The 42,930-nt window shown below is 39.0% G+C and carries 34 protein-coding genes and 3 pseudogenes; 16 read left to right on the top strand and 21 right to left on the bottom strand.

Annotated elements, in window-relative coordinates:
• The 6 genes and pseudogenes from ACFIMI_RS07615 to ACFIMI_RS07590 form a co-directional block, all read right to left on the bottom strand.
• Positions 1-1,484: pseudogene (locus tag ACFIMI_RS07615) on the bottom strand (hypothetical protein); the annotation flags it as partial.
• A gap of 426 nt (positions 1,485-1,910) precedes the next feature.
• A complete protein-coding gene (locus ACFIMI_RS07610) occupies positions 1,911-2,213 on the bottom strand; it encodes a hypothetical protein (RefSeq protein ID WP_375611461.1) in 303 nt (100 codons plus the stop codon).
• Between the two features lie 180 nt (positions 2,214-2,393).
• Positions 2,394-2,588 carry a hypothetical protein gene (locus ACFIMI_RS07605; RefSeq protein ID WP_375681851.1) on the bottom strand — a complete coding sequence of 65 codons (195 nt, stop codon included), beginning with the start codon at positions 2,586-2,588 and terminating at the stop codon, positions 2,394-2,396.
• 612 nt (positions 2,589-3,200) lie between these two features.
• On the bottom strand, positions 3,201-8,132 hold the full coding sequence (locus ACFIMI_RS07600) for a YadA-like family protein (protein WP_375692409.1): 4,932 nt from the start codon (positions 8,130-8,132) through the stop codon (positions 3,201-3,203).
• Positions 8,133-8,765: 633 nt separating this feature from the next.
• Positions 8,766-15,083, bottom strand: coding sequence for a Vomp family autotransporter (locus tag ACFIMI_RS07595; RefSeq protein WP_375692408.1), 6,318 nt, complete (start codon positions 15,081-15,083; stop codon positions 8,766-8,768).
• 1,054 nt (positions 15,084-16,137) lie between these two features.
• The gene (locus ACFIMI_RS07590; protein ID WP_375681215.1) at positions 16,138-16,644 is read right to left on the bottom strand and encodes a helix-turn-helix domain-containing protein; all 507 of its coding nucleotides are present in this window, start codon (positions 16,642-16,644) and stop codon (positions 16,138-16,140) included.
• A gap of 148 nt (positions 16,645-16,792) precedes the next feature.
• On the opposite strand from ACFIMI_RS07590, the gene ACFIMI_RS07585 reads away from it, so the two are divergent.
• The 3 genes from ACFIMI_RS07585 (at position 16,793) to ACFIMI_RS07575 (ending at position 17,855) form a co-directional block, all read left to right on the top strand.
• On the top strand, positions 16,793-17,032 hold the full coding sequence (locus ACFIMI_RS07585; protein WP_375612875.1) for a hypothetical protein: 240 nt from the start codon (positions 16,793-16,795) through the stop codon (positions 17,030-17,032).
• A gap of 104 nt (positions 17,033-17,136) precedes the next feature.
• Complete coding sequence (locus tag ACFIMI_RS07580; protein ID WP_375612874.1) at positions 17,137-17,583, top strand: hypothetical protein; 447 nt, start codon at positions 17,137-17,139, stop codon at positions 17,581-17,583.
• 2 nt (positions 17,584-17,585) lie between these two features.
• Positions 17,586-17,855, top strand: coding sequence for a hypothetical protein (locus ACFIMI_RS07575; protein WP_012754562.1), 270 nt, complete (start codon positions 17,586-17,588; stop codon positions 17,853-17,855).
• A 319-nt stretch (positions 17,856-18,174) separates the two neighbouring features.
• On the opposite strand, the gene ACFIMI_RS07570 is transcribed toward ACFIMI_RS07575, so the two are convergent.
• Complete coding sequence (locus ACFIMI_RS07570; RefSeq protein ID WP_375668140.1) at positions 18,175-19,386, bottom strand: MFS transporter; 1,212 nt, start codon at positions 19,384-19,386, stop codon at positions 18,175-18,177.
• Positions 19,387-19,986: 600 nt separating this feature from the next.
• Positions 19,987-20,535: a dTMP kinase gene (gene tmk, locus ACFIMI_RS07565; protein WP_375692407.1), complete on the bottom strand. Its 549-nt coding sequence runs from the start codon at positions 20,533-20,535 to the stop codon at positions 19,987-19,989.
• Between the two features lie 1,126 nt (positions 20,536-21,661).
• On the opposite strand from tmk, the gene ACFIMI_RS07560 reads away from it, so the two are divergent.
• The 8 genes and pseudogenes from ACFIMI_RS07560 to ACFIMI_RS07525 all read left to right on the top strand — a co-directional run bounded on the left by ACFIMI_RS07560 (position 21,662) and on the right by ACFIMI_RS07525 (position 28,337).
• Entirely contained in the window at positions 21,662-22,852 is a 1,191-nt protein-coding gene (locus ACFIMI_RS07560) for a hypothetical protein (RefSeq protein ID WP_375629323.1), read from the top strand.
• On the top strand, positions 22,849-24,054 hold the full coding sequence (locus ACFIMI_RS07555; protein ID WP_375685953.1) for an ATP-grasp domain-containing protein: 1,206 nt from the start codon (positions 22,849-22,851) through the stop codon (positions 24,052-24,054). The genes ACFIMI_RS07560 and ACFIMI_RS07555 overlap by 4 nt, the downstream gene beginning before the upstream one ends.
• A 164-nt stretch (positions 24,055-24,218) precedes the next feature.
• Positions 24,219-24,293: pseudogene (locus ACFIMI_RS07550) on the top strand (YqcI/YcgG family protein); the annotation flags it as partial.
• A 151-nt stretch (positions 24,294-24,444) separates the two neighbouring features.
• Positions 24,445-24,534, top strand: a complete 90-nt coding sequence (locus ACFIMI_RS07545) for a YqcI/YcgG family protein (protein ID WP_375612870.1) — start codon at positions 24,445-24,447, stop codon at positions 24,532-24,534.
• Positions 24,535-24,565: 31 nt separating this feature from the next.
• Positions 24,566-24,784, top strand: a complete 219-nt coding sequence (locus tag ACFIMI_RS07540) for a YqcI/YcgG family protein (RefSeq protein WP_375612869.1) — start codon at positions 24,566-24,568, stop codon at positions 24,782-24,784.
• On the top strand, positions 24,777-25,100 hold the full coding sequence (locus tag ACFIMI_RS07535; RefSeq protein WP_375612868.1) for a cupin domain-containing protein: 324 nt from the start codon (positions 24,777-24,779) through the stop codon (positions 25,098-25,100). Before ACFIMI_RS07540 ends, ACFIMI_RS07535 begins: the two co-directional genes overlap by 8 nt.
• 1,480 nt (positions 25,101-26,580) lie before the next feature.
• Positions 26,581-26,751: a hypothetical protein gene (locus tag ACFIMI_RS07530; protein ID WP_375612867.1), complete on the top strand. Its 171-nt coding sequence runs from the start codon at positions 26,581-26,583 to the stop codon at positions 26,749-26,751.
• Positions 26,752-27,116: 365 nt separating this feature from the next.
• Entirely contained in the window at positions 27,117-28,337 is a 1,221-nt protein-coding gene (locus tag ACFIMI_RS07525; protein ID WP_375612866.1) for an MFS transporter, read from the top strand.
• 715 nt (positions 28,338-29,052) lie between these two features.
• On the opposite strand, the gene ACFIMI_RS07520 is transcribed toward ACFIMI_RS07525, so the two are convergent.
• The 5 genes from ACFIMI_RS07520 to ACFIMI_RS07500 are packed head-to-tail and all read right to left on the bottom strand — an operon-like array spanning position 29,053 to position 32,736.
• Positions 29,053-29,376, bottom strand: coding sequence for an HNH endonuclease (locus tag ACFIMI_RS07520; RefSeq protein WP_375612865.1), 324 nt, complete (start codon positions 29,374-29,376; stop codon positions 29,053-29,055).
• The gene (locus tag ACFIMI_RS07515) at positions 29,369-29,728 is read right to left on the bottom strand and encodes an AAA domain-containing protein (protein WP_375612864.1); all 360 of its coding nucleotides are present in this window, start codon (positions 29,726-29,728) and stop codon (positions 29,369-29,371) included. Before ACFIMI_RS07515 ends, ACFIMI_RS07520 begins: the two co-directional genes overlap by 8 nt.
• Before the next feature lie 7 nt (positions 29,729-29,735).
• The gene (locus ACFIMI_RS07510; protein WP_375692406.1) at positions 29,736-30,167 is read right to left on the bottom strand and encodes a hypothetical protein; all 432 of its coding nucleotides are present in this window, start codon (positions 30,165-30,167) and stop codon (positions 29,736-29,738) included.
• Between the two features lie 57 nt (positions 30,168-30,224).
• On the bottom strand, positions 30,225-31,394 hold the full coding sequence (locus ACFIMI_RS07505; protein WP_375612862.1) for a ribonuclease H-like domain-containing protein: 1,170 nt from the start codon (positions 31,392-31,394) through the stop codon (positions 30,225-30,227).
• Positions 31,369-32,736, bottom strand: coding sequence for a TM0106 family RecB-like putative nuclease (locus ACFIMI_RS07500; RefSeq protein WP_375612861.1), 1,368 nt, complete (start codon positions 32,734-32,736; stop codon positions 31,369-31,371). Before ACFIMI_RS07500 ends, ACFIMI_RS07505 begins: the two co-directional genes overlap by 26 nt.
• 92 nt (positions 32,737-32,828) lie before the next feature.
• Here ACFIMI_RS07500 and ACFIMI_RS07495 point away from each other — a divergent pair, with 92 nt between their 5' ends.
• From ACFIMI_RS07495 to ACFIMI_RS07480, 4 genes are read left to right on the top strand one after another with little or no spacing between them, the layout of a single operon-like run.
• Entirely contained in the window at positions 32,829-33,041 is a 213-nt protein-coding gene (locus ACFIMI_RS07495) for a helix-turn-helix domain-containing protein (RefSeq protein WP_375612860.1), read from the top strand.
• On the top strand, positions 33,034-35,817 hold the full coding sequence (locus ACFIMI_RS07490; protein WP_375689068.1) for a DEAD/DEAH box helicase family protein: 2,784 nt from the start codon (positions 33,034-33,036) through the stop codon (positions 35,815-35,817). Before ACFIMI_RS07495 ends, ACFIMI_RS07490 begins: the two co-directional genes overlap by 8 nt.
• Positions 35,805-37,712 (top strand): DNA methyltransferase, encoded by a 1,908-nt coding sequence (locus tag ACFIMI_RS07485; protein ID WP_375612858.1) that lies wholly within the window; start codon positions 35,805-35,807, stop codon positions 37,710-37,712. The genes ACFIMI_RS07490 and ACFIMI_RS07485 overlap by 13 nt, the downstream gene beginning before the upstream one ends.
• On the top strand, positions 37,696-39,069 hold the full coding sequence (locus tag ACFIMI_RS07480; RefSeq protein WP_375612857.1) for a DNA methyltransferase: 1,374 nt from the start codon (positions 37,696-37,698) through the stop codon (positions 39,067-39,069). Before ACFIMI_RS07485 ends, ACFIMI_RS07480 begins: the two co-directional genes overlap by 17 nt.
• Here ACFIMI_RS07480 and ACFIMI_RS07475 read toward each other — a convergent pair.
• The 8 genes and pseudogenes from ACFIMI_RS07475 to ACFIMI_RS07440 form a co-directional block, all read right to left on the bottom strand.
• Complete coding sequence (locus ACFIMI_RS07475; RefSeq protein ID WP_375612856.1) at positions 39,066-39,503, bottom strand: lysozyme; 438 nt, start codon at positions 39,501-39,503, stop codon at positions 39,066-39,068. The genes ACFIMI_RS07480 and ACFIMI_RS07475 overlap by 4 nt on opposite strands.
• A 152-nt stretch (positions 39,504-39,655) precedes the next feature.
• On the bottom strand, positions 39,656-39,793 hold the full coding sequence (locus ACFIMI_RS07470; protein ID WP_375612855.1) for a hypothetical protein: 138 nt from the start codon (positions 39,791-39,793) through the stop codon (positions 39,656-39,658).
• An 87-nt stretch (positions 39,794-39,880) separates the two neighbouring features.
• A complete protein-coding gene (locus tag ACFIMI_RS07465) occupies positions 39,881-40,438 on the bottom strand; it encodes a hypothetical protein (protein WP_375692405.1) in 558 nt (185 codons plus the stop codon).
• Positions 40,439-40,632: 194 nt separating this feature from the next.
• Positions 40,633-41,181 (bottom strand): RNA polymerase sigma factor, encoded by a 549-nt coding sequence (locus ACFIMI_RS07460; RefSeq protein WP_375612853.1) that lies wholly within the window; start codon positions 41,179-41,181, stop codon positions 40,633-40,635.
• Between the two features lie 197 nt (positions 41,182-41,378).
• Positions 41,379-41,789 carry a hypothetical protein gene (locus ACFIMI_RS07455; RefSeq protein WP_375629547.1) on the bottom strand — a complete coding sequence of 137 codons (411 nt, stop codon included), beginning with the start codon at positions 41,787-41,789 and terminating at the stop codon, positions 41,379-41,381.
• The gene (locus tag ACFIMI_RS07450) at positions 41,774-41,929 is read right to left on the bottom strand and encodes a hypothetical protein (protein WP_375612851.1); all 156 of its coding nucleotides are present in this window, start codon (positions 41,927-41,929) and stop codon (positions 41,774-41,776) included. The genes ACFIMI_RS07455 and ACFIMI_RS07450 overlap by 16 nt, the downstream gene beginning before the upstream one ends.
• The gene (locus ACFIMI_RS07445; RefSeq protein ID WP_375692404.1) at positions 41,929-42,330 is read right to left on the bottom strand and encodes a zinc ribbon domain-containing protein; all 402 of its coding nucleotides are present in this window, start codon (positions 42,328-42,330) and stop codon (positions 41,929-41,931) included. The genes ACFIMI_RS07450 and ACFIMI_RS07445 overlap by 1 nt, the downstream gene beginning before the upstream one ends.
• Positions 42,331-42,438: pseudogene (locus ACFIMI_RS07440) on the bottom strand (recombinase family protein); the annotation flags it as partial. It lies immediately after the preceding gene.
• Positions 42,439-42,643: 205 nt separating this feature from the next.
• On the opposite strand from ACFIMI_RS07440, the gene ACFIMI_RS07435 reads away from it, so the two are divergent.
• Positions 42,644-42,930: Arm DNA-binding domain-containing protein (locus tag ACFIMI_RS07435; RefSeq protein WP_375692403.1), on the top strand; the 287-nt coding region annotated here is incomplete at its 3' end.

Here is a 42,930-nt window from a genome sequence, read left to right as displayed (position 1 = left end):
GAAGTATCAACAGCATTAAAAGCAGAACCAACATCATTATGAGAATTACCCTGAATTGTGTAAGTTGGTGCTTTACCATTAGATACATCTGCACCACCACCAAAATATTGTGATGTATTTTGACTTACACTTGCAACGTCCCGATTAACCTGCTCCAACTGCGCAAAATTCACTGCATCATCAGGTTCTTCCCCAGCTGCCACTCCTGTAATCTGCTTATTGCCAGCATCAATACCATCCACAGTTATTTTAGCCCCATCAGCAAACAAAATGCCATCATCACTGATAGAGCTTCTCCCAGCGGTAACTCGTTCCACTGTAATATTATTAGCTAGATCAAATGTTACATTATTGTTTTCCCCACCTTTTGTAATCTTAAGGTTGTCACTTGCAGCCGACAAATCTACAGTATCTTGTACACCAACAGCTTTAGCATTTTTACCTCCAACAGATAGTGTCCAACCTTGGTCTACGTATTTTTGTAATGATTTTAACTGTGCAACATTAACGGCATCAGTGTCGCCACTACCAGCTGCCACTCCTACAATCTGGCGCGTTTTTTTTGATTTAGCATCACCAACACTCACTGCACCTAGCGTACTCGCCCATATCATGTCGTCAGAATCTGAAGGGCCTTTAGTTAAAGAATTATACCCGATAGCGCCAGCAGCAACATCAGCCACAGACTCGCTCCCAAGAGCAACACCCTTATGCTCAGTCGCTCTTGCATCTGAACCAATCGCTATCGAAAGATCTGTTTGAGCTTGAGCACCATAACCTATAGCAATTGCTTTTTGTCCACCTGCAAGTGATTTGTTACCGAATGCAATACTATCAACGCCTTTTGCTTTTGCACGCCCACCAATAGCAATCGTATTGCTTGCTACTGCTTCAGACGCAACCCCTATAGCAATACTTGCTTGTCCACCTGCAAGTGCAGCAATACCAAAAGCTTGTGATCCCCCAAACTTTGCAGTTGCAGCCGCTCCAAATGCTGTTGAATAATGCCCCGTTGCGGAAGATCCACACCCAGTTGCAAAAGAATACACACCATAAGCTTCAGGCAGAACATTTGAAAGACCACCGGTTGCTTTTCCCATATATCCCCCCTTACCGGTCAGACCATCATCAACCCAATTAAGCTGAACCTTCGCCCAGTTAAAAGGACGCTTGCCATTAATCTCTTTATTCATAGAAACTCTTTCATATAGTTCCTCTGCAGTGATTTGGTTATTAGTACCTTGATTGCTTCCACCACGATCAACAACATTAAACACACCACAGTAATCCTTATCGCCAGCTAATACAATACTGCCATGGCTAGCGTATTGATAAGACACGCTAGGACCACTTGTACTTTGAACTTTATCACCTGTTATCGCAAGATTTGCAGCAACCACAGGAGAAACACTCGACAAGAGCGCCGCTATAACTGTTCCCAATGAAACAGCTTTAATCAAATTTGGTGTTGAATATTTTTTCATAATACCCCCTCATAACAATAGATTAAAAACACAAAAAAGGTGTGTTCTAGAGCTTTCTTATTTCCCTTGCGTGTTCCTGCTTTTACAGCGTGTTTTAGGACATAAATAAAATTAAGACGTAAGCTGTTGTTTCTGCAACGCCTTTAGAGGGTAATTAGGGGTAGGTTCGTGAAAGTCAATTTGAGGAAGGTAAAAAAATACTTAATATTAGAATGGATTTCATTTTTCTATCAAAGGTTGTGTGTCGTTTTTAGCTTTGATCTCTTTGAAAAAGGTATAATTTTTGTGCCTATTGATCATCCGCTTAGGCATCAGTTTATTTTTCGTGAATAAGCTCTTTTATTTCATTAGAGGATTTATGAAAGCTTTTTACTAAAATGCCCCATCTATATCCTTACTAATGGTAATGTGTCTCGTTGCTGTATCCTATTTTACAAAAATACTCACTGCTACTTGTTCTTTTATTCCCTTCAGTTGTGAAAAATTCACTGCATCAGTATTGCTAGTTCCTTCTGCAACATTTGTTACTTTTTTACTTGCCGCATTAATATTACCGGTGGTTATTTGCGGGACATCAGTAATTACTAAGCCTGTTGCATCGACTTTTCTTTTCTCTCCTAATGTTATGCTTTTCAATGCTATATCATTAGCCAAACCAAATATGAGCTTATTTTCATCGTCCTTATCTCTTTTAACCCTGAAGTTACTTCCTCCCGATGAAAAATTCATTGTACTATCTAGCACCCATATCTTTAGCTGCCTCACCAGAAATAGACTGTTTCCACTCTTTTTTTCTTACGACTTCTTCTAAATCTTGCAACTGTCTCAGGTTCACCGCATCGGCAGATTTGCTATCAGCTGCTACGCCTATAATTTGTCGCGTTATGTTCTTACTAGGAACACCAATATTTACTGAAACTTTCGTACTTTTCCATTGAGATTAGGTGTTTTTAGCCAGTCCTTGCAGAACAGACGTATCCCCAAAAACGCCAGCAGTCCTACCAGACACAGAGCTGTTCCCGATAGCCCCCCATCAACCATCACTTTAGAATAGGAACCTAAAGCGATACTTCCAACCCCTTTTGCTTTTGAATAGAAGCCCATAGAAATAGCTTCTTGAGCAAATGCTTATGTACGGATGACCAAGAGCAATCGAACCATATTCTAAAGCTTTAGAAACAGCTGCTACTACTGTTGAATAATCACTCTTCGAAAGAGTATAATCATTTTCCCCGTGTTCGCTCTTCTTATTATATTCACTACCTATTGCAATACTGCTTTTCTCTAAAGCGTAAGCCATATTGCCTACAGAAACGCTTCATTCTTTTTCCGTTTGCGCTCCACTACCCTAAAGCAATACTTGTGTTTGGAGTACGTTGCATATCTGTAGATCGTTGCATTATAAAGCATACGTTTAAAACTATACGAAAATAAAAGCTAAAACTGTCTTCTTTTAATAAAGGGTATATTCGTATTTACATTTCTTGAAGCATTTTAATAAATCAAAATAATAGCAATCAATTTTTTAAATCTTTACCATTAAGGTCTTTTATTCTCAAAAAAAGTTGTCATAGGCTTTTTATATTCGGATTTTATATAATTACGGGTGTTTTATACATTTAGAATAGCTTTAGAGAACTCTGGAAGAAAGTAAAAAATTTGCCCTTTTCTTCAATTAAGAAAAAGGCAAATCAATTTTATGGATTTAGTCGTTTATTAGTTGAGTATCACATTAACCCCTGTACTTATACCCCAGTGACCTCCAGAAGTGGTAATTGACAAGTTGGAACCAATATCACCGTTCTCTGAAGTATAACCTGCACCAAAAGCAAAAGCAGATTGACTACGCCATAAACCACTACCAAATGCGATTGTTAATTTTCCAGGAATATCACTATAGCGTAAACCAGCTACCGCTAAACCAACAGCTGCTGCTTGTCTTGCCTCTTTTCGAACATCCTCAACAGCATAACTTAATGTCGAAAACTTCATATCCGTATACGAATTAGCCCCACTAACTCCATCTTTTACAAGATGAGAAATTTGCTCATCCGTATACTTATTGGCACTTTCAAGCACAAAATCCATCTTATCTTTTAATTGACCACCATTAACCGCTTCTTTCGAATCTTTTTCAACCCTTCCATCGGCTACATTGTCTATTAATACTGGAGAACTGTCATCTCCACCAACTAATGTAACTTTATTGGTCTTTTTGCCCGTTTCTTTATCTTTATCGTATTGTACAGATCCCTCCGTAACTTTATTTTCAATATCCTTGACCTGATCTGTAATCATCTGCTGAGTTTCCCAAAGCTGTCCTCCATTCACAGCTTCTTTTGAATCTCTGTCTACCTTGCCATCCTCTACATTGATAATCTTACTTGGACTCTTAACACCCTGAGCATCAACATGAGATGCATCATAGCTTCCTTTTTCTTCATTCCAATTCAGACTATTCGAAGAGGTACCCTTTTCAACTTCTTTTATACGATCATTGATAGTGCTCATGCTGTCATTAACAACATCAAATGCTTCAGAGACATTATTACGCTCCTCTTTATCACCTTTCGTACCATCCTTATTAAAGACCTGAACAGTGAATTTTGGTCCTTGCCAGTTTCCTTCCTTATCATAACCAGCTCCTCCACCAAAATATGAGGCAAATGTCTGTTGAAGTGTATAAATCTGACCACCATTAATCGCATCCGTCGAATCTTCTGATATCTTTCCTTTCGCAAGGAACGTGATCTTGCTGTTTTCCTTGTTACCTTCTTTCTCATGCTGTGCTACAAACGCACCTGCATCATCACTCCACAACAACGCATTTTGCTCAATGTTGTCTGAAATCTCATTATGAAGATTCTTGAAAACCTTATTTACACCGGCAAACGCGGCTGCAATACTATCATAATTCTCCTCTTCAAAGCTTCCATCTTCTTGGAAAGTCATTATCTTGAAACCTGGAAGCGCCCAGCCATCACCATCATACTTAGCATCACCACCAAAATACTTTGCTAGCGACTGATTCAGATCATAAATCTGTCCGCCATTAACCGCATCACTCGAGCCTGATACTATAGAGCCAGCCGCAAGTGATGTGATCTTGCTTGCTTTTCTGTCATCACCTTTCCCATGCAGAGCGATAAAAGCTTTGTCACCATCGCTCCAAGATAAAGAATCTTGTGCAACTCCCTCTGAGACCTCCTTAATGCGAGCGTTCACATTCTTGATATTGTCATCAAGTCCTTTAAAGGCAGAACCAACATCGGTATGCGGTTTATCTGTTACAACACCTTTTTCATCAATATTCGATAATTTATACTCTGGTACTTTAAAGTTTTTGCCATCAAAGGATACATCTCCACCTAAAATTTTTGATAAATCCTCAGTGATTGTATGAAGCTGATCGCCATTAATCGCATCACTCGAAGCTGATATTATAGAACCTGCGGCAAGCGATGTGATCTTGCTGTTTTCCTTTTCTCCATCTTTTTCCCCATGCTTGGCTACAAAGGATTGTTCTTTACCATCCCACAACAGAGCATCGCCTTGGACAGATTCTTTGATATTCGTGACTTTGTCATTAAAATCATTAACGATGTTCTGCATATTCTTATTCACAGTCTGGAAATTCTTATCAATTCCGTCAAAGGCTTCCGCTACATTATTGTAGGTTTTTTCTTCAACTTCAATTTCATTGCTCTCTAAGTTGAAAACTTTGAGTTTGAAGGTTGGTTTGTTCAATACGCCATTCTCATACGTAGCATCGCCGCCAAAATATTCTGCAACTTTGTTGCCCAGTGCATAAAGCTGGGAACCTGTTATAGTTTCGTGCGAATCTTTCTCTACCTTACCATCAGCGACATTAACAATCTTGCTCGCACCCTTCTCACCATGAGCAGCATTGTAGGCACCACCATCACCTACACTGCCATCCCAATTTAAACTATTCGAAGAGAGGTCATTTTCAAATTCCTTTATACGAGCATTCACATTCTTGATATTATCATCAAGTCCTTTAAAGGCAGAACCAACATCGGTATGAGATTTATCTGTTACTTCACCTTTTTTATCAATATTCGATAATTTATACCCTGGTACTTTAAAGTTTTTTCCATCAAAGGATACATCTCCTCCTAAAATTTTTGATAAATCCCCAGTGATTGTATGAAGCTGACCACCATTAACGGCATCTGTCGAATTTGAGCTAAGATCTCCACCCGCAAGACCTGTTATTTTTTTACCTGCAGCATCAATACCATCCGCTATTACTTTGGGGCCATTTTCAATCGTTAAGCCCGTTTTATCTAAAGTGACGTCTTTTAATTTTACACTGTTCAATGTGACATCTTGTGCCAAATCAAATGTTATTTTTTTGTCTTTACTGTCTGTTGTATCACTATTTTTAATCTCAAAGTTTTTGCTTCCAGAAACCAAATTTAATATATCACCCGGCTGAAAGTTTGAAACAGCCTTATCATTAAGAGAAAGTGTCCACCCTTGTGCTACAAATTCCCTTAATTTTTTCAGCTGCGCAATGTTGACGGCATCAGTGTCTGCATAACCCGCTGCCACACCTGTAAGCTGTCGTGTTATCTTATTCGGAGTATCACCAATACTAAAAGCTCCTTGAGTGCTCTTCCATATCACACCATCATCCGTTGACTGGCTCCCTATGGAAGGATCATAGCCAACTGCGGACACTGAGTTACGAGAAACAGATTTATAACCCACAGCAACACCACCCTCAGAAAGTACTTGTACATTTGATCCTAATGCCATACTATTTTTAGCTGTTGCAGCTGAAAGTCCACCTAATGCAATACTATTTTCACCAGATGCATTTGCAAAACCACCTAATGCGATACTATTTTCACCAGATACATTTGCAGAACCACCTAATGCAATACCATTATCGGCAGTTGCACTTGAAAGCTTACCTATAGCAATACTTTCTTGCCCACCTTTTCCCTCACTGGCAGCAATTGTAATGCTCTCCGTTTCGGCATGCCATTTAAAAACACTATCATCGGCAGCTTTTTTAATCTCATTGTGAAGATTTACATAAGACTTACCCACACCTTCAAAGGCTTTGGCTACATTTGGAAAACTTTCTTCTTCAATCTCATTCGTCTCAGGATTTAAAGTTTTAATTTTGAACTCTGGATTATCCCATTGACCATTCGTAAATTTAACACCACCGCCTAAATATCCAGCTATATGGGTAGCTACAACATTCAACTGACTACCATTTACCGCCTCTTGTGAATCTGCACTAAGATCACCAGATGTAACACCCGTTACCTTTTTATTTCCAGCATCAATACCACCGGTGGTTATTTTCGGACCATCAGTAATTACTAAGCCCGTAGCATCGAAGGTATTTTTACCTGCCTTTACGCTCTCCAGTGCAATGTCTTGAGCCAGATCAAACTTTACTTTATTGTCCTCTTTGCCCTTTGTAATATTTAGGTTGCTACTTCCAGCGGAAAAATCTACCGCGCTATCCATAAGAACAGTTGTAGCATTTTTATCTCCAACAGAGAATTTCCAACCGTTTTGTCTTACAACTTGTTCTAAGTCCTGCAACTGTCTAAGGTTCACTGCATCGGTAACATTAGAACCAGCTGCTACGCCTGTAATTTGTCTGGTTATACCCTTACTATAATCACCAACACTAACTGAGCCCCGCGTACTTTTCCATTGCGCCTCAACGTTTGTTGCAGGCCCCTGCAACAAAGAAGTGTAGCCAAGCTCACCAGCAGCCCTATCGGATATAGAATCGCTTCCTAGAGCAACACCTGCCGCAACCGTCACATTAGAGCTAGCGCCTATAGCAATTCCCTGCAGCGCCTGCTCCTGTGCATATGCATTGTACCCCATAGCAATCGCTTCATTTGCATAACTATGTGCTTTACTACCGAAGGCTATTGAAAAATCACCTAATGAAACTGTTCTCTCTTTTTCATCATAACTATCGGTTAGAGAAGAGCCGATTGCAATGCTATTTTTAGTATCTCTACTCCTACCGGCTAAAGCAGTTAAGCCGATTGCAATCCCTTGGTCAGCCTTCGTCTGCGCTACCTGCCCGTAAACAATAGCATCATGAGCTTCTCCCTGAGCTCGTTCACCATGGACAAGAGGATTACCCAAATTCCCATCCCTAGTCATTTGACCGCCCGTTACAACTCTTGGAGTTAAAGCTGCTCTTGTTATTTTTTTACTTCCAGCATTCATATCAATTGAACGTATTGAATCGCTGGCTTCTGCCAAAACATTCACTATAGGACTATAATCGCTCACACCAGTAAGAGTTTTGGTTAAAAAATTTGCATAGTCATCAGCAGCACTTACCTTGGATGTCAAAGAAACATTCAGCGCTGTTAAATAATTTTCCTGTGATGCACTAGAAGAATCCAAATCACTGTTATAGCTATCATAAACAGAGACAATACTTTGTGGATATATCTCAGCAGTGTTCCTTATGTTTGCAGAAATCTCTTCTCCTGAATCAAGATCATTCGAAAAAACAGGGGAAATACTGGCTAAAAGTGCAGCTATTGAAGTCAAGGATAGGACTTTAATAAAAGGAAAACGGGAAAATTTTAAATTGCTCCCTGCTAATTTTGTATATAATTTTTTCATAATGAACTCCCCAATGAAAGAAATAACTATAAACACAAAAAAGACACATTTAAACGCTATAAAGTTTCCTAAATTTGGTTTTTCTAAACGTATTCAAAAATTTAGTACCGGACTGCAAAGAGAGAGAAGTTGTGTTTTTAGCTTTTATGGTTAATGTGTTTTGCTCTTTTACATTTCCTAAGAAAGTAAATTTCTTTGTGGTGATTAGTTTTTTTAACTTTTAAACTTATTGTTTGTTTTTTGCAAGGGGTAGAGTTGATTTAGTGGATTGTTTTATAACTTCTTCCAGTAAAGTTGAAATACATTTGAATGTGTACTTTTATCTTAGTAGAAAGCTTTTTAATAGATTTGTAGAGAGCAAAAGGTTTTTTTCTATCTGTAGAGTGCTACAGATTTTTCAGATTTAAAAATTAAAGAAAAAATAATGAACTTATAATTTATGGAAAAACTTATTATCTTATTTTGAAATAAGAAGTTCATTTTTTTGAAAGCGTCCGGTTTTTCTGTTTTTTAAACCTGTATTTATCGTTAGCGCTTATCAATTTATATATATTTTTTTACATACGTAACAACAATTCACCCCTGCCTCATGAGACAGGGGTGAAAAGGAATTTTTATGTATTTTGTTTATTATCAATTCAATGTCATATTGAATCCCGCACCTACACCCCAGTGACCTCCAGAAGTTGTTGCGGATATGTTAGAGCGGTATTTTCCATTTTCTGAGGTGTAACCTGCACCAAAGGCAAATGCAGACTGACTACGCCATAAACCAGTACCAAATCCAACGCTTAATTTTCCAGGTGTATCATTGTAGCGTAAGTTAGACACTGCAAGACCAATAGCTGCTGCTTGTCTTGCCTCTTTTTTCACACTCTCAATACTATAGTTTAAAACATCAAACTTCATATCTGTATATTGCTTAGCCCGATCAACAGCATCATCAATCGCATCAATCACAATATTATTAACCCGTTGATCTGTATACTGCTTGGATTCATCAAGAATAATCTTCATCTGTTCTTTAGTATAATCATGAAGTTGACCACCATTTACAGCCTCTTTCGAGCCTTTTTCAATTTTACCATCAGCTACATTATCAATCAGAACAGGTTCACTGGCATCCCCCCCCGCTAATGTGATTTTATTGGTTTTTTTGCCGTTTTCATCTCTATCATAACGAACAGCATCCTCTTCAATGCCGTCAACTCTATTATTGATGTTATCAACTTTGGCATCAATATTGATAACTGTATCACCAATATCAGCAATCGTATTGGAAATGGTATCAACTCTGTTGGTAAGATGCTTCACATCTTTTTCGACACCAGTGACACGTTCATTGGTTTCCCAAAGTTGCCCACCATTGACGGCATCTTTCGAGCCTTTTTCAACTTTACCATCAGCTACATTGATAATTTTATTCGGCTTTCCATCGCGACCAGCATCATAGGCTTTTTCTTTATCATTCCACTTTAAAGCATCTGAATCGACCTTGTTGATGACATCATCAATACGGTTATTAATATTTGACATATTTTTATTGACGTCACCAAAAGCATCAGCGACATTATGATGCTCTGTCTCAACAGTCGTACCATCAGCATTGACTTGAACAATCTTAAAAGTAGGATCTGTCCATTTGCCATTCTCATATTTGGCACCGCCACCGAAATAATTCGCAAGTTGGTTATTCATGGAATAAAGTTGGTTGCCCGTAATGGCATCTGTTGAACCTTGAGCAATCTCACCATCTAAAAGATACTTCAATTTGCTGTTTGTTTTCTTGCCATCTTTTTCATGACGTGCCACAAATGCTTCTTCCTCATCATCCCACAGTAAAGCATCTTTAGAGAAATCTTCAATTTTCTGGTTAAACTCATTGGATACATTCGTTAAGCGTTGATTCACATCTTGAACATTTTTATCAAGACCTGTTAAAGCATCACCAACATTGTAAAAATTAGCCTTCCCTACTTCACCACCTACAATAGCGGATAAAGTATATTTCAGCCCTTCAAAAGCACCGTTAATGAACTTTGCACCACCACCAAAAAACTTTGCAATATCTGCTGATATTTTATTAATCTGACTACCATTGATTGCATCGTTGGAATTTTCAGAAATGCTACCATCTTTTACGTTATGAAGAGCAACTGGTCCGTTGTTCTTATCGCCGCCCAAAGTTACACTACCATAATTAACACTATTATCGTCATTCTTATCATAGAGAACCGCAGCAGCAGTTACTGTCTCAATATCTTTAGAAATCTTATCTATGCTTTTATCAAGTTGGTCTTTGTTAACAGCTTCATCACCATTTTCTGCCTCCCGCACGCCAGAAATTTTACGTCCTGAACCACCAACACCTGCAATATTGATCTCAGTACCAGCGGTATCCTTACCAATAGTAATAATACCTGATGCACCTCCATCTTGCTTAACAAGACTATTTTTTACCACATCGGAAATCTTATTATCAATATTTGTGATAGAAGTATTAACACCTGTAAACGCTTCCGTAACATTATGATAGGTCTTCCCCTGAATAAGGAAAGCTGGTTCTACACCATTCAGTACATCTGTACTACCCCCAAAATATTTCGATGTATTTTGAGCGACTGTTTTAAGATTATCAGTAACAGTTGTAACCTTCTCATTCGTAGCAAAAAGTTGTGAACCATTTACTGCTTCAGTAGATGTTCGAGAAAGTTCTCCATCTTTTACACCGGAAAGTGTTCTTTCTTGCTTATCTTTATTTACAAGGCTGATTTCAGTACCACCGGTTGCTTTACCCACAGTAATAAGACCATCTTCTCCCTCCTGCTTTACAAGGCTATTTTCTGTTACATTGTTAATCTGATTATAGATATCCGTAATAGAACTATCGACACCTTCAAAAGCATCAGCAACATTCGTATACCTATTCTCAACAATATTACCATCAGGATCGTTACGAGAAACTTTGAATACAGGCCCCGTCCATTCTCCATTCTCATATTTAGCACCACCGCCAAAATAATTCGCAATCTTATCGCCCATCTTATAAAGTTGAGAACCATTTATTGCATCTGTTGAATCTCCTGAAATATCGCCATCCGCAAGGAACTTAATCTTACTATCTGTCTTCTGTCCATCTTTTTCATGAAGTGCAACAAATGCACTCTCAGAACTGCTCCACAATAAAGCATCTTTAGAGAGACCCTGAATTTCCTCAGTAAAATTATTGACTACATGTGTTAAACGACTATTCACATTTTTGACATTCGCATCAAGCCCAGTCAAAGCATCACCAACATTTTCAAAGGTTTTCTGTTCTACCTTACCATCTGCAGAAACGGTAGATAAATTATACTGTGGTCCAACAAACACACCATTTTCAAATGAAGTACCACCACCAAAGAATTTTGCAATATCTCCAGAGATTGTATTAATTTGACTACCATTTACAGCTTCCATAGAGTCTTTGGAAATTTCACCATTTTTTACACCTGCAATGGTTCGCTCTCCCTCAGTACCTGTAATATCAATTTTCGTACCGCCTTTTTCAGCACCAATAGTGATAAGCTTCTGATCTTCTTTCCATTTAACAAGACTATTTTCTGTTACATTATTAATCTGACTATAAATATCTGTGATAGAAGTATCAACAGCAGCGAAAGCATCCGTTACATTGTCGTGTTTTGTATTCTGAACCATAAAAGTTGGTTTGATACCATTAAGTATATCTGTCTCCTTACCACCAAAAAAATCCACTATATTAGTAATATAACTAAACAGCTGATGGCCATTTATTGCTTCTGTTGAATCGGAACTGACTTTTCCAACTGCAACGCCAGAAATAATTCGATCCTTGCCTTCAGAGTTCGCAATATTGATTTCGATACCTTCTTTTTCAGCACCAATGGTAATATTTTTTTTACTTTTACTCCATTTAACAAGACTATTGTCTTCTATCTCAAACTTCATTTTATATAATTGTGAAAGATTAACAGCATCATGCTCATTGCTACCATCTGCGACTCCTGTAATTTTTGTATTGGCGGCATGAATACCACCCTTGGTCATTCTTGGGCCATCTTTGATCATGAAACCGGCATTACTCATTCTGCTGTCCCCTGTTTCTACACGACCAACTTTAATATATTCGCTTAAATCAAACTTTACTTCATTGTTATCACCTTTGGTAATTTTTATATTTGTGTTCTCACTCTCATTATTATCATCGTCTTTATGCTTAACTGCAACAAACTTTACTGTACTTCCTGCTTCAACATCTGTAGCTTCTCCGTCTTCAACAGAAAGCTTCCAACCCGTTTCCATCCCCGCTGTAAAGTCTTTCAGCTGTTTATAATTTACTGCATCAGTATCATCAGTACCAGCTTTCACTTTTGTAATCTTTTTGCCACCAGCATCAATACCTTTCATAGTTATGCTTGGACCACCATCAACAAACTTAAAGCCATCGTTGCTCATAATGCTGTTGCCTGTCGTGACACTCGTGAGCTTAAGAGTATCATTCAAAGAAAATGTAACTTTATTACTGTCTTTTGCAATCTTTATATTTTTGCTTCCGTCCTCACCCGCATCCGCAACAAGATCTACTGTACTCCCAGCTTTAACATCTGTAGCATTGTTACCATCAACAGAAAGTTTCCAGCCATTTTCTGCAAGTGTCCTTACCTCTTTCAGCTGTTCATAATTTACAGCATCAGTATTGCCTTCTGCCTTAGCTACTCCTGTAATTTTTTTATCACCAGCATTAATACCATTCAAAGTTATGCTTGGTCCATTACCATCAATAAACTTAAAGCCCTCATCACTCATAATGCTGTTGCCTGTCGTGACACTCGTAAGCTTAAGGTTATCATTCAAAGAAAATGTAACTTTATTACTGTCTTTTGCAATCTTTATATTTTTGCTTCCGTCCTCACCCGCATCCGCAACAAGATCTACTGTACTCCCAGCTTTAACATCTGTAGCATTGTTACCATCAACAGAAAGTTTCCAGCCTGCTTCAGCAAGTGTTCTTACCTCTGTCAACTGCTTATAATTTACAGCATCAGTATCTTCTTCCCCTGCCGCTACTCCTTTAATCGTTTTATTACCAGCATGAATGCCATTAACAGTTATGCTCGGCCCCTCATCACCGTCAAATCTAAAGCCAGCAGCATCCATAATGCTGTCTCCTGCTGTGACAGTCATTACCTGAATATCATCAGCTAGATCAAATGTGACATTGTGATCATTATCTTTTTCGATCTTGATATTTTTTGTACCTTTATTGTCAACTGACTGAAAATTTACTGTACCATTTGGACCAATAGCCGTAGCATTTCCACCGTTAACAGCAAGCTGCCAACTCGTTTTGTTCGCGTTTTTCACCTCTTGCAACTGTTTATAATTCACTGCATCGTTAGGTTCAGACCCATCTGCTACGTTTGTGATCTTTTGCTTGGCTGCATCAATACCATCAATAGTCATGCTTGGACCATCATTACCATTAATAAAAAAGCCGTCTACAGTCATGCGTGAACCGCTTTCACCGTTAACAAAAAAGCCATCATCACTCATCGTGCTTTGGCCTGTGGTGACTTGCGTCAATTTAAGATGATCATTTAAAGTAAATTCAATTTTATGCTTATTATCTGCAGTGTTTTTTGCAATCTTTAAGTTGTCTTTTCCCGCTTCTTTTTCACTTTTCACTGAAAAATCTACAGTATTGCCTGAATTCACATCTGTCGGATCGGTATCGTTAGCAGAAAGTTTCCACCCCCCTCCCCCTGCTATGATATCTTTCATAGCTTTTAGTTGCGCCACGTTTACCGCATCAGTATCTTCACTTCCAGCTGCAACCCCTGTAATTTGTCGTGTTAGCGTACCATTACCACGACCGCCAACTTCACCAACGCTAAAAGCGCCTGTGGTGCTCTTCCATGCTATACTGGTTTTTGTTGTCCCTTTACCTGTTACAGGATCATAACCAGCAACATTCTTGTCTCTATCAGAGATAGCCCCACCACCTACAGCAACACCATCTTTAACAAGCACTTGCGAATTTACACCAATGGCAACCGAATCTTCTTTTTCAGCATAAGCTTGCGTACCTATAGCAATCGCATTTTCAGCATTCGCGATTACTTTTCTGTTAGGATCATTTTCTTCGGTTCTGTCAGAGCGCCTGCCCCCTATTGCAATAGCACCTGAAGCTTTAGCTTCAGCATCTGTACCTATAGCAATCGTATAACTCTTTTCTGCCTTTACCTTTGTACCTAAAGCAATGCTATTTGTACCTAATGCAGTTGCAAGCCCTCCAATAGAAACTGAAGATTTGCCCGATGCTTCTGAGCCTACACCCATAGCAACACTTGCTATACCACTTGCAAGTGCGGAAACACCAAAAGCTTGTGCACCCCCTGCCTTTGCTGTCGCACCTGCACCAAATACGGTTGAATAATTACCCGTCGCTGCAGATCCACAACCCGTTGCAAAAGAATAAACACCATAAGCCTCAGGCATAGCATTAATGATACCACTAGTGTTTGTTCCCATATAAGTAGCATTGTTGGTTAGAATCCCAGCGCCTTGCCAAGTAACCTTTTCAGTGGTCGTGCCATAAGGTTTACGACCATTAAAAACTTTCTCACCAATAAATCGCTCATATTGTTCTTGTGCGGTTATTCGTTGACTTTCACCAACTCTCTCTTGTTGTTTGCCGCCACGACCAATAACGTTGTCTGCACCACAGTAGTCATCATCACCAGCCAACACAACACTACCATGACTACCGTGTAGATATGCAACACCAGTACCAGGTGTACTTTGACTCGTCCCTCCTACTATCGCAAGATTAGCAGCAAAAACAGGAGAAACACTCGATAAGAGTGTGGCCATTACCGTACTAAGAGAGACAACTTTAATTAAATTTGGTGTGGAATATTTTTTTTTCATAAGAATCTCCTCCTACAGAGTTCAACATCATCACAACGCGCGAAAACACACATGGCAAAACCCTTAGTTTGCGCACTTCAAAAACCAATAAATCAAGACAAAACTCCCCCCTACGATACCGATACTTATCCGGCATCGACCTAAAATCTCTGCAACAACATCGAATCTAGAAAAGTCCCCAACCCTTTTAGCTAGAGGGATTCAAGCTAAAAAATAAATAAAAACACAAGACTTTGAAAATATACCGTAATCTCCATTCAAAAACACTGCGATTTATCTCTTAACAAAATAGTTTCACTAAAGAGCAATTCTACTTTTCAAATAAAGCGCATCAGAAGAATGGCAAGAGTGTAAAAATTATTTTTTATAAATTTGTAAAAATACTTCTCAATAAATTAACTGTTCTTATAAGCACAAATTTATGATTTTTTTAACTTATCGCACAATGTAATAGATAATGATTATCATCATAATCTCACTTTTTGTTGCGAGGTAAGCTGTTTCAATATACTATACATCTCTTTGAAAGAAATCTGTCTTAAATATAATGATGCACGCTCTGTAAAAAGTTTTAACGTACTCATCTTATCATCTTCATAAAAAGACAAAAGCGCATCTATAAATAGTCTTTCGTTCTTCTCTCTTATATATCTGTTACCCTTCTATAGGAACAAAACATCGTCATTGTATTTTCACTATTGTATAAATTTTTTAATATCACAAACCGAAAAGAAGCTGTTTTCTAAACTCTTTCCTCTCACAGAACCCACTGTATTTTCACTGTTGTCCGTATCTTTTCTTCAACCAACAAATATTTCAGGAATGGCACTATATTAGCTTCTTTTTGTAGAAATTTTGTTTGTATCACTACTCGTCATTCTTTTTATCTGTATTAGAGCAATGTATTGATTTATAATGATAATTTATTATTATTCAGGTTGAATAAAAGACTCAAAAATTGTGAGATTTTCACATTCCAAACTTGGTTATATAGCAGAAGATCAAAAAAGTTTTATTTTTTTAAAAGGCTGTTCGTTCATATCTTATGAAATTTCTAGAGGTGTTTTTCAGTTTCGATTTTACGTCTTAAATGTAATTTTAAAAGCGGCAAAGTGGCTTCGATTTCTTCTATATCATTGAGGTTTTGAATAAGCTCTTGCAATCTTCCATAAAGCTCTGCTGCTAATTCCGCAACATCTTCAGGAGAAAGTGTTATTTTTGCATCATGATAGGTCGTATAAGCTAAATGTCCAAGCTTTTTCATCAGCCCAACAGGTATCGCCTGCGGTTTAAAACCAGCTGCTTTTGCCTTTGCCATATCTGAAAACATCTCGCCATTTCCCGTTACTAGCCAATCTAATGAAACACCACAAATTTCTTGATATTTGGAGAGCGCAGAGGCTGTAGGCTCACTTATACCAGTTTCATAAGTTCCTATAGAGCCAGCAGTGATACCAAGATGTTCAGCAAACTGCTTACGCTCTGTAAAACCAAGAGCGTGACGCACTTCACGAAAACGTTTTGCCAACTCAGTTTTAGGTTTTGCTTCCGGACGAGCCAAAAAAACACTCCAAAATCAATATAATTGCTGACTAAATAATTATATTGATTTACATCTATCATTACTGCCCCTTAAGAAGAGCAGTTATCACATACATAACCCCACAAAAACGGATGTTACAGCATCCATTCAAGCAGGAGCGAAAATTATGACAATTACAAAAATGCAATCGCCGTGGTATTTTTCTGAGCTGCGCCCCTGTAATATAACCTTGGAAAAACTCAAGCCTATCAGAGGCTATTTTCCAGAGTCAAAAACATTTGGACACAGGCCAATGAAAAAACTAAATGCGCCCCTGCCAACTCTATCAGTTTGCATGCCAAGCCAATTCTTGCCAACTGCTTTCTCAAAAGTTGCAGTCATATTCTTTCAAAAGCAAAAAGCCTAATACGATTCTCTTCATTTCATGCTGTGTAATATACCACTGAAATCTTATTACAAAAATATGCTAATGCATTTCCCATAGGTTTTTATAAGGTAAAAAGTTTATCAATGTCTAAAAATCAATATAAAATAGGCAAAATAATTGGTATTCTACAAAAAATGAGATTATCACTCGTTATTAAAAAGTTAGACGTTTACAAACCCTGTTTGCTTATTTTATATATTAATAGCACTGATTTAGCTGTAACTGGCAATAGAGATTTCAGGGTGTTTGGTTTATCGTCAGAATACTCTTCCTCTACGCATATTAAAAGCCTTTTGGCAATGTATTTTAAATGCTATAAATTCTATAGTAAACACATTGCCATCCATATTTACAATTGGGCGCTTCAAAATCTTGGAGTAATAAAATCTTTAATAGGCTTTGATTTAAAAGCGCGTATTTTGCAGAAAATTGACAAAACCATGAGGTTCGTATACATGGCAATTTTAAGTGATGATAGTGGAGTGATACTTAAAAAAGCTGCATGGAAACCCGCAACGTTGAGGAATTAAGCATGACCTCTTTATGCGATAAAGAATTATCTGATACACTGGTTGGTCTTTATGACGACTATCAACGCGGTTTCGACATTGGAGAAGAGCTTAAACTGTGCGTGGATTTGGCGTTATCTCTTGAATTGGAACTCAGTATTCACCGTTTAAGTGAAACAGATGCTGTTTTAAAAAAAGAGATTGTGCAAACCTTGCATCGTCGTAGAAATACTCATTCCAATGAAGATGAAATTGATACAATTTTTCATATGGATTTTGAAAAACAAAAATAATACAATACTCTCCCCATATGATACGATATTACCTCATCGCTTTACTTTCTGCTACGCTTAGACAAAAAACTTTCAAGAAGATTTAAAGTGTTACGTTTTCGTCTTCTTAACAACAGTGAGATGAATTAAAGAAACGCATCAATTCTTTTAGATCATTATCAAAAAATAGAGAGTATTCTCTAGCATACATCAATTTATGCTTTGTTCATTAAGCACCAACTTTTACATTTTCTCAACTCTCCTTTAAAAGCAAAATGTGAAATGTACTGCAGCGTAAATATTTATAAAATAGCGTATGTTGTCCACACTTAAATGTAATTTATTGTTTTTCATGTTTATAAAACAGCACTATGAGTATTCCAACAAACGCAACAATGCTTTGAAAAAAATATATCGATTGAGGTGATATGCTACTGTTATCGCTTGCCATAATGAGATAGACTCCGAGGATCAAGCATCCAGAGATACCATTAAAACTTGCCTGCAATCTTCCTTGGTATTCAGGATCACAAGAGAGTTGTGATAAAGAAATCGAAAGAGCCCAACTCGAAAGTCCAAATCCAATCATAAAGTAAACAGGAAAAACAACAAAATTGTGTGTATTAACAGATAGAATAGCAAGGCCAATAGCCATAAAAGCTAATAAAATGGCTAATGTTTTCCTTATGGATAAAACTTTACAAAGAAGTGGTGAAAAAAACGCACCTGTCAATACACCCATAGAATAAAGCACCTCAAATATTGCAAAGGTCCTGTTATCCGCATGTAAAACCTCTTGTATATAAGGAACGAGAATAACAGGAACGGTCATCAAAAGAGTCATAATAATCATCTGGCTTATATAAGGTACAACAAGAGCTGGATTCTGTTTAAAATAATGAAGGGATGCTGTATAATTTTCCCACCAATTTTGCTGGTTTTGTTTTTTAGATCTTCGGTTTTTAGGTACCTTCATTGCAAAATTAAATAAACCAGCAATGATAAAGAATATACCACCTATTAGAAGAGTTCCTTTTGTTCCTGCATAGGACAGTATAAATCCACTTAAGCCCATACCTACGATAGTGCCAAGTTCATAAACCATATCGATGGTTGCATTTGCATTGATGAGCTGTTCCTTCAGCACAATACTTTGAATTAAAGAAATAGCTGATGGCATATAAAAAGGGATAAAAATACCCAAAAGAGCAGATAAGACCATCAATTCAATTTCTATACCAAAATGCCAAAGCATTACCCAGCTTACAATTACCAAACCTCTCACAAGATTTGAAATAATAATCTGCGTTTTACGGTTATATTTATCTGCCAATATGCCAAAAATAGGCGCAAAAATAATGCCAGGCGTCCAAAGAAAAAGCATCATCAACGCTATACCACGGATTGAGCCCGTCTGATTGTAAGCGAGCCATGACAATGTAATATAATTTAGTCCACTTCCAAATGTAGCAAATAAGCCGCTCAAAGTAAAATAGAGAAAAGTTCTATTTTCAAATAAAGCAATGCGTTCCTTCAAATTTGAAGTGAACATAAATTATCCTCTAAAATGAATACCAGTCGATATGCATGATACATCCTGTTTAAAAACAGGCATTCTTACAATTTTTATTTTAGATCATTAAATTTAAGAAAGCAAAATTTCTTTTTTGAGGCTTTTACAATCTTTGTGCTGTTTTATGATTAATTCTTCTATGAAAACGGAACATTTATGGACAAAAACAAAATTAATATTTTATGTGCGTTTTATTCAGAAGCTACACCTTTATACATATGTGAAACAATTTTACGGTATGGAAGCTTCACTCACATTATTGTCCTTATTATTCTGTGCACTAAAATATGCTCGAGTATATTCCTCCATGTCGTTCTTCTATCACCACACTTCGTCTCTAAAAGAATAAACATACTATTATCCTCACAATAAATATTGCTAATTTTTCTACTCCCCTTCTCTAAATCTTTTAAAACAAGCCCATTACAGTTAGTTTTCTAATTAAAATATATAACGTGATATTTTTCCTGAGCAGTTAAATTATTGCAATCACATCTCTAAAGTTTCAGATTTAGAGTAAGAATACATAAAGGAGGATTTATCGTGGATAAATTGATTAATAAATGATTTTATTCATAATCAAAAAAACTTATCTATATGATGTCGTATTTGATGATGAATTAAAGAAACAGGAGTAGTTCCATCAATTGTTATAAACCGCTCATCTATTTCCGATAAAACTTTGTATACTTTGTAAATTTTTTCAATAAAAGAGAGTTTTTCTTCATATTTTAAGTTTAAACTATCCCTTTTCTGCAACCGTTCCAGTATAGTAATGGGCGGTAAATGAAGATAAAATGTAATATGAGGTCTTGGAATAGATTGATTTAATTTAACGACACTTTCAACAGAAAGCTCTCGAGCATAAAAATAAGCAAGACTAGAATAAACATATCGATCGCTAATTAATAAATTTTGCGATGACGTTAAGGAAGGTTCAATAATTTCAAGCGTATGTTTGCGTCTATCTGTCGCTGCTAAAAGTGCTAAAAGTAACGGATCAATTGCTTTTCCAGTATCTAAGTAATCTCTAATTTCTGGATTATTTCTATACCAATAACTGGGTTGAGAAGTTCTTATTATATGTTTTTCTGTTGAGTAATGGCGAGCAATTTCTTTGAAGACCACATGGAGTTATAAACTTTTTTATCAAGATACATTTTGTCTATATACTTTCCATAAGTTAAATTGTTTTATATCTGAAATCTCTTAATGTTTAATAAGGTGTTTTTTAACTCGTCTCTAAACAGAAAAACACAATACTCCCGCATTTTGTATAACTTATTAACTTTATGATAAATGGCGGTATATAGACTTAGTTTTAAGATAAGGTTATATTTTAGACAACTTAAAATGAGATTAAGTATTTGTAAAAAATATATTTTTTGATCACACTCCATAACCTGCCATTTTTTAACGAATTCTAGTAGAGTTTCTGAGGATTACTCCTATAGCGTCGTGTAAATGTATAGAAATGAGTTCGATCTCAGTATATTATTGTCCCTTAAGAGCTGGTACTGGATTGCACTACATAGAAATCTAATGAAATCAACTCTATCTTTTCTCAAACCACTGCCCTCGCTATAAGCATTTGATATTCAATTCCGTCAAAAAGCAGCAGAGCAATTCTTGGAAAACATCGCTGAGATATTGAAATATGCCTTGCAAAAGCGTTTAAATCAAATGTTTCACTATATTTTTCGGTATATTCATAAACTGAAATTAAGAATATTATAATAAGACCTCAAACAACGACGACGCCCAAATCAGCCGTAATAAAGCCTCCTAAAACTGAACCAATAATACCTCTCTATCAGACAGACTACCATGTAAAGGTTTTAATACAATACCTTAGCGCTAATGCCATAAATGTTTCTGATAGATAACGAAGTTTATTGTCACAACAACATCTAACAACGGTCAATAGAAAAACCTAAACCTTGAGTATAAATGGAGGAAATCTTAAGAGTGCAAACACAGCCCTCCCAAGAACATAGCTATACTGGTCATTTAGCGAAGAAACTCCTCATTGGAAAAGCACCTCACAAGAGATACAGTAAAAATACCAACCGCCTCCGCTCTCAGTTTCTCCAAAATTAGCTATCCCTATGATAAACGTTATCGTTCAAATCTGTATCATGCTTCTATCGAAAAAACTTGACATGCCTAACAACACATATATTAGCTTTTTGTAAAAATGTATAATTTATAGCATGTGTATTTAACATGGGGGGATAATGTGCACAAACAACTGATGTTTCGGTTTTATGGGCTTGTTGTCCTGCTGTATCTTTCTGATATGGTTTTATTTTTAAGTAATCTTTGGAATGCTTATCGCATAACATCCTCATCGGTTTTCCTGGGCGTAACCATGGCTTTGGGCACCCTTATGCCCTATCTTTTGAAAAAAAGCGGTCTTGTGCGCATTAAAGCCTCATTGCGGTTGGTCGATTTATACAAAAGGCGGATCATTATCTATAGCCTTCTTTTATTGATTGCTCTTTTCCATTACGCTGATTCCCCCTTTGGTTTTATCGCTGTCTCTATCTCTATCGGCTATCTCTCTTTGATTACCTTAAGCACACTCGAGACTTATAATACTAAACTAGCACTTAGTGGTTATATTAGCGCCCAAAAGGCTTCCCGCATTATGCAAACAGTGGTGCAAATTGGCGCATTTTTGGGAGCAGCACTAAGTGGTTATCTCTTAGAAGCGACCAGCCCTCGAGGGGCAGCGGCTGAAATCGGTTATAATGGTTTGATTGTGACACTTTGTGTGTTTGACATCATTATAAGCCTTATAGCCGGATATATTATATTTTGCGATGAATACAACGCTACAGATACCACAGCACTTGCAACTGGTAAGAAGCCAGCACCTACACCGCAAGCGGATGGACTCTCCCGTGAGCTTAAACTTTTATGCGTCTGCATAGGACTTATTGGCTTTCATATTTGCGCTTATAATACGCTGGCAACCATTCTTTTTCAGAGTGTGAAAAATTTTGGCTCTGAATACTATGGGCTTTGCAGTGCGGTTGCGGGCATGGGCGCTTTTTTGGCTGCTTTTATCAAAATCCCTCGTTTTGAATTTATTCTCCCAGCCCTTATATTGAGCGTAGCTGATCTTATTTTTAGCACCACACAATCGCCCTATTTGGCTGTGGTCTTTTGCTTTTTTATTGGCTTTTCAATGAATACCATGCGAATTAATGCCCGCAAACATACGATTGAAGCGACCAAAACAGAGGCTCAAGCAGAGCTGGTGGGAAGCTATAGCGGCATGCTTTATACTCTCTCCCAGTCGGCAGGTTATGTCATTCTTGGTCTTCTTACAAGCTCTGCCCTTATGGGTCCTCAAGCAGCTGTTTATCTTCTGCCCCTTATAGGGCTAATAATCTTTATTTATGTTCTTTTCCTTTTATCACAGCGGAACAAAGTATGAGAAAACCTATTCTTATTGTCGACCCTTTCTCCACGGGTGCCCTCTATGGCCCTGCTTTGCAAAAATTAGGCTATGCTTGTTATGGTGTTGTCTCTCAAGCAGCTCCTTTTTCACACTTTATGCTTTCTTATCAGGGAAAGGGCATGGCAGAAGCGAAGCTTCATAGTGTAGATGAGATAAAGAAACGCTTTCCTATCGGCACGATAGAGGCTGTAATAGCGGGTGCCGAAAGAGGTATCTATTGTGCAGAGCAATTGGCGGCTTATTATGGTTGTCTTGGGAATAACCCCTTGACTACCGATTGGCGACGGAAAAAAGCAGCGATGCAAAAACGTCTTTGTGAAAATGGTTTATCTTACATCCGATCAAAAATTCTTACAAAAAACGATTGTACTCTCGATGGTTTTGAAAGCCACAGCGGCTATGTGGTAAAGCCAAATGATTCTGCAGGGAGTGATGGTGTTTTGTTTTTCTCTAATCTTGAGGAAGTAGTAACGTGGGCCTCTGAAATCGACTGGAAGAAAAAAAATATTTTTGGCGCACCTAACGAGGCCTATTTGCTTCAAGAAAGATTGGAGGGAGAGGAATACATCGTCGATGCCGTTGTAAAGGGAGAGGCTATAAAAATATGTAGTTTGTCACGATATAAAAAAGGTATTCATAATGGAAGTACTTTTGTTTATGAAACGCTTGATGTACTTGATTCTCAAGATCCCTCTTATGCCCCTCTTATCTCTTATGCAAAACAATGCATTCGCGCGCTGGGGATTGAATATGGACCTGCGCATATGGAAATCATGCAAACAGCTCGTGGTCCAGTGATGATCGAAGTAGGAGCCCGCCTCCACGGAGGAATTGCACCCACCTTGTTCGCGCATTGCTATGAAGATGGTTTACTTGAAAGCTCCGTTAACCTTATTGCAGGCGTGTTTTCGCAAACCCCAAGTCGCTTTAAGAAAAAAGGGCGTATTATCTTCCTTATCAACGAGATCGACGGTCATATTATAAAAGATGTTAACGTATGGCGGCAAAAGCTTCATTCTTGGGAAAATATGGTTCATTTTACGCTTTTTTTTAAAGAAAACGAGCCCCTCCCCCTAACCATCGATTTAAATACCTGCCCAGCTATTATAGCAATTTGGGGACACAATGATGATGAATTATCAGCTTTGGAGAGGATCATTCGTAGCAATTTCCTATAAAATACAGCAAGGGGAGAAAAACATGGATTCAGAAGCGCAATCAATTGAAAATATAGACAAATATTAAAAATGGAAGCAAGTCATTTTTAAAGAATTCAATGCAACCATGAATAACACAATTAGGCCTTTTCTGCCTATTCGGTGTAAATGGATACTCAAAAAATATGCTTAGATTTGGGTTCTACAACAAGCTGACCTCAAAAAATATAATGGAAGATCTGATAACTTATTGCGATAATTATAAAAGTTTTGGAAAGAACACATCTTTTGTTGCATTCGAGAAACCGACCCCATACAAAGTATCGAAGTTTATAGAGAAAAATTCTGGTCTACACTTAAAAATTTGCGAGATTTTGACAACCGAGAATGACCTAAGTATATACAAAAAATATGTACAATCGTCTATGGGAGTTCTGCTTTCATGGCGAACCTATGTTTATAGTTTGCAATATCCCGTCTCATATAAACAGAATTAAGTAAGTTCTATATTTATGTTAACTTTCCAACTTAAGTGTTTTTTCTAAGTCTTCTCTCTACAGAACAAAAAGCAAAAAATGCATTCTCCGCTGTAACAAAAAGACTTGAACCTTTTGATATTATAACAAAATCTCCTTTTTTAGGAAAATATGGCGAACCCCAAAATAGAGAATGGACGCAATACTTCCTGCAAGATAATAATATTGAATCCCCACCTTGCCCATATCATATAATGGAGCACGATAATGACTAAATTTTCTAAAATTAAATTAAATAAAAATATCTATGATATATTCAAAATGATGCTTCCAGAGCAAGGATCAATAGAGATACAAAGAGATTTTCCAAAAAAAATACACGATTGGCATATTCACCAGGTCGATGAAACTCTCTTAATTATAGAGGGAGAGTTAGATTTTTTCTATAGCGAAAAACATATAACCTGTACACCAGGAGATATTATACATCTACCTGCCAATACAAGGCACAAATCAATTGCGGCAGATGTAGGATGCATATATGCAATTGCTACAGAAAATCTCACTATTGGAGATATTAGAAATGGGTAACCGCACGCTCTTTAATGGATTCTTTCTCATACAGGATTTTATTCTTTTACTCCTGCTTCCCATAATGCGCCCATAGATTCTGCGGAAAATAAGGCTATGAAGTTTACGTCCTCTACCCAAACCAACATAGAAACTTTTCAGAAACCGCATTTTACAGTACAAAATAGAACGTTATTCTTTAGGAATAAAAAATGGATCAAGCTTAACGGATTAAACAAAAAGGAAATAATTTTGTTTACAGCTTTATTGTCGAGCATTCACGAATGGATTCTGGTATTATCTCTATCTGAAATTCCCTACAAGCATGAAGCAGAAAAGTTATCAAGCATATTTAGTATACCTAATGAAAACTGCTATTACCATGCGTGATGGCTCTAAAATGTAGATGGATTTGAATTTTTAAATAATTTTTAACTCTTGCATCACTTTATTTCCATACTTTTTAAATAATATTCAATAACTTAAGTAAAATAAATATTTTTATTTTGGGTTTTGTTGTGTTGTTAATCTAAAGCATGTGAAGAGAATATATTAAAGAATTAAAATATTTATATATCGAAATTGAAGATGTCCTATTTTACCCAAAAAAGAACTATTATGACATAGGTGAATTTAGCTATTAATCTTTTGTTGCCAACAAGTGGTAAAATGATGCTGAATGTAGAAAAAATTGCATAAGAACCTTTAACAAAAATGATTAAAATTTAGATAGAATTACAAGGTATAAAATAGAATTTATTCCATCAGCGCTGCAATTTTTTCTGGTTAATTTATTCTACCAATATCATTAAAGCTTTCTTCTAATGACATCGTCTATCATTGGAGGGAGATATATGATTGTTTTTCGAATTGTGACAGCACAGAAATTTCGTGATTTATTTTGTCCATTAAAAGATGTTTGTTAGTTGAGTAAGTTAAAAAATACATAGCATTCCGTATAATGTAGTGTGTATGTATAAAACTTCTCAGGGTGATCGTGTTATTTGGGAAAGATTTTACAGCAATTACGAGTATCTCTAGAATGAAAAGCACTGATTTTTAGAACAGAGAAAAACATTGATTATAACAGTTTATTAGGCTAAACGCAGAATATTATTCTAATAATTGATGGTTAATTGTAACGGGATAGTTTTTTGATAATCATAAAGAAAAAGGTATAGAGCGTGTTTCTTTTAGTTAAGGAAAAGTATTGCTCATTTTTCTTTCTAAAAGTAAGCAAATTCAAAGATAATTTTTTGTTCTTGTAGTGGTGAGAAAATAATTGTCGAAGTCAGTGAAGGGGAGATTCTAATAGATTGTTACAAAGTTTAATAAAAGTTGGAATACTTAAAAATTCTTAGTTCCTATGATGATTTAAGAATACCAGATTAGGATACGGAGAATTCAAGAGCTCAAAACTTTGTGATAATATTGGTTTAGAATTACATCTTGTTCATTCAGACGAGATGAGCCAATTATTATATGTCACAGAGACATATGGGTGGAAAATTTAAAAAAAGCTTATCCAGAATCTGACTTAAAGGTTATTGGAACTTTAGTAGTAAGATTGGCTTGGTCTCACGTTGCTCAAAAATTAGCAACCAATCTTGTTGTGACTAGACTAAATTTGGAAGATCTGCTCACTGAGCGTTTTTATAATATTATGAAATGATAAAAATATTAATATCTCTTCTTGTCTCGGACATGAAGCCGGTGCTATTTGTATTTATTATCCGTTGCACCATTGTCCGAAATATATTTTAAGTGGTTGTCACTTGAAATATGCCTTGGAAAATTATTTGGCAAGAGAGCGTACCTATATGTATTGGAAAGTAATTTCCTATTATTTGTCTCAATCTATGGGTACAACGCTGCCAAGTATAGAATTCATGCTGACAGATGACTTTCAAAAAATAAGTGCCTATAACGCATTTGAACTAAACTTTTATGAAAAACTGGAATTTAGTACCGAACCATATTCGACAATGGAGAAAATCATAAAATGGCTTGAGTCTCTGTTTAAGAGGGGGGAGGCTATTGCGTAATTCTGTTTTTCTTATGATTGTGATTGGTTGTTTGACGAGTTTTTGTGCTAGTGGTGTATTATCTATCGGCCTTTCTTTATTACAATTCCAAGATACAACTGGAGAAGCATCTGCTGCTTTAAATGTCGTTAATTTAATCGCAATTGGAATTGCTGGCTTATGTTTGGGAAACGTGTTGGTGCACTATCAAGGCTTTATAATTGGGTTTTATAGCCAAATTATTTGCGCTTGTTTATTGTCTTTCTTATTATTTATGAACAATCCAGTACTTATTTTATTTGTATTTTTTTTACTTGCTCTCTTGATGGGGGCTGATAACCCAAATAACAATAGTGCCTTGAATCAGCTGATTCCAGCTCCCAAACAAAAAGCTGGAATTTTTGCATTTTACACTAGTTGCTGTCAGTTTTTTGTTATTATATCCCCATTGCTTATATATTTTATAATTGCGCATTTGGGGCACAAAATAGCCATAGCCTTTATTGTATTTATCTATCTTTTGAATGCCTGCTTATGGTTTCGTATAAAGTCTATACAACAACTAAACAGAGCAAAAGAGCTATTAAAAAAGCCATCTCAAAAAGCTTATGGAGTTGGGTTCAGGTGCCTTTGGCGGATTTCTGCGTTGCGTTTTTTAACGATTAATCGTATTTTGAATAATTCTCTCTATACGGGGCCTATTGTTTTATTGCCACTTGTTCTTGCTTCTATAACATCAGATAATATAAAATTTACAGCTATTCAAAATTCTATTTTTGCTTTGTCAGCACTGGGTTTTGTGATCAATGGTCTTATCTCATCTTATTATTTACGGAAATTTCCATCTTTAATTCGTTTTTTTGTATGGGGGGCACCGGCTTTTGCCGTGATCGCAATCTCTTTTGTTTTATATTTAAATTTTACTCAATATTCCCTTTATATTATGGGTTTTTTATTAGGTATTGGGCAATTTTATTTTAGGATATCGGGAATAACAATTGGACAAGCTATCACACCTAGTGAAAATTTAGCCGAGGTGATTTTGGCAGGCGATGCCAGTGTACGCATCATAACAGCTTTATTCTCTATTGTGCTTTTATATGCAGGAAATTTTTTTTCATTTTCTATATTATACATCCTATGTGTATTTATAGGCTTTTGCGCCCCTTTATTTATTTTGCACGGACTATCTATTTACATACAAAGCTTAAAGATAAAAGAAAGCGCCACATGAATGATATTCAATTATTACGTCAGCCTTTTTTTGATTATCGTATAGATAAAAATTTTGTACAAATATTCATGACATTAATTTTAAATAAGCACATTGCGTGAGAAAAGCTGAGGTGTTCGTTACCTCTCATGTGGATAAAACGCATTTAGCCCGTTAAGCAACGAAATTGCAAATAGCACTATGATCACCATTAATTCTAAAAGCTCTACCAGAAGTTAGTGATAATGGCAAAAATCCTTTAATGATATTTGAAGAGATCGTTTATGCTAGATCAGGTTATCTCAAGATCGAGAGGAGAGGAGCTTAAAAAGTGTAAAATTCATGGAAATTCAACAACAATTTCTAGTTGTACATAATGACAGGTATAGATTGGCGCGAACTGGTCAATTGCAACAGCAAAAAATCCTGCAAATGCTGAGCTTTTTAAACTATGTCATATCAAGCATATGAAAGTTCGTTTTAAATTAATGGCGGGGTATTGACCCCCTTTGGGTTCGAATCCTCTACACCTACCATTGAGTTGCAGCAATAATCGTCCTGAAAGATAACAAAATCAAGGTTTTTGTTGCTACGGTACTGAGGGTTTGCATTTCAAATACTGGGTAGCATGAACCCTTTAATGCAGATTACTACGGTACTATACCGAGGGTTCGAATCCTGCCTTGCCTTCATTGGAAACGGATAATCGCCGCAAAATATACGGTGATTAAGCCAGTTATTCACCGCAACGTGCTGTAGCTATTGCTGTCTTAATAATCGGAGCAACAGAATCTTTAGATATATTTCTGTCAGAGCAATATTTAGAATTAAGCCATTCAAGCAAAGGCTTTTGTCCCTTGCTTGAATTACATCCACAACAACAGAGCGCTATATTTTCCCGTGTGATTATGGATGCGTCATTAATGATATGCTCCCAACTTGCCGCCGTTTTTCTGGAAACGTTTACTGGCGTAAATTCTGACCTGCAATAGACGCAAATCTTATCACGATCCCGCACTTCTTTTTCCAACCAATCAGGAATGTTCCAGTTATTAGCCAAGGTTACTTCTCCTCGGAATTTGTTGCGTATCTCCAGAGGCTGCATACTCATCCAGCCAGCAGAATGTGTTGACCAGTTTCATCTGCTCTACAGAGTCGCATGGGATTTCCAGCAATTTTGGATTAGCGATCACGACCGCCAAACACTGTGCGCGTGACACGGCAACATTCAAACGGTTCTTGCTGTAGAGAAACTCAATGTTGCGCAGCAGATCTTCGGCGCTGGATGTCACCATAGAAATCAGCACGATCGGCGCTTCTTGGCCTTGGAACTTATCAACGGTGCCGATCTTAGCATTGTCCAGCAGGATGGAGCGCAGATAATTGACCTGCACATTATATGGCGTGACCACAAGAATATCATCCTCGGTGGATCGGGCGGATGCCATTACGGTCGGTAAACTCTTGGCCAAGCAAGGCATCATATTTGGTTTTGATGATCTCGCCTTCCTCAACGCTTTTTTGTGAGCAGCCTTCATGCTCTGCCAGGATCATGACAATCCCTGCATTGGGCAGATCAACGCCTTGCAGATTCAGGCCGCGCTCAGCAGTGCTTTCATGAGCAGTCAGGCGACCATCATAAAAGGCATCAGAAATAAACTGGCAGATGCTTGGACGCATATGGCGTGTCTGGCCAAGGAAGATGCCGCGCTCAGCCGGAATAGTGGAATAATTGCCCAACAAGAATTCCAGCACTGACAATCCAGCCTCGCCCGGATGAGTGCCTTGGATAGGCTGACCAAGCTGCATTTGATCTCCTACCAGAATGATATTCTTGGTCGCCGTGGCCATCGCCACCACATTGGCGGTCGCAACTTGTCTGGCCTCATCAATAAACAGGTAATCCAGCTAACCATCAAAGTACGGGCTGGCAAATGTCCATGCGGTATCCGCAAACAGATCAGTGCCAAGGCTCATATTCTCGATCTTGGTTTCTGAGCGGATGAATTGCCCATCAAAAACGGTTTCATCATTACCGCTGCTGGTTTTTTTGATGCCATGGAAGTTCCCGCCTTTTTCAGCGGCAACGCTTTCCACTTTTTCCAGCAAGTTGTGAATGGCCTTGTGCGAGTTGGAGGTAACGCCGATTTTCTTGCCGCGTTTGATCAGGTCCACAATGATATGGCTGCTGGTATAAGTCTTACCTGCGCCCGGTGGACCTTGGATAAAGAGATAGCTGTTATCTAATGCCGCGATGGCTTCCAGCGCATCGCCTTGCAGATCATCAGAGGTGATAACCGCTTCGCCCGACTGCTTGCCCTGAATGCGTGGTACATTTCGCGCCAGTAGTTCTGTCGCGGCATGAGTGCCTTCTGGCGCTTCCAGCACATGGTCGGCATAGCGGTAAATAGCGGAGCGGATGATCTTGCTGTCAATCGGTCCCGGTGGGCCAATTGATAGGCTTTCCGGCAATGGTTCTTTGCTGACCCCGCGCTTGATTTTGACAATGCAGGCATCTTCATCGATTTCAACAATCGTGCCTGCATTTTCCATGACAGCAATATCAACGGCCTGAGCGCCGACCTTCAGCTTGTATTCCTGTGAAGGAAAGCGATAGCTGTATATCAGGGAACGCTTTTCAGGCTCGGGGCTGCCAACTTGCCGCAGGCCACCAAGGCACTCCGTATCGTCAACCAGCTCATCTTCAAATTTGTTCTGCCGTTCAAAGCTGCTCCACCATTGCGGCTTGGCTTCCCGATTATGAAACTCCAGTAGATGCGATAGCCGCTCATTGATCGGCGGTGGGTTATCCTCGATCACGCCAAGGCGGGTTTGGTAATCCTCATATTCGATTTCCCAGTCCTTGCGCTGTAGCTTTTCTTCCTCGGCATATTCCGGAAGGCCCTTAAACCACGGCGCATCTTCCGGCTTAAGTGTCAGCAGCCAATCACGCAGCAAATGCGTGGAAACGCAATCCACCTCGTTATAATCAGAAATCTCTTGCAGCAATTCATCAGCACCTGTTTCACGCCATTCGTTGTAGACGATGATGCTATCGGCGGCGGGTCGCCACAGCATTGGCACGCTTGTCCATATAGAAGGTTTCCATGTTTTTGATGGAATAGCCGGGTTCAGAGGTGCGGATGCTTTCACGCATCACCAGATACAGATCAATGAATTTCTGGTTGCGAAGCAGATTATCCAGCGGCTCTTCGCAGACCGCATAACGGCAGGCCAATCGTTTCAGGGCTGTGGTTTCATAGTGGTTGTAATGATAGATATGGGCATGTGGGTGTTTAGCAAGATGATCAGCCAGAAAGCCCATGAAGCGCTTAAAGGTCTCTTTTTCTTCTTCATGGTCATGCGCCCAGAACGGAAGGAACAGCTCCTTGCCATCTTTGAAATAATACACCCCAAACAAATACTCCAAGCCATTCGGGTAAAGCGGATCGCCTTTCATATCAAAGAACAGGTCACCATTATCCGGCACTGGCATACGGGTAAAGCCCTTGCCCGGAGGAAACGGAATGATCTCGCATTTATTCTCGCCAGTGGTGGCTTTGTGGTGTTGCAGGACAGCTTGGGAGCGCAGGCGTAAAAATACATCACGGCTCAAATCAGGGATTTTGGTGTCAGGTGCAGTGGCGGCAAGCTCTGCAACGGTGCGGATACCAGCCTTCCGTAGCTTGTCCATCTGTGAGCGCTGAATGTTGGCTACAAGGCTTAAATGGTCATCTTGCTCCCACTGCGCTTTGCAGCCATCACGCCACGGGCAGAAATTGCAATGGCCACAAGGCTCAGGATATGAGTCCGCAGGCAGGTTTTGCAGATAGCTTTCAAAGCGGCCTTTGGCGCGGGTGTAGTAATAGAAAAAGTCAGCCACGCGGAAGCTGTGTTTTTCATGGTCGCCCAGAAACAGATGCATATCAGCCGAGCGCAATCCTTGCAGGTCAGTCAGCAGCTCAGAATAGACGCAAAGCTGCATGATATGCTTGGACTCAGCCGTTCGCGCCAGTTTGGTATCCAGCACCTCATAGCTGAAATCCCCTAAGTCTGACGACGTATCGCACTTAATCAGAAAGTCAGCATCACCCCGCCAAGGCGGCACAAAGAAAACGACCTGATAAATGACATCCGCACCGGACTGCATGGCCTCCAGTGTTAACTGGGCACGATTTTGCAGATTGCAGTCTTTAGGGATTTCAACGACGGATTTACCTTCGTCTTTAAGCTGCTGGAGATACACCGCCTCATGTTCCAAGCCTTTTTGCTGCAGTAGCTGAGCTGTAGTGCTGGCTTCGGCCTTATCCATGCTCTCGCTTAGCGCCTTCACATCAAGGAAGCTCGCATGGTGACACCCCAAAAAGGTGACCAAGTCCGATGGTGAGTAGAGAATCTGATCGTTACCGTATTGCTGCACTTACATCCCTGCCATTTTTTATCATTGTCCTTGTGCTTATGAACATTTTAGAATATTTTACATCTTAATGACCAAATTATAAGTGAGAAGGCATGTCTGACGAGCACGATATTCTGACAGTTGAGGAAGTGGCCCGTTACTTAAAAGTAACAGAACGGCACGTCTATAAACTCCTGTCAGACAGGAAGATACCCGCGTTCAAAGTTGGTGGAGCTTGGCGTTTCAAACGAGAGCAGCTCGAAAAGTGGATAGAAGAAGGCGTTAACGAACAATCAAAAGAAAAAAGAACCAACAAAGATGATTGATATTTTTAAGACAAAATACAGCGATTGGAATTCTCTTGAGAGAACGCTTGAGGCTATTGGTGACAACAAAGCTAAAGGCGATGCGTTTGAATATTTCTGTTATTTTTATTTGAAGTTCTTATCTGACTTACATCAGATTAAAGAGATATATTGCCCAATTGTTGATAACCGTCCGTTTCCAAAGCATGTTGTTGATAAGCTTCGTCTGGAGAAAACAGACTATGGCGTAGATGGAGTTTTTATCAACAACGCAGGAGATTATATCGCTTGGCAAGCCAAGTTCCGGTCTGGGCGAGCAGCACTTACATCACGCGAACTTTCAACATTTTGGGCTGAAGCAGAGTACGCTGATTACAGGTTGATTATTTCTAACACTCACATTCTGCCGAATGTAGCTCATAAAAAAACCGGGCATCTAAGTGCATTAGTTGACCGATTTACCTCTTTGGACGAAGACTTCTTTTCTTCTTTATATCAGTCTGCCATTTCTCAAAATATTCAAATTGAAAGAGATAAGAAGAGTCCTCGACCATATCAATCTGAGATACTTCAAGACATTATTTCTGGATTTTCATCAAGTGATCGAGGAAAGCTCATTGCGGCTTGTGGAATAGGAAAGACTCTCATCGCACTGTGGACCCTTGAGCATCTTCAAGCTGACAACGTAATATTTTTTGCCCCAAGCCTGCAACTTGTTAGGCAAGCACTCGAGGAGTGGTCCGCTGAGTCTTCATCGCCATTTCAGTATTTGTGCGTTTGCAGTGATCAAACAGTTGATGCAGAAGTTGATAGCAATAACATTGATATAGGCGATATTGATATACCTGTGACTACCTCAGCAGAAGCTGTACGTAATTTTATTGCCCAGCCTTCTAATAAAAAGAAGTTTATTTTTAGTACATATCAGTCTGCGGAAGTAATAAAGAATGCGCTATCCGAGAATGAAAACAGCTTTTCATTCGATATCGCTTTTTATGACGAAGCGCACAGAACTGCGGGAGTTTCAAACTCTCAGTTTAATATTGCTCTTGACGATGCTGCCATTAAAACAAAGAAAAAACTTTTTCTTACCGCTACAGAGCGCCTCGTTAGACCAAAACTAAGCTCAAAACTCGAAGAACATAATCTCTCTGTTTTTTCTATGAATGATAAAAGTATCTATGGTGATGTTTTTCACCGGCTTACTTTTGGTGAAGCAATAGAGAAAAATATTATCTCAGATTATCGCATTGTATTTACGGGAATTAGCAGTTCTGAATATAATCAACTTATAAAAAACAATGTTTATGTGACTGATGATGATAGTCATACAGAAACTGTTCAAAATATTTATAAAATAGCTTTGCTAAAGAAATCCATACAAGATCTTGGATTAACAAAGGTTATATCATTTCACTCCAAGATTTCTGAATCTCGTGATTTTGCAAATCGCTTGTCTGCTGAGAGCTCTTTTGGTGATAAAAAGACTGCTATTGCACACATCAACGGAGCCATGACTGCTCAAGATCGTGCTGAGATAATACAAAATTTTGAAGACTCAGAACTGGGCGTGATCACAAATGTTCGTTGCTTGACTGAAGGAATAGATATTCCTCTAATTGATGCTGTCTTCTTTGCTGACCCTAAAGGTTCAATGATTGACATTGTGCAGGCTGTCGGTCGTGCTGTAAGACAAAAATTTGGAGAAACAGGCAGGCTTTCGTATATAATCATTCCTGTGTTACTCGATCAAGAAGGTGAAGATGTACTTTCTGGAGCTGGATTTGAAGCTTTATTTAATCTCATTCAAGCTATGCGAGATCAAGATGAAGCTCTTGCAGAATGGATCGATTCAATCAATTTGTCTGCTGCAAAAGGTCGAATAAAAGGTAGTAGTTCTGTTCCGGGAAAAGTAGTTATAAATCTGCCAACGGAATTGAACACTTCGGACTTTGAAGATGCGCTTTTGCTACGAATTGCAAACGTAAACAAAAACCCAACGGGTAGCATAGGTGTCGGTAGTAAACTTGGAAAAAATGAAAGAAAAGGCGACTTCACACGTATTTTTAAGACACTTTGTGACTATACACCAATAAAATTAGAAGAAAGCTTAATAACTCCTACATTTGAAATTATCACTGATAACCCTGATGCAATATACACGTCAAAAGAGATCAGAATAAACAATAACAATGTATCTCACTGTGAAAGGGTCGGCTTCCTTCATGAAGTAGAGAGAAACAAATACCAATTAAGTAAACTAGGCCTTTTGTACCAGCAAGGCCATATAAGCTTTTTAGACGCTCTTAGAAACCAGTTTCTTTTGTACAGGGAAGAACATAAAGACGGTATTCTCTTTCCATATAGGGAGGCGATTAGCTTCATGCTTGAAATAAAGAGCCTGAACTACATCCAGTTTTTGTACAGCTTATTTTCAATTCAATTCAATGATGGAAAGCCTGATTTAGAACTTGCAATATCGGTTGCCAAGGAAATAGAAGCTGCATACCCTAATATTTTGCTTACAAACGAAGCAAATAAAAATGAGATACTTAAAGACTTAAATTCAAGATATGAAAAGGCTTTTTCGTACAATAATGTATGGACAGATCGTACTACAGCTGGAAACCAGTATCGGTACCTTATGCGGCACCTAGAAATCTTTGATGAGTGCTTTACCCCAAATAAAAATATCTTCTTGATAATAAAGGAAAAAGAAGCGTTCCTAGCGTCACTCCTTGCGGAGTCAGAAAAACACATACATAAAGATTATGGAGATACGCTATGGGTGAAATAAATCAAAAAAAATATTTTAGCAAACATTTAAAGTCACTTGGTCACACTCCGATTTATAAAATGCATAAATATTTCGCGAGAAGACCTCACAATGTATTTCGTGAACTCATCGACTTTTATACGAAGGAAGGTCAAATAATTTTTGATCCATTTGGTGGAGGGGGCGTCACCTTAATTGAAGGGTTAACTCTTAATCGAAAAATTGTTTCGACCGATGTTAATCCGGTAGCCTCTTTCATCCAGTATTGCCAAATTTGTGACGTTGATGCCGCTAAAATTCTTTCTTATGCACTTGACCTTAAGAAAATGGTTAAAGGTCATTTTGAAGATTCTTTTACAACAGAATGCGGAGACTGTAAAAACGACAAGGCACATGTTCGTTGGATAGAGCATGCATATTTAATAAAGTGTCCACATTGTAGCAAAAACACGTCCTTTCGTAATGACAATAAAGCGCTTAACGATGCTGGAAAACCAAAGAATGGCATATATGTCTGCGACCATTGCAGCTCAAATATTAAAGCAGCAGACGCTCCCAGAATTTCCAGTGAAATAATTAGCTTAAGATATCGATGCAAGAAATGCGGAGCACATGATGCAAAGGAACCGTCTAGAGACGATATTGAGAAACATAAACAATATAGCGAAAACCTAGAGAAATTAAAAACTAGTTTAGGACTTCATTTTCCTGATTTTGAAATTCCGGCTGAATGGGACCGACAACAGGAAGATTGTCTTCATAGAAAAGGCTTTGTGAAATTTACGGATTTTTTCACCCCAAGAAACCTTTTGATTTCGGCGAGCTTTTTTGAAATGGCCAAGAAGCTTAAAATTCAAAAAGATATGAGTGATCCCGAGTATGATTTTTTAATATTTATATTGAGTTCATTAATCAGGTACACCAACAACATGAACTTCTCAACTTCATCTTGGATGGATGGAAGACCTGTTGCGTGGGCAAAGCATGCGTTTTGGATACCAAATCAATTTATTGAAGCCAATCCATTTGAATATTTTGACAATAGATTAAAGGCGATCAAGTCTGGCCTAAAAGATCGAGATTCTAGATTTAATTCAAAGAAAAATACTCTGAACTTCTCAGACCTTGAAAAGGGCTCTGCGGACTTCATGGTGCAATGCGTGGATTCAAAACAGGTCGATATCCCAGATGGTTCTGTCGACATGATTATAACTGATCCACCATATGGAAGTAATGTCCAATATGGTGAATTGTGTGCTTTTTGGCAGGTCTGGTTAGAAGGCAGAACTAAGTTTCCATTTCCAGAGCATAAGCTTGCCTCTGAAGCCGTTGTTCACAGAAAAACAAAAGATAAAACCTACCAGAAAGATTTTTCCGATTACTATGAACTTTTACTCGGCGTTTTTCAAAAATGTAACAGAGTATTAAAATCAGACGGTTGCTTGGTTTACACCTTTAACAATAAAGATATTAGAGCATGGTATGCCGTTATCAAAGCAACCTTGGATGCAGGATTTCATATTGAACCGGAAGGGATTTTTTACCAAGAAGCCATTCATGCTTATCGAGATACGGCGCACCTCCGTCACGATGGAACTCCACAGGGTGATTTTATTTATACATTCAGCAAGAAAAGTCTGCCTAATGAGAAAGACTATAATGGCAGTTTCAATGAATGTCTCAATGATACGATGTTAAAGCTTCAAGAAAAAGACTGCAGTGTGTCATTCGGGGAATTTTTAGTTGAGCTTTATGCTAACTCGGCCCTTTGCCTAATACGTCAGATTAAAGATGGAGCAAATATTGAGGATATCGAAAACGAATTTAGTTCGATGTCGCTAGAAAAAGCCTATGCGCGGATAGATCTAAGAACTAATCAAGAAACGGAGGGCTTAGCGGATGTTGCAGCTTGCTAAATCAGAAAATCAACCACGTTTGATATGGTCGGATTTGGAAGATACATTTTCGTCTACAGAACTCTGTAAATCTTTAGAATATCTAGAAGAAAAATATAATGTTTCAAATGAAGAATCTTTCTTTAAAAAACTAGTTAACACTTCTGTTTCAAAATTACAGCCATACCACAGGTGGGTTAGATACCGCGAAGGTTATGCAGGAGATCTTGTTAAAGAAATTTTATCCAGATACCCAAACGTTTCTGGCGGTATTGTTCTTGATCCCATGTGCGGCTCAGGTTCAACCTCTGTAGCAGCGTCAGAGCTAGGCATTTCGTCTGTCGGCCTAGACGTTAATCCTTTCGCAATATTATCTACAGAAGTCAAATCTTACGCTTTATCTACAGGTGAACTGCAGAAACTTCATAAGATAATAAATAATTGGAATAAATGTACTGACCATGAAAAATATGAATACAACGAGTATGAGGTTCAAATTAGTAAATATTTTGATCAAGGCAACTTTACTGAACTTGTTAAAATAAAGCGTCGCATTCACGAAGAATCAAATAAACGCATATTCAACATTTTGAATTTTTGTTTATTAGCAATTTTGGAGGACTGTTCTAATCGAAAACGTGATGGTAATGGGCTGGCAACAAGACCTTCACCTGTAGGCGACGTTAAAAAGCGTTTCTTGGACCAGCTGCAACTAATACTGATTGATTATGAAGAGAACCCACACAATGAGGACAGTTTAGCACGTGGCGTAGAATTTGATGCAAGAAAGTTGAGTTTAAGTGCTATATCTGGCGATCACGCTGGCTCTATTATATTTTCTCCGCCCTATGCAAATTCATTCGATTATTTTGAATCATATAAGCTGGAAATTGTTTTTGGAGAATATTCTCTACTAAGCAAACTTGGCAAATACAGGGAAAGGCTTGTACGAAACTATAGAATTAAAAAGTCTGCTGAAAAAACAACTGATATTGATTTAGTTGATACGCTGTGTGTTGAAATCGAAAAAAAGATTCCTGAAAAAGAGAGAATGACTGGCAAGCGTGACAGTCGTACACGTCTCGTGCCGGGTATGCTTCGATCATATTTTTATGATATGCGAACAATTATTGAAAACTGCTACGATGTTTTATTAAAAGGCGGATTTATGCACATCGTTGTCGACCAAAGTGCTTATGTAGGAATACCCATACCCACAGATACACTCCTAGCTAAGATAGCAGAAGATACAGGTTTCAAAGTAAGGGAAATGATTGTTTGCCGAGGAGCTAGCACATCTGGCCAGCAGCTGAAAATGAACCCAAGACTCAAAGAGCTGCTTAGAGAAACAATAATTGTACTAGAAAAACCACTCTAGTGTATTTGATAAAGCAAGCATTCGGCATACCTACGCCGAACTAGCCCTTTGAGCTTACGTCTGCCCGCCCAAACCCAGCGCATGAACTGTTCTGGTACTTCGGCGTATTCCTCACGATTGATTTTACGGCGCAGTGTTGAACGCTGGAGTGCTCCGCCGCCAAGATTGTAGGTGAATGACACTAGCGCATCGAATTGGCCATCTGTCAGCGGCACATTGATTAGGCGCAGAACGGCACGCTCTGCGATCTGGGCATCTTGGCGCAAGAGTTCTTCAGCCTGTGTTTCATCAATGCCTGCCGAAAAGTCCTCGTCGTTTTTCACAACATGGCCATAACCGATTGTGGGATAGCCAGCCGGGCAAAAATAAACGGTTCGAGAGAAGCCCTCGAACCGTTTGATCAGGTCCAATTCGTTTTGTGTGATATGTCTCATTTTTCCAGTGTTCCTATAAGTTTAAGGTTCTTGCTCCCATATTCAAAAACGCCATGCCATTGCTCTTGCCCGAGGACTTCTTTGCGCTCAATCATCAGCGTAAAGCGGTCAATGCCGTATTGCTTGGCCGTGGCGTAATCTTCCAGTGCGTACTAAGCTTTACGGGCCAGTGTAGTGGCCATTTTCTTGGCCGTGTATTCAAAAGCATCGAGCAGTGCTTCGAGCTCTGCATCGGTACACTTCTCATTTTGAACATCTTCAATCACGGCCTTGTAAAATAGTTTGCTCATGGTGTTATCTCCCTATTTTCAATTACTTTTTACACTTACAGTAACGCTTCATTACTGGCGCTTATCAAGTGAATAAGATCTTGTTTTTCAAGGATTTGAGCGGAACTTGGCTAAGGCACGTTGATCAAACCAGAAGGACATGACAGCGGCAAATAATGCCTGTGTTTCAGCATCCCACAGGGCGATCAGTCCGTCGGTAATTCCGACACCCTGATCCAATAACTTGAACAGTGCAGCGGTTTTGACGGTGGCGAACAGAATGAAAAACGCATAGGTGATAATCGGGCGAACAGATGCACGCAGAGCCTCAACCCATTTCACCCCACTGGGCTGGCTGGCATGAGCATAGAGCGCTTTGCTTTCTGCCACATCGGCCTGCACCTGTATTTCTTCAAGACGCTGCGTATGGCCTTGACGTTGCACTTCCGTATAAAGCTCACGGATGACAGACAGGTGCTTGTAAATGGCGCTTTGTTCTTTATCCAAAGCCTGTGCGGCAAAGGCCAGATCATCCAGAGTGGCCTCATGGATAGGTTTGGTGGTGTCTTCTTCTATGACACCAAGTGCCGGGATTTGAATAAATGCCGAAACATATTTGGCGTAAAGGCTGTCTTTAATCAGCTTTTGTAACGATGGTTTAAACATGAAACCTCCTTGATTTCGTAGGTTAAAATTTGCTCTTTGGTCATGTCGTTTCGGCTGCCGGGTTCTGACGCCGCCCAAAGAGCAAAGCGGTCGCGGTATTTCCTGCTTCAGGTCTTGTATTTCCGCGAGAACCCGGCATGTTTTCTTGCCTTCAAGGAGTTACTTACCGAGAGGGCTCAAAAACTGTCGGCGGCTCAGTGCAGATATTCCGCAAAGCCACGCTCCTTCAGCGATCCGCGAAGTTCGGACAGCGTCCCGTAGAGGGTTGAGCGTGGGGTTTTGGTTTTGCGTGAGATTTCACTGATGCTGAGCGTTCGCAGATCAACCAGCAGAAACACCAGATGCGGCGGCATCTGCTGAACAGCTTGTTCAAGGTCAATTTGAAGGTCGCGGTTGGTCAGGTCTTCGGTTGCAGGGTCAGGCAGAGCGTTGTCGTCGCCGTCCTTATCCTCAAGCCACGCATCAAGTGAAAAATCACTGATGCCGAACCCACGTTTTTGGGCGCGGGCGGCCTCAATGAGGCTGGCACATTTGTGGTTGAGGATGCGGTCAACAAAGGTCGACCATTTTGCTTTTTCAGGAACATAAGCCTGCTTGCGGAATAAATAATCCAGCATCAACTCTTGCTCGAGGTCCTCGACTTCTACGCCATGAATGGCGGAGTGCCGCATCAGGCTGCGTGCGTGATAACGGACTTGGTTTACGACATAAGGATAGATGCCTTCATAGTTGTTTTTGCTCATGGTTTTCGTCTCCAGTTGCGGTTAGCCGCCACGCGGGCGGGTCAACTGGGACTGGCGAAAACTCACTGGAGACCCTGAAAATCGGTGCGTTACTCAAGGCGCAAAAACAAAAAAGCCCCGCATGCCGGGGCTTTGGTGGGTGTAAATTTTTTTGAAAAAAATTTCAGGGTGGTCGGTGAAATTTCACCGAAGGGAGATTAGGCAAATCCAAAATGCTTTAATTGCTCATCCCAAATATCGGGAAATGGGGTTTGTATATCCTGCAGGCTTAACTGGCGCGGCTGCGTGCCATCCAAGATGGCCTTTTTGATCTGGGGAGCAAGTTGATTGAGGCGCAGTATCCGCGACATATAAGAGGTGTTGATCTGGCGTTGGCGTGACATGTCATCAATGGATTTATAGCGCCCCGTATCAAGCAGGTTTTGCCAGTAATAGGCTTTGGCAAAGGCCGTTACGAATGTTTCGTCTTGCTTGGGTGCTTCTTGTGGCGGGGTCATTTGGTAGCCTTCGGGCAAAATAATCATTTTCTTGCCACCATATTTCTTGATCCGCATTGGCACCCGGATTGAAATGCTGTTGTTCGCCATCATATTTACGCATTTATCCATGCTTTCTCCTCCAGTTTTTTTGTTGAAATGCCTTGCAGCCGCTTGTCTTGCTCGTCCAATTCCCGAGCCAAACTATCCATGCCTGCAGCCCTGATCCGGATATCGACAAATTCATAATTGACGATGACTTTTTCAATCATCAACTCAAGGATGCGTTGTTTTCAGCAGGATAAAGTTCTTGCCAGATCGGGACGATGTCATTCAGGTTGCTGTAAACCTCATGCTCCGTGATGGTCTCATCCTCTTTTTGTGCTTCGCGCCACGTTTCCATGATCATCTCCGGCGAGGCAAAAACAGCTTGAAGCTGATTCAATATCAATGCCTCCGTTTCATTGGCGCTGACATTGCGAACCTTGCAATCCGGGTTGATACCTTTGCGGTAATGTTCACAGGTGTAATAGCGATAAAGCCTGCCACCTTTTTTACGGGTATGACTTGCCACCAATCCACATTCGCATTCACCGCACTTCAAAAGCCCCATCAAAATGGCCTTGGTTTTCTTCCGCGTGATTGCGCCTCGGTTGATGGTATTTTCTTTCATGGTGGCGCGGACTTTATTCCACGTGTCTACATCGATGATGGCTGGATGGCGGCCTTCGTAGATTTTATCTTTATGTTTGATTTTTCCGATATAGATGGGGTTTTGCAGAATCTTATAAAGGCCGTCTTTATCCAGTGTTCAAGGCATTGATTTATAATCATAATCTAGCGTTATTCATATTGAATGAGAACCCTGAATAACGTAAGATTCTCTCATCTTAAATCTGTGTATCTTGAATCAATCAAAATCACTTGCTTGCACGTCACAAGCGGGGTTGATGTGTGGGTAAAAACTATAGCAGAAAGGAGTAAAAATGGTTCTTATGAATCGTCTTAATGCAAGGGCTGTCTCAACATTGGGAGCTGGCAAATATAATGATGGTGCCGGCTTGCTTCTCCATAAGCGTAAAGATGGTGGTGCTCAATGGCTGTATCGTTATACCATTCATGGTCGGCGCCGTGAAATGGGCTTGGGTGCCTTGCGAGATGTTTCTTTAAAACAAGCCCGTGAATTGGCAACAGGATGGCGGGCTGTTTTACGTGAAGGGCGTGACCCTATTAAAGAACGTGAAAAACAAAAGCGTGAGGCAATAAGCAATCT

It is taken from the genome of Bartonella sp. AP4SXKL, assembly GCF_042195845.1.
In the GTDB taxonomy this organism is placed as follows: domain Bacteria; phylum Pseudomonadota; class Alphaproteobacteria; order Rhizobiales; family Rhizobiaceae; genus Bartonella.
This window is presented reverse-complemented; position numbering and strand designations above follow the sequence as displayed.

Excerpts from the sequence above, each read along its gene's own strand:
- ACFIMI_RS07610 (WP_375611461.1), bottom strand. The coding sequence starts at position 2,213 with ATGAATTTTTCATCGGGAGGAAGTAACTTCAGGGTTAAAAGAGATAAG.
- ACFIMI_RS07605 (WP_375681851.1), bottom strand. The coding sequence starts at position 2,588 with ATGGGCTTCTATTCAAAAGCAAAAGGGGTTGGAAGTATCGCTTTAGGT.
- ACFIMI_RS07600 (WP_375692409.1), bottom strand. The coding sequence starts at position 8,132 with ATGAAAAAATTATATACAAAATTAGCAGGGAGCAATTTAAAATTTTCC.
- ACFIMI_RS07595 (WP_375692408.1), bottom strand. The coding sequence starts at position 15,083 with ATGAAAAAAAAATATTCCACACCAAATTTAATTAAAGTTGTCTCTCTT.
- ACFIMI_RS07585 (WP_375612875.1), top strand. The coding sequence starts at position 16,793 with ATGACAATTACAAAAATGCAATCGCCGTGGTATTTTTCTGAGCTGCGC.
- ACFIMI_RS07580 (WP_375612874.1), top strand. The coding sequence starts at position 17,137 with ATGTCTAAAAATCAATATAAAATAGGCAAAATAATTGGTATTCTACAA.
- ACFIMI_RS07575 (WP_012754562.1), top strand. The coding sequence starts at position 17,586 with ATGACCTCTTTATGCGATAAAGAATTATCTGATACACTGGTTGGTCTT.
- ACFIMI_RS07570 (WP_375668140.1), bottom strand. The coding sequence starts at position 19,386 with ATGTTCACTTCAAATTTGAAGGAACGCATTGCTTTATTTGAAAATAGA.
- ACFIMI_RS07560 (WP_375629323.1), top strand. The coding sequence starts at position 21,662 with ATGTTTCGGTTTTATGGGCTTGTTGTCCTGCTGTATCTTTCTGATATG.
- ACFIMI_RS07555 (WP_375685953.1), top strand. The coding sequence starts at position 22,849 with ATGAGAAAACCTATTCTTATTGTCGACCCTTTCTCCACGGGTGCCCTC.
- ACFIMI_RS07545 (WP_375612870.1), top strand. The coding sequence starts at position 24,445 with ATGTACAATCGTCTATGGGAGTTCTGCTTTCATGGCGAACCTATGTTT.
- ACFIMI_RS07535 (WP_375612868.1), top strand. The coding sequence starts at position 24,777 with ATGACTAAATTTTCTAAAATTAAATTAAATAAAAATATCTATGATATA.
- ACFIMI_RS07510 (WP_375692406.1), bottom strand. The coding sequence starts at position 30,167 with ATGGCCACGGCGACCAAGAATATCATTCTGGTAGGAGATCAAATGCAG.
- ACFIMI_RS07505 (WP_375612862.1), bottom strand. The coding sequence starts at position 31,394 with ATGCTGTGGCGACCCGCCGCCGATAGCATCATCGTCTACAACGAATGG.
- ACFIMI_RS07495 (WP_375612860.1), top strand. The coding sequence starts at position 32,829 with ATGTCTGACGAGCACGATATTCTGACAGTTGAGGAAGTGGCCCGTTAC.
- ACFIMI_RS07490 (WP_375689068.1), top strand. The coding sequence starts at position 33,034 with ATGATTGATATTTTTAAGACAAAATACAGCGATTGGAATTCTCTTGAG.
- ACFIMI_RS07485 (WP_375612858.1), top strand. The coding sequence starts at position 35,805 with ATGGGTGAAATAAATCAAAAAAAATATTTTAGCAAACATTTAAAGTCA.
- ACFIMI_RS07480 (WP_375612857.1), top strand. The coding sequence starts at position 37,696 with ATGTTGCAGCTTGCTAAATCAGAAAATCAACCACGTTTGATATGGTCG.
- ACFIMI_RS07475 (WP_375612856.1), bottom strand. The coding sequence starts at position 39,503 with ATGAGACATATCACACAAAACGAATTGGACCTGATCAAACGGTTCGAG.
- ACFIMI_RS07470 (WP_375612855.1), bottom strand. The coding sequence starts at position 39,793 with ATGAGCAAACTATTTTACAAGGCCGTGATTGAAGATGTTCAAAATGAG.
- ACFIMI_RS07465 (WP_375692405.1), bottom strand. The coding sequence starts at position 40,438 with ATGTTTAAACCATCGTTACAAAAGCTGATTAAAGACAGCCTTTACGCC.
- ACFIMI_RS07460 (WP_375612853.1), bottom strand. The coding sequence starts at position 41,181 with ATGAGCAAAAACAACTATGAAGGCATCTATCCTTATGTCGTAAACCAA.
- ACFIMI_RS07455 (WP_375629547.1), bottom strand. The coding sequence starts at position 41,789 with ATGGATAAATGCGTAAATATGATGGCGAACAACAGCATTTCAATCCGG.
- ACFIMI_RS07450 (WP_375612851.1), bottom strand. The coding sequence starts at position 41,929 with ATGATTGAAAAAGTCATCGTCAATTATGAATTTGTCGATATCCGGATC.
- ACFIMI_RS07445 (WP_375692404.1), bottom strand. The coding sequence starts at position 42,330 with ATGAAAGAAAATACCATCAACCGAGGCGCAATCACGCGGAAGAAAACC.